The organism is Sphingomonas sp. SKA58 (assembly GCF_000153545.1).
GTDB classification, from domain to species: domain Bacteria; phylum Pseudomonadota; class Alphaproteobacteria; order Sphingomonadales; family Sphingomonadaceae; genus Sphingobium; species Sphingobium soli.
This window is the reverse complement of the sequence record NZ_CH959307.1, coordinates 203,049-243,747: the sequence shown is the minus strand read 5'-3', so window position 1 is coordinate 243,747 and position 40,699 is coordinate 203,049. Positions and strand designations below refer to the sequence as shown.

Genomic DNA, 40,699 nt, shown 5'->3' with positions numbered 1-40,699 from the left:
GCGAAAGCCGCGCGCCCGCCCCCGGCCCCTCCCGCAAATGGGAGGGGAGGATTTATGTCCAACCAACCCGAAGGTCCCTCCGTCCGCCTGTTGCGCGTCGGTGAACAAGTGCGTCATGTCCTGTCCGAAATCCTGCAACGGGGCGACGTTCATGATGACGTGCTCTCCAGCCATGTCGTCAGCGTGACGGAGGTGCGCATGTCGCCGGACCTGCGCCACGCCACAGTCTTCATCAAGTCGCTGCTGGGGCAGGATGAGGATGCGGTGCTGAAAGCGCTGCGGACTAACACGGCCTATCTTCAACGCGAAGTGGCGCATCGCATTCGCCTCAAATATGCCGCAAAGCTCAAATTCCTTTCCGACGAAAGTTTCGACGAAGGCAGTCATATCGACAAGCTGTTGCGCGACCCCAAGGTCGCGCGTGACCTGGATGCGCCGGAGGAGGACGCGGAATAGCTTCGACGGGACGGCTTCCTGTCGCTAGCATCGTTTTTTAAGGCAGGCATAAGGGGTGGCATGTGACGAAGATCGCTTGGGCGGCGGCTGCCGCCATGATGGTTGCAGGCATGGGTCAGGCCCTTGCGCGGGATGCCGCCATTCATTCTGCTGTTACGACAGATCCCAAGCCTGACGCGGCTCATCCCGCAGGCATGAGCGCCTTTGTCATTCCCGCTCGGGACGGCGCAATGAACGCGGTGATGTACACCGCCCAGGGCGGCGGGCTGCATCCGACCTTATTGCTGTTGCACGGCTTTCCCGGCAACGAGCAGAATCTCGATCTGGCGCAGGCGGCGCGCCGGGCCGGTTGGAACGTGCTGAGCCTCCATTATCGCGGCAGTTGGGGTAGTCCCGGCGTGTTTTCCTTCAACAATGCGTCGGAAGATGCCTTCACCGCGCTTCAATTCCTGCAACAGCCCGCCAATGTCGCCCGCTATCACATCGACACCAGTGCGATCGCTGTGGCCGGACACAGTATGGGTGGCTTCATGGCGGCGGATGCGGCAGCAGCAGAGCCGCATGTCGCGGGCCTGTTCCTGATCGATCCATGGGATCCGGCACAGACGGTCACGGCGTTGGCGACCCCGGATGGCGAAGCAGCCTGGAAGGCCGAAGTGGAAAGCGACCTGCCGCCTCTTGCCGGGGCAAGCTATGAAAGCCTGACCGGCGAGATCAAAGCGGATGCTGGCAAGTTCGACCTTGGCCGTCGCCTGGCGGGCTATGGCCGTCGGCCGCTCAGCATCATCGGGGCCGAACGCGGTATCGGCGCCATGGCGCGCAAGGCGGCCGCCGACGCGCAAGGCTCCAATCCGTCGGCGCGCCTGATGGTTTGGCCCACCGACCACAGCTTTTCCGACAAACGAATCGCGCTGGCCGACGCGCTGGTCCGCTTCCTGGCTGGCGTTGCGCCCACGATCCGCTAGATCCGGCGCGATGGCGAAGCTCTATTTCTACTATAGTTCGATGAATGCGGGGAAATCGACCACCCTGCTGCAATCCGACTTCAACTATCGCGAGCGCGGCATGGACACGATGCTGTGGACCGCCGCTGTCGATACCCGTTACGGCAGCGGGCGCATCGCATCGCGTATCGGGCTGGAGGCACAGGCCCATTTGTTCGAGCCGGGTGTCGACCTGCACGCCGCGATCGCCCGGCAGCATGACGCCACGCCCCTGTCCTGCGTTCTTGTGGACGAGGCGCAGTTCCTGACCCGTGATCAGGTGTGGCAGCTAGCGGCGGTGGCCGACAGCCTGGGCATTCCAGTGCTCTGTTATGGGTTGCGCACCGACTTTCGGGGCAACCTGTTTGACGGCAGCGCGCATTTGCTCGGCATCGCCGACGCGCTGACGGAGATCAAGACGGTGTGTGACTGCGGACGCAAGGCGACGATGAACCTGCGTGTCGATGCACAGGGCAGGGCGGTCCGGCAGGGCGACCAGACCGACATCGGCGGTAATGACCGCTATGTCGCGCTGTGTCGCCGTCATTTTGTCGCCGCTTTGAACGGCTGATTTTCAGCCGAGCGTCGCTATCCAGCCAGGTAACTGCCCAAGTCGCTCCAGTTGCACGAACCGGGGATGACCTTCCGGCGCCGCTGCGCCTTCATGCGACTAGGCTCCTGCCTGCGGGATGAACGCCGCCCATGCGCCTGCCTCCAACGCGGGCAGGATATCAGATCGCATCGAATCGCCCGCCATGACGGTCCGATGCGCGTCGATGCCGTGCCGCTCGAACAGCGCCCGGAACGTGTCCGCTTTCTTGTCGCTGACGATTTCTATGCCGGAAAACAGGTCGCCCAGCCCTGAAGCGGCAAGCTTGCTTTCCTGATGCAGAAGGTCGCCCTTCGTCACCAGCACCAGAGGCGCCATAGCTGCCAGCGCGCTCAGCGTATCCTCTACCCCATCGAACAATTCGACCGGATGCGCCAGCAGCGCGCGGCCAGCCGCCAATATCCCTTCGATCATCGTGCCAGTCACCGCGTCGCCGGCAAGGTCTACAGCGGTTTCGATCATCGAGAGCGTGAAGCCCTTTGCGCCATAGCCATAGAGCGGCAGGTTGCGGGTCTCGCACGCGATCAGCCGCTCGCGCGTGACCTGCGCTTGCGCGAAGGGGCGCAGCATGTCGAGCAGCGCGTCTTCGGTCGCGTTGAAGTGGCGCATATTATGCCAGAGCGTGTCGTCGGCATCGAGGCAGATCAGGTCTATCGTCATGCCAGGGCGTTAGCGGATTAAAGGCTGACAGGACAATATCAGGCAGATAAGGGCGGCCGCCATGCATGGCTGGATCATTCTCGATAAACCCCATGGTCTTGGCTCCACCCAGGCGGTCAGCGCGGTCAAGCGCGTCCTGCGCCAAAGTGGGGCGGGCAAGGTCAAGGTCGGCCATGGCGGCACGCTCGATCCGCTGGCGACCGGCGTGCTGCCGATTGCGATCGGCGAAGCGACCAAGCTGGCCGGACGCATGCTCGACAGCGACAAGGTTTATGACTTCACTGTCGCTTTCGGTGTCCAGACCGATACGCTCGATCTGGAAGGGGAGCCGATCGCGACCAGCGACCACCGTCCAGCCCGGGCGCAGGTGGACGCGATCCTGCCCCGCTTCACTGGCCCAATCGAGCAGGTACCGCCCGCCTATAGCGCCATCCTGATCGACGGCCAGCGCGCCTATGATCTGGCTCGCCGGGGCGAGGTGGTAGAGATGAAGACGCGGGCGGTGACGATCCATTCCCTCACTTCCGTCAGGTTCGATCCTGTCGAGAGCCCTCGCGAATCGTTCTCGACAGGTTCGAACCGAACGGAGGATGGGGCTTTGGGCTCCCTTACCCTCACCGCCCACGTCTCCAAGGGCACCTATATCCGCTCCTTGGCTCGCGACATCGCTCTGGCGCTCGGCACCGTCGGTCATGTCACCATGCTGCGACGGGTGAAGGCCGGGCCGTTCACGCTGGACTCGGCAATTTCGCTGGACATTTTGAATGACGCTGCTACGGGGCATGGTATCGCGCAGTATATGCTGCCGTTGACGGCGGGGCTGGACGACATCCCGGCCCTTTCCGTCAGTCCCGATGAAGCATTGGCTCTCCGTCAGGGGAAGATGCTCATGGGGAAACCGCACACCGGTCTCCTGCTGGCTATGCTGGGTGAAACGCCCATCGCGCTGGTGGAGTCCAGTGGCCCGGACATCCGGGTGGTGCGCGGCTTCAATCTCTAGATACGAAAGGAAGCCCGATGTCGATCACTGCTGAGCGCAAGGAAGCGCTGATCAAGGAACATGCCCGCGCCGAAGGCGACACCGGTTCGCCCGAAGTCCAGGTTGCGATCCTGTCGGAGCGCATTTCCAACCTGACCGAGCATTTCAAGGGTCATCACAAGGATAACCACAGCCGTCGCGGCCTGCTGATGCTGGTCAACAAGCGTCGTTCGCTGCTGGATTATCTCAAGAAGAAGGATGAGGGCCGCTACAGCGACCTCATCGCCAAGCTGGGCCTGCGCAAGTAAGTCTGCTATACAAAGGAACGGCCCCCCCACGGGGCCGTTTCCGATTCCGGGATTTCGTCCCTGCCTGTGGCGGGGACATGCAAGAGGGAGATCGCGCAATCCGGTGCGATCCCCGAATACGGAGCCACACGATGCTCCGACACCGCAGCGGGCCGGTTAGCCCGCAGATGAGGCCCCGCCGGGCAATAGGGCCATGGCGGGCGAAGGAAAAAGCATGTTTGATGTAAAGAAAGTTTCGATCGAGCTGGCAGGCAAGACCCTGACTCTCGAAACCGGTCGCATTGCGCGTCAGGCCGACGCCGCCGTGCTGGCGACCTATGGCGAGACGGTGGTGCTGTGCGCCGTGACCGCCGCCAAGTCGGTGAAGGACGGACAGGACTTCTTCCCGCTCACCGTCCATTATCAGGAAAAATATTCCGCTGCCGGCCGCATCCCCGGCGGCTTCTTCAAGCGCGAGCGCGGCGCGACTGAAAAGGAAACACTGGTTTCCCGTCTGATCGACCGTCCGATCCGCCCGCTGTTCCCCGAAGGTTTCTACAACGAAATCAACGTTATTGCCCAGGTTCTGAGCTTTGACGGCGAAAGCGAACCCGACATCGTGGCGATGATCGCTGCCTCAGCTGCGCTCACCCTGTCGGGCGTGCCCTTCATGGGGCCGATCGGCGCTGCGCGCGTGGGCTACAAGGATGGCGAATATCAGCTGAATCCCTCGCTCGAAGAAGCGAAGGAAGGCGACCTCGACCTCGTCGTGGCCGCCACGGGTAACGCCGTGATGATGGTCGAATCCGAAGCCAAGGAATTGTCGGAAGACGTCATGCTGGGCGCTGTCATGTTTGCGCATGACGCGGCCAAGAAGGTCGTCAATGCGATCATCGACCTTGCCGAGCAGGCAGCCAAGGATCCTTGGGAAATGGCCGCGCAGGATGATCTTGGCGGCCTCAAGAAGAAGCTGACCAAGCTGATTGGCAAGGATATCGCCGCCGCTTACAAGCTGACCGACAAGTCGGCGCGCTCCAATGCGCTCAACGAAGCGCGCGCCAAGGCGAAGGCCTTCTTCGCTGAGGAAGAACTGGACGCCCAGACCGTCATGGCTGGGATCAAGCTGACCAAGAAGCTGGAAGCCGAAATCGTCCGCACTGCGATCCTCAAGGACGGCCAGCGCATCGATGGTCGCACCACGACGCAAATCCGCCCGATCGAGGCGATGGTCGGCTTCCTGCCGCGCACCCATGGTTCGGCTTTGTTCACCCGCGGTGAAACGCAGGCGATCTGCACCACCACGCTGGGCACCAAGGACGCTGAGCAGATGATCGACGGCCTCACTGGCCTGCATTATGAAAACTTCATGCTGCACTACAACTTCCCGCCCTATTCGGTTGGTGAAGTGGGCCGCTTCGGTGCGCCGGGTCGTCGTGAAGTGGGTCATGGCAAGCTCGCCTGGCGCGCGCTGCATCCCGTGCTGCCAAGCAAGGATGAGTTCCCCTACACCATCCGCGTCCTCTCCGACATCACCGAGTCCAACGGCTCGTCGTCGATGGCGACTGTCTGCGGCGGTTCGCTTTCGATGATGGACGCAGGCGTTCCCTTGAAGCGTCCGGTGTCGGGCATCGCCATGGGCCTGATCCTGGAAGGTAAGGACTATGCCGTCATCAGCGACATCCTGGGTGATGAGGATCATCTGGGCGACATGGACTTCAAGGTCGCGGGCACGGAAAACGGCATCACCACGATGCAGATGGACATCAAGGTCGCCGGCATCACGCAGGAAATCTTCGAAGTCGCCCTGCGTCAGGCGAAGGAAGGCCGCGCGCATATCCTGGGTGAGATGAGCAAGGCGCTGTCCTCGACCCGCACCGAATTGTCGGCGCATGCTCCGCGCATCGAAACGATCCAGATCGACAAGTCAAAGATTCGCGACGTCATCGGCACGGGCGGCAAGGTCATCCGCGAAATCGTCGCGGAAACCGGCGCGAAGGTTGATATTGACGATGAAGGCATCATCAAGATTTCCTCGTCCGATACCGCCCAGATCGAAGCCGCGAAAAAGTGGATTCTCGGCATCGTCGAAGAAGCGGAAGTCGGCAAGATCTACAGCGGCAAGGTCGTCAACATCGTTGACTTTGGCGCGTTCGTGAACTTCATGGGCGGCAAGGACGGTCTTGTCCACGTGTCCGAAATGAAGAATGAGCGCGTGGAAAAGCCGACCGACGTCGTGTCGGAAGGCCAGGAAGTGAAGGTCAAGGTTCTCGAAATCGACCCGCGCGGCAAGGTGCGCCTGTCCATGCGCGTCGTCGATCAGGAAACCGGCGAGGAACTGGAGGACACCCGTCCCGCCCGCGAACCGCGTGAACCGCGCGGCGACCGGGGGGAAGGCCGTGGCGACCGCAACCGTCGTGATCGCGGTGGCGACCGTGGCGGTCGTGGCGATCGTGGTCCCCGTCGCGACCGTGGCCCCCGTGGCGATGGCGGCGGCAAGGGCGACGATGACGGCTCCAGCGCCGGGCTGCCCGACTTCCTGACCCAGGACTGATAAGCCGACCCTGAAAAGGGGAGTAACTGAAGAAGGCGTCCGGTTTCGGACGCCTTTTTTGGTTGATGGGCCAGTTGACTGATTTCAATCAATGCGCTTCCGTAAGGACTTGGATATTGTGCCGACCAGCCAAACGGGGATCATCATGCAGCGGAGCAACGAGCGCTTTGTCGAACGCCTGCCGCTCGTGCTCAATCGGCCGGCTTATGCCTATCTGCTGACTTGCGTTTTTTGCGGCGCTGGACTGATGCTGCGCTTTGCCGCTGAACCATTGTTGCCGCAGGGTTATCCGTTCGTCACCTTCTTCCCAGCAGTCATCCTGTCCTCCTTCCTGTTCGGTGTTCGTCCGGGCATTTTTGGCGGCGTGATAGCTGGTTTCGCCTCATGGTATTTCTTCATCAATCCGATCCATAGCTTCACGCTCAACCCGGCGGTGGCAATGGCCATGTTGTTCTACATCGGCGTCGTCACGGTGGACATCATCCTCATCCACTTCATGCAACGCGCCAATTTCAATCTGGCGGTGGAGCGGGAGCGCAGCCGCGCACTCGCGGAAAATCGGGAGTTGCTGTTCCGCGAGCTTCAGCATCGCGTGTCCAACAATCTCCAGGTCGTCGCAGCGATGCTGTCGCTCCAGCGCCGGCATGTCGATCATGAGGTGGCCAGGCGCGCCTTGGACGACGCTTCGGCGCGACTGGCCCTGATCGGCAGGATCAGTCGCGCCCTCTACGATCCGTCGGGGCGTGGTCAGGACATTCGGGCTTTTCTTCTCACCTTGACCGCCGACATTCTGGATGCTTCCGGTCGCAACGACGTCAGGGCCGAGGTCTCCGCGCCGGAAGCTTTGATCCTGGCGTCCGACGTCACGGTTCCGCTGGCGCTCGTCGTTGCAGAATCGGTTAGCAACGCAATCGAACATGGCCTGCCCGATCGGCCTGGCACCATCCATATTACCCTGGAAAGCGATGAGGGCGAACTCACGCTGCGCGTCATGGATGATGGCAAGGGGGTGCCGCTGGGTTTCGACGCGAGCGCCGGCCAGTCGCTGGGTCTGCGCATCGCCAATGCGTTGGCGATGCAGCTTGGTGGTCGCTTTGCCATCCATCCCCGCGCCACTGGCGGCACCATCGCGCGGCTGGACCTTCCACTGGCTGCGACCTGTTGAATTAGGCGCAGCATTCTGGCGCTTGGCGGCGGCGCGTCGCTCGGCTATGACCCGCCCCATGCTGACGAAAACCCTGACGCGCATCGGCGCGGCCACCGCTCTGGTCCTGATCGCCTCGCCCGTCCTGACCGGCTGTTCGACATCGAAGAACAAGGCGGACACGCTCTATGTCGCCCGCGACGTGTCGACATTATATAATAGCGGCAAGGACCGGCTTGATCGCGGCCAGTACAAGCTGGCGGCCGCGCTTTTCGATGAGGTCGAGCGTCAGCATCCTTATTCGCCATGGGCGCGCCGCGCACAGCTCATGTCTGCGTTCAGCTATTATATGAACCGGGATTATGCCGAATCCATTTCGGCGGCCCAGCGCTTCCTGTCGATTCATACCGGCAACAAGGACGCGCCCTATGCCTATTATCTGATAGCGATCTGCTATTATGAGCAGATTGCCGACGTCACGCGCGACCAGAAGATCACGCAGCAGGCGCTCGATTCGCTCGGTGAACTGATCCGTCGCTATCCCCAGACCCGTTATGCGGCCGATGCGCGGCTGAAGGTCGATCTGGTCAACGACCATCTGGCCGGCAAGGAAATGGAGGTCGGTCGCTTTTACCAACGGCGCGGCCAGTGGCTTGCCGCGACGCTGCGGTTCCGCACGGTCATCGATAAATATCAGACCACGACCCATACGCCCGAAGCGCTGGAGCGCCTGGTCGAATCCTATCTGTCGCTCGGCATCCCGGCCGAAGCGCAGAAGGCCGCCGCCGTCCTGGGCCGCAATTATCCCGGCACCAAATGGTATGAGCGCAGCTACAAGCTGATGCAGGAACATGGCGGCGCGGCCTGAGCCGCAGCTTTCCCTGTTCCCCTTTTGTGCGTTGACGGGTAGGACCACGTCATGCTGACGAGCCTCGCGATCCGCAATGTCGTGCTGATCGAGGCGCTGGACCTGGAGTTTGGCGCTGGCCTCAGTGTGCTGACTGGCGAGACGGGCGCGGGCAAGTCGATCCTGCTCGACTCGCTTGGCCTGGCGCTTGGCGCGCGCGCCGACACCGGACTGGTGCGCGCGGGCGAGCAGCAGGCCAGCGTCATCGCGGCCTTCAACCCGCCCGCGCCCGATCATCCGGCCGCCGCTCTATTGGCTGACAATGGCATAGATATGGAGCCGGGCGAGCCCTTGCTCATTCGCCGCATGGTGAAGGCCGATGGCGGCAGCCGAGCTTTTATCAATGATCAGCCATGTTCGGCCGCTCTGTTACGCGAATTGGGCGGCTCGTTGGTGGAAATCCATGGGCAGCATGACGATCGGGGACTGCTCAATCCTCGCGGGCATCGCGCCATGCTCGATACTTATGGTCGATGCGATACAGCTGCTGTGGCGAAGGCGCATGCCGACTGGCGCGTTGCTGCCAATGCGTTGAGCCAAGCGCGTGAAACGGTGGCGACCGCCGCGCGGGATCGCGACTATCTCACCCACGCCGTTGAGGAACTGCGCACCTTCGCCCCGCAAGCTGGCGAAGAGGCGACTTTGGCCGAAGAGCGCGCCGCCATGCAGAAGGGCGCGCGCCTGACCGATGATCTCGCTACGATCAGCGATTGCCTGACCGGGTCGGACGGGGGCCTCGCCCAATTGCGGCAGGCGGCGCGCCGATTGGACCGGATCGCCGGGGAGGAACCGCTATTGGCCGCCGTGCTCGAATCCCTCGACCGCGCCGTGGTCGAGGCCGGGGAGGCGGAGGATCGGCTGGCCGAGGCCGCCGAGGCGTTGAGTTTCGATCCCGCGCGTCTCGACTCCATTGAAACCCGTCTGTTCGACCTGCGCGGTCTTGCGCGCAAACATCAGGTTGCGCCAGACGATCTCGCAGCGCTTGGCGACGACATGGCAGCAAGGCTTGTCGCGATCGAGGGTGGGGAGGAGCATATCGCCGCGCTGGAACAGGATGTGGCGCAAAAAGCCGATCTTTATCGCGTCGCGGCACAGGCGCTGTCTGCGGAGCGCCAGCTGGCTGCCGGTCGGCTGGATGCGGCGGTCGCGGGGGAGCTGGCCCCGCTCAAGCTTGACGCCGCCCGCTTCCGCACCGTCGTTGCCCAACTAGACGAGGGCCAATGGAGCGCACAGGGCATGGACCGGGTGGAGTTTGAAATCTCGACCAATCCCGGCGCGCCCTTCGCGCCACTTGCCAAAATCGCATCGGGCGGCGAATTGTCGCGCTTCATCCTCGCCTTGAAGGTCGCGCTGGCGGAGCGGGGTGGGGCGGACACGCTGATCTTCGACGAGATCGACCGGGGTGTGGGCGGCGCGGTCGCCGACGCGATCGGTGAGCGCCTCAGCCGCCTCGCGCAGAGTAACCAGATCCTTGTTGTCACCCACAGCCCTCAGGTCGCGGCGCGCGGCGCGGGCCATATGCTGATCGCCAAGTCGTCCGATGGCACCGTCACACGCACGGGGGTCCACGCCCTGGACGATGCAGAGCGCCGCGAAGAAATCGCGCGCATGTTGTCGGGAGCGGAAATTACGGCGGAAGCAAGGGCGCAGGCAGAGCGATTGCTGGAACGCGGCTAGATCATTTCCATGGAAACAGTGGGGCGCGTCCCTGTTAAGACCGCATGGCGTCAGCGCATTTTCCAGATTGGCTGCATGGGCTTTCCATCGCTTCGTTAACCCTCGCAATCCTGTGCGTGGTGGTCATCCTGGTTGATATCATGCGGCGGCCGCAGAAAATGGCCATCGTGAATTGGGTGTGGCCGCTGACTGGGCTGTTCGGCAGCGTAATCTCGCTTTTCTGCAACCTGAAGGCGGCTCGGCTCGGCGGGCCGGGGATGCGCAACGCGATACCCTATCGCGGTGGCCGGTCCAATCCGGCATCAACGAGAAGATGTAGGGCAGTGCCGCCGCGTGCTTCCGTGCGCGCTCGACAAGCGCTAAGGCAGCCCGATGACTGATCCAGCGATGCTGACCGAAGCCGAAGCGGCCAACCGCCTGATGCGCCTCGCCAAGGAAGTGGCGAAGCATAACCGCCTTTATCACGATCAGGACGCGCCGGAGATCAGCGACGCGGACTATGATGCGTTGATCCGCGAAAATAACGCGCTCGAAGCCGCCTTCCCGCATTTGATCCGCGCGGACTCGCCCAATGCGCAGGTGGGCGCGGCCTCGACGACGGCGCTCAAGAAAGTCCCTCATGCCGTTCGCATGATGAGCCTCGACAATGGCTTTTCGGACGAGGATATCGCCGATTTCCTCGCGCGCATTCGCCGCTTCTTGGCGCTGCCAGACGATGCGCCCGTTGCCCTCACTGCCGAGCCGAAGATTGACGGACTGTCCTGTTCGCTGCGCTATGAAAAAGGCGAACTGGTCCTTGCCGCCACGCGCGGGGACGGCACGACCGGCGAAGACGTTACCGCCAATGTCCACACGATTGCCGATATTCCCCAGCGTCTGACCGGCGAAGCCATCCCCGACCTGTTCGAGATACGCGGCGAGGTTTATATGGCCAAGGGCGATTTCGTGGCACTCAACGCCCGGCTGCTTGCCGAAGCGGAGAACCCTGAAAAAGCCCGCCAGTTCGCCAACCCGCGCAACGCCGCTGCCGGATCGCTGCGGCAGAAGGACGCCACTGTCACCGCCAGCCGTCCGCTGCGCTTCCTAGCCCATGGCTGGGGTGCCCACAGCGCGCTGCCCGCCGATACGCAACTGGGCGTCATGCAGGCAATCGCGGGCTGGGGCCTGCCCGTGTCCGACATGCTGGCCTGCGTCGACAGTCTCGATGCCCTTATCGCCCATTACCGCACCATAGAGGCCGGGCGCGCCGATCTGCCCTTCGACATTGATGGCGTGGTCTACAAAGTCGACCGGCTCGACTGGCAGCAGCGGCTGGGCTTCGTCGCAAAGGCACCGCGTTGGGCCATCGCCCACAAATTCCCCGCAGAACGCGCGCAGACCACGCTGGAAGCCATCGACATCCAGGTCGGCCGGACGGGCAAGCTCACCCCCGTTGGCCGCCTCACGCCCGTGACCGTCGGCGGCGTCGTCGTCTCCAATGTCACCCTGCACAATGCCGACGAGATTGCGCGCCTTGGTGTCCGACCCGGCGACCGAATCATTGTCCAGCGCGCCGGCGATGTTATCCCCCAGGTCGTCGACAATCTCACCCGTGATGAGGCGCGCGAACCCTTCCCCTTTCCGACCCATTGCCCCGTCTGCGGCTCCGAAGCTGTGCGGGAAGAAGGGGAGGTTGATGTTCGCTGCACCGGCGGTCTGATCTGTCCGGCACAGCGGTTCGAGCGTCTGCGCCACTTCGTCAGCCGCGCCGCTCTCGATATTGAAGGCCTGGGCGAAAAGACGATTCAGGAGTTTCTCGATCTTGGCTGGATCGCAGAGCCGGCCGACATCTTCCGACTTAAAAAACATCGCGCCGATCTGCTCGGTCGCGAAGGCTGGAAAGAAAAGTCGGTCGATAATTTGCTCATGGCGATTGAGGCCAAGCGCCAGCCAGATGCAGCGCGCCTGCTCTTTGGCCTGGGCATCCGCCATGTCGGCGCGGTGACGGCGCGCGACCTGCTCAAGCGCTATGCGACTCTCCCGGCGATCCGCGCCTTGGCGCAAGACATAATGGCCTTGCGCGATCAGCCGCATGACTCGCAGGCCAAGATGGACAAGGCGATTGCCGAGCATATCGGCGTTGACAATGTCGGCGTCGCCGTCGGTCACGCGCTCGCCCACTTTTTCCACGAACCCCATAATGTGGAGGCGTGGGACGATCTTCTTTCGGAAGTTTCGCCACCGCCTTATGTGGTCGAAACCACCGTCAGCGCCGTGACTGGCAAGACCGTGGTCTTCACCGGCAAGCTGGAAACCATGAGCCGTGACGAGGCCAAAGCGCAGGCCGAGCGGATGGGCGCGAAGGCGGCGGGTTCGGTCAGCGCCAAGACAGATTTGGTGGTGGCGGGGCCTGGGGCGGGGAGCAAGCTCAAACAGGCGACGGTGCTCGGCATCGAAGTCATTACCGAACAGGCATGGGCGGACATCGTCAAGGCAGCGGGATAGGGCCGGTTTCGACGAATGTTTCGGCTCTTTTTCGCGAGGAGGCGCGGAGTCTTTTGCGCGGCCAGCGGCTGCTGCCTATGCTACCTAGCCATTAGCGATTTTCAGGAGAAAGCGTCGCGTTCTCTGCGCCTCTGCACGCACCAAAAACTGCAGTGAGCGAACTTCCCCGGCCATCCTGCGCGTCTCGGCGTCTCTCGCGTGAACCAAAAGGCGCGAAATGCCGGTCGGCCTCAGAACACAGGCATATTCGCCGGATCATTGGCTTCGTCGTCTGGTCCCGAAATTGGACTGACCGGGGAATGGATGCCGCATTCCACCTTGTCCCAGCCACGCCAGCGCCCTGCGCGTGGGTCTTCGCCGGGCAACACCTTGGACGTGCAGGGCTCGCAGCCGATCGACAGATAGCCCTGCGCCTCCAGCGGATGCCGCGGCAGATCGTGCTCGGCGAAATAGGCTTCCAGATCGGTCTTGGTCCAGTCGCCCAGCGGATTGATCTTCAATCGGCCGTCCTCCACCTCGAACCGGGGAAGGTTCTGACGGGTCACGGACTGAAACGCCTTGCGGCCCGAAATCCAGGCGTCCAGGCCATCCTTGGCGCGCTTCATAGGCTCGACCTTGCGAATCTCGCAGCACCCATCGGGATCATAGGACCAGCGCAAGCCCGTTGCATCCTTGCTGGCAATGGCATCGGGAAGCGGCGTCACGGTGCGGCTATCGGTAAATCCCAGCCGTTTAATGAGTGTGTCCCTATAATTCAGCGTTTCCGCGAACATTTTGAGTGTGTCGACGAAGATTACCGGCACGGTCCGGTCCGCACTGGCCACCAGATCCAGCAGCACGGCGCTTTCGGTGCCGAAAGAGGAGACGACCGCGACGTTGCCAGCCAGGCCCTCGGCGAACACGGTCTTGAGCATCGTCAACGTGTCGATGCCTTCAAACCGCGCGTTGAGCGCGTCGGCATCGCCCTGCGTGAAGGCAGGGCGCGCGTCGATAATGTCGATCTTGCGGGCAGGTTCAGCCATCTATGTTCTCCGGATGCCGCTTCGCCCAGATGGGCGCACGGCCATCGACCGATTTTTGGTAGACATCGGCGTAGCGCGTAAGCGCACGCTCGACCGCTTCGTCGTCCAGCGGCTTGGCAGGGTGGAAACTATCAAAGCCGCAACGGCGCATGGCGACGATCTGATCGACCAGAACATCGCCTACCGCGCGTAATTCCCCCGCATAGCCTGCTTCGCGCAGGATGCGGGCGGCCGAGTAGCCGCGCCCGTCGCCAAAAGCGGGGAAGTTCACTTCGACCAGCGAGAGCCTGTCGAGATGCGGCAGCAATTCGCGCGCATCCTCGCCCGCCTCGATCCGCACCGCGGTGGAGTTGGACTGGCCGGTGAAGGCTTCGACCGTAACGGTCGGTTCCTGCGTGGCGTCATCCTCACGGAAGGACAGGAATTCAACCATAGATCGCCTCCTTGAAGGGCTTCATGCCGATGCGGCGATAGGTGTCCAGGAAGCGCTCGTCGCCCTCGCGCTGGGCCAGATAGATGTCTGTTACCTTCTCGATCGCGTCGACGACGCCATCTTCGGAAAAACCGGGGCCGGTGATCTGCCCCAGCGAAGCATCGTCCGCGCCCGAACCGCCCAGCAGCAGCTGGAAATTTTCCACGCCCTTCCGGTCCACGCCCAATATGCCGATATGACCGGCATGATGGTGGCCGCAGGCGTTGATGCAGCCTGAAATCTTGAGCTTCAATTCGCCCAGCTCTGCTTGCCTTTCCGCGTCGGCAAACCGCTGCGCGATTTTCTGTGCCAGCGGGATCGACCGCGCATTGGCGAGCGCGCAATAATCCAGGCCAGGGCAGGCGATGATGTCGGTGATAAGGTCAAGATTGGCCTCGGCGAGGCCGGCCTCATCCAACTTCTGCCAGATGGCGTACAGGTCCGCCTTCTTCACGTGCGGCAGAATCAGGTTCTGCGCATGCGTCACCCGGATTTCGTCCAGGCTATATTGCTCGGCCAGCGACGCCACCAGTTCGATCTGCTCGGCCGAAGCGTCGCCGGGGATGCCGGTCAGCGGCTTCAGGCTGATATTGACGATGGCATAGCCAGCCGCCTTATGTGTGGCGACTTGCCGGTCGACCCACAGGGCAAAGGCGGGGTCACTACGGTCAATATCCTCGCTAAGCCCGGTTTCATAGGCTGGCGGTGCGAAAAAGGCGCGGATGCGGTCCAGTTCCTCGACCGGCGGGTTGAGGCCAAGGGTGCGCATATGCGCAAATTCTTCCTCGACCTGCCGCTGATATTCCTCGACGCCCAGTTCGTGGACCAGGATCTTGATCCGGGCCTTGTATTTGTTATCGCGGCGCCCATAGCGATTATAGACGCGCAGGCATGCTTCCAGATAGGAAATGATCTCGTCTTCGGGCACGAAATCGCGGATCAGGGGCGCGACCATCGGGGTGCGCCCCATGCCGCCCCCGGCATAGATTTCCGCGCCAATCGCGCCGTCGCGCTCCACCAGCTTCAGCCCGATATCGTGCAACCGCATCGCAGCGCGATCTTCGTCAGCCGCAATCACCGCAATCTTGAACTTGCGCGGCAGATAGGTGAATTCGGGATGGAAGCTCGACCATTGGCGTAGCAGTTCGGCCCAGGGGCGGGGGTCCGCCACTTCGTCTGCGGAAACGCCCGCATATTGGTCGGACGAGATGTTGCGGATGCAATTGCCGCTGGTCTGGATCGCGTGCATTTCGACGGTCGCCAACTCAGCGAGAATGTCGGGTGCGTCGGCCAGTTTGATCCAGTTATATTGCAGGTTCTGGCGCGTCGTGAAGTGGCCATAACCGCGGTCATATTTCTGCGCGATCTCACCCAGCTTGCGCATCTGCCTGGCCGACAGCGTGCCATAGGGGATGGCGACGCGCAGCATATAGGCGTGCAGTTGCAGATAAAGGCCGTTCATCAGCCGCAGCGGCTTGAACTGATCCTCAGTTAACGCCCCGGTCAGGCGGCGCTGCACCTGATCGCGAAATTCCTCGACGCGGGCGTCCACCATGGACTGGTCATAGCTGTCATAACGATACATGGTTCAGATCACCCAATTGCCGGCATCGGCATCGTTCGGTTTCAGGGTCAGGTCGGGGCGCACCGTGGGGCCGAGCGCGCGAATGCGGTCCTTGATATGCGCGGGGCGAACGCCCTCGTCGGTTATGGTGGCGTCGATCACGTAGGCGCCCACGACGCGCAAGGCCGCTTCCTCGGTCCGCGCAAGGTCGTCGCCGGTCTGCCCTACGTCGATGCTGTCGCCCACCTGGCGCGACCAGCCGTCGCCCGCCCACCAGATGACGTCGCCACTCACCAGGTCATTGCCCGTCAATATCTTCATTCTACCCTTTTCCCGCCGGTGGCCCGACCTTCTTGAGTGTTTGCCAGCGCACGGCAGGCGTCGAGCATATCATGCGCCAGTGCGTGTGCCGCCACTTCGCCCACCACGATCAGCGCCGGGCTGACAATTTTTTCGCGCACCACCATGTCGCCCAGATCGGCAAGCAATGTCCGCAGCGTCCGCATCTCGGGCCGGGTTCCGTTTTCCAGAACCGCTACTGGCAGCGCGGGCGAAACGCCGTCCGCGATCAATTTGTCGGCAATATCGGCCGCGGTCGCCACGCCCATATAGATGACGAGCGTACGCCCGATTCCCGCCAGGCCCGACCAGTCCTGATCCGACAGGCCCTTGCACTGGCCAGCGACAAAGGTCACGGCGCTGGACGCGGCGCGATGGGTAAGGGGAAGCTGCGCCTGCGCCGCGCTGCCGATGGCTGCGCTGATGCCCGGAACCACCTCGACCGGCACGCCCGCCGTGCGGCAGGCATCCACTTCCTCGCCGCCCCGGCCGAAGATGAAAGGATCGCCACCCTTCAACCGCACGATCTTGCGCCCTTCGCGCGCCAGATCGATCAGCAAGACATTGATCGCATCCTGCGGCATGGAATGGCGGCTGCGTTGCTTGGCGACCGAAATAAGCTCTGCGTCCGGCGAAGCCAGCGCCAGGATAGCGTCCGACACCAGACCGTCATGCACGATGACGTCGGCCTCGCCGATCAGGCGTGCGGCCTTGATCGTCAGCAGGTCCGGATCGCCCGGACCTGCGCCGACTAAAAAGACGGTGGCAGGGATAATGTCATCCATGCCATTGCAGATGGCCAATGCCCCGTCGCAGTTCAATTCAGAATGGATATGCGGGGGATTAGGAAATGTTTTTGCGCCGATGCCGGCTTCATTCGCCCATCGCGCTCACGTCTATGTCCTTAAGGCCAACGCCAATGGAGGCGCGTGGCTTCTCCAGCTCCACCGAAACGACGGGATAGGCGCAATAGTCCGCGGCATAATAGGCGCCTGGCCGATGGTTGCCCGAAATGCCGATGCCCCCGAACGGCGCATTGGATGCTGCGCCGTTGGTGGGACGATTCCAGTGAATGACGCCGGCGCGGACATTGGACCAGAATTGATTATATTGTTCCGGTGATCCGCCGACGAGCGAAGCCGCCAGCCCATAGCGGCTGTTATTGGCCTCCGCGATCGCCTCGCCGAAATCGCTCACCCGGATCACCTGCAACAAGGGTCCGAACAGCTCGACATCGGGCCGTTCCTTCATATTCGTCACATCGATGATTGCTGGACTGAGGAAAGGGAGGCCGGGCCGTGTGCGCACCATATGCTTGATCGGGCGCCCGCCATTGCTCATCAGCCACAGAAAGCTTTCGGTCAAACCGTCCGCGACCTGATTGTCGATGACCGGACCCATATAGGGCGTCGGCGTCGCATGGGGCTGATCGACGATCAAGCGGTCGGCCAGTTTCTTGACTTCGGCAATCAGCGTGTCGGCGATGTTGTCCCGCACGATCAGGCGACTAGCAGCGGTGCATCTTTGCCCGCTCGTCAGGAAAGCGGATTGCACGACGATGGCGGCGGCGGCCGGAATTTCTGGCGTATCCCATACCAGGATGGGATTGTTGCCGCCCATTTCCAGTGCCAGGATCTTCGACGGCTGCGCCGCGAACTGGCGATTGATCGCAATACCGGTTTGCGCAGACCCGGTGAACAATATGCCGCCGACATCCGCATGGGAAGCCAGCGCCTTCCCTATGTCGGGGCCGCCCTGCAACAATCGCATCGCGCCTGTTGGAATTCCCGCTTCGTGCAGCAACCGCACCAGCATTTCGCCAACGGCCGGGGTCCGGTCAGAGGGTTTGAACACGACGGCATTGCCCGCGAGCAGCGCAGGGATGATATGTGCGCCCGGTAGTTGCGCGGGGGCATTGTAAGGTCCCAACACCGCCATGACGCCATGGGGTTTGTGCCGGACGGACTGGCGTGCGCCCATATTGGCTTCCAGCCGACGTTGACCCGTGCGTTCCGAATAAGCGGCGACGCTGATATCGACCTTGCCCATCAACGCCGCTACTTCGTCGCGCGCCTCCCAAAGCGGCTTTCCTGTTTCTCGCGCGATCAGGTCGGCCAGCGCTTCGTCTTCGCGCCGAACGACATTGACGAAGCGGCGCAGCGTTTCGATGCGATAGGCGATGGGCTGCGCCGCCCATCGCGGCCAGCTCGCGCGCGCAGCGGCGACTTCCGCTTCGACATCGCCCGGCTCCCCCTGCCAAAGCAGGGTACCCGTGGCGGGTTCGTGGGATGTAAGCGACGCGACCATTTGGATAACGCTATGCGGGAAATTGGTTAACGAAATGAGAGGGTGTCGGGATCATGCCACTGACACGCTGCCATGCGCCGCGCCCATGCGACGGATCGCAGCGACCTTGGCATAGAGCGGTTCCCAATCATCATGCCGGTCGATGGTGCTCCAGATCGCCTCGACCTCTTCGATGTGCATCGAGCACGGTTCTGCATCCTGCCAGTAATCATGCATTCGGGCATCAGGCTCCGGCTCGCACGCCACGATGCTCTCCCGGAACGGCGCCCATGCCGCATCTGCATAGACAGCAGGTGCGGGCGCGACGCCGCCGCGCCAGTCATGGAAGAACCGGTCGATAGGCGTGCCGGTTTGCGTCATGCCGCGTACGGCCGCCTCGATCATCGAACCGGACTGCGCATTTTCCTGAACGCCAAGCCGCCAGCAGAAACGCCGCTGCACGGCAGCGCCATACAGGTCTGGAAAGCGTTCCAGTTGCGCTACGAGCGGCTCTGCCGGCGTGATCACCCGAAGCGACACGGCCAGTTGCGCCACGTCCCAATGGATAGCCTCGGCCTGCCGACCGAAGGCGTAAAGGCCGCCATGGTCGAAATAGGCGGCGGTGAAGGCGGGCTCCCATAATGGCGTGAAACGCCAGGGGCCATAGTCGAAGCTTTCGCCCGTGACGTTGATATTGTCGCTGTTGAGCACGCCGTGGACGAAGCCCGCCACCATATAGCTTGCAGCCAGATCGGCGGTGCGCTCAACCACACGGGCGAGCAATTGGGCCGCAGGATCATCTCCAGGCATCTCGTCGTATAGATGCCTCAGCGCATAATCGGTCAATCGCTCCAGCAGCGCTGCGTCTTCCAGAAATGCCGCCCTCTGGAATGTGCCGATGCGGATATGGGAATGGCTCAGGCGCACCATGGCGGCGCCCCGTGTCGGGGACGGCTCGTCATTGCGCTCCAGCGCTTCGCCCGTCTCGATAATGGAGAGCGTGCGCGACGTATTGACGCCCAGGGCCTCCAGCATTTCCGTCGCCAGAATCTCGCGCACGCCGCCCTTCAGCGTCAGCCGCCCGTCGCCAAACCGGCTATGGGGGGTTTGTCCCGATCCCTTGGTGCCAAGGTCCATCAGGCGGCCTTGGCGGTCACGCAACTGGGCAAACAGGAACCCGCGGCCATCACCGATGTCGGGATTATAATGGCGGAACTGGTGGCCGTGATAGCGCAGCGCCAGCGGCTGGGGCAAGCTGCCTGCCAGCGGCGCAAAGCGGCCGAAATGAGCGATCCAGGCATCATCAGTCAGCCCATCGAGCCCAACATCAGCCGCAGCACGGTCATTGCGATAGCGCAGGATGGTCTGTGGGAAATCGGCGGCGGCCACTGGATCGGCGATGTCGGGCATCAACGCGTCGATTTCGGTCGCGGGACGATAATTGGCGGCTTGCGGCGTCTGGCTCATGCGGCGATATGGGGGTGTCAGGGCGGAAGGATCAAGTTTTGACCGGCTATACGGATGGATATTGGTGGTCACCCGACGGGCTGCGGCTCCATTATCGGGATTATATCAGGCAAGGCGCCGATGATGGTCGGCCGCCTTTGCTTTGCCTGCCCGGCCTGACGCGCAATGCGCGCGATTTCGAGCCGCTGGCTGAACGACTTTCGGGCCAATGGCGCCTTATCTGTCCCGACATGCGCGGCCGTGCGGAAAGCGCCTATGCCAAGGACGCGATGAGCTATGTGCCGCTGACCTATCTCCAGGATATCAGCCGCCTGCTTGCCGATCTGGCGATCACCAGATTCGTCGCGATCGGAACGTCGCTGGGCGGCATCCTTACCATGTTGATCGCTGCCACCCATCGCGAATGGCTTGCGGGCGCGTTGCTCAATGATGTTGGCCCGGCGCTGGACCCCGCCGGGCTTGACCGCATCCGCTCCTATGTCGGCGTCGGGCAATCCCATCCGACCTGGGTTCATGCCGCCCGCGCGCTCGCTGACGCCAATGGTGACGTTTATCCGGGCTATGACCTGGAACAATGGATCGCCATGGCCAAGCGCCTCTATCGCCTCAACAGCGGCGGGCGCATCGTGCTGGACTATGACATGAAGATCGCCGAACCCATTCGCGCGATGGGCAGCGAAACCGGAGTCGATATGTGGCCCGTCATGCCCGCCTTTGGCGGTATTCCGACGCTGCTGCTGCGCGGGTCGCGTTCCGATCTGCTGAGCGCCGACAATGCCCTTCGGATGGCGCGCGACATTGGCGAAAGCGCTGAACTGGTCACCGTGCCTGATGTGGGCCATGCGCCAGTGCTCGACGAACCCGAGAGTCTGGCTGCGATCGACCGGCTGCTCGATCGGGTGTTGCGTGGCTGAACCACCGCATATTCTCCATGTCCATGGCAGCTTTTCCCTCGGCGGTAAGGAAGCGCGCGCAACCCGCCTGATGAACATCTGGGGCGACAAGGCGCGCCACAGCATTATGAGCGCCGATCCGTTCGCCATGGGCGCGCGCGACGCCATCGATCCGGGAGTTGATGTCACTTATCCCGATGCCCCGTCCTTTGCGGGCAAGCCCGGCTTTGCGCGCTATCGCGAAATCCGTGCTTTCCTCAAAGGCTTCAACCTTGTCCTGACTTATAATTGGGGGGCGATGGACGCAGTGATGGCCCATCGCCTGGGCGGCGGGACGGCCAAGGGGCTGCCGCCGCTCATCCATCATGAAGATGGCTTCAATGCGGATGAGGCAGAGGGATTAAAGACCAAGCGCAATCTTTTTCGCCGCATTGCGCTCCAACGGGCGCATGGCCTTGTCGTGCCTTCGGTGCTGCTGGAAAGCATTGCGTGCAACGTCTGGAAGCAACCCGCGCATAGGCTGCACCTTATCCGCAATGGCATTGACGTCGCGCGCTATGGCGTCCCGCCCGTGACAGACGCGATTCCCGGTCTGGTGCGCACGCCCGGCAAGCTGCTCGTCGGCACGCTTGCGGGATTGCGCGCGGTCAAGAATATCCCCCGGCTGGTCCGTGCGGTCGCAGCGCACAAGGATCGGCTGCAATTGGTCGTGGTGGGGGAAGGGCCTGAGCGAGCGGCGATCATCGCCGAGGCAGCCGCCCACGGACTGCACGATATGCACATGGCGGGCTTTCTTGACCGTCCCTGGCGCTTCGTCGGTCTGTTCGATATCTTTGCCCTGTCTTCGGATAGCGAGCAATTTCCGATTTCGCTGGTGGAGGCTATGGCGGCCGGACTGCCTGCTGCTTCGATGGATGTCGGTGATGTCGCCAACATGGTTGCGCCGGAAAACCGCCCCTTCGTCGTATGCGATGAGCAAGGGCTGGCTCACGCGCTCGGGCAACTGGCTGCTGACACTGAACTGCGTGCCCGGCTGGGCGCCGCCAATCAGGCGCGCGCCGCCCGCGATTTCGCGGAGGAAACTATGGTAAATGCTTATGCGTCTCTCTACGGCGAAGCTCTGGCCAGCCCCATGATTTTGCGCTAGGGCGCGCGAAATTCGTCATGGGCAGCCGATGCTGCTATAAGGTCGCTTTACCCGGACATGGATCGGGCGCATGTGCAGGAGATGTCGTTGTTCAAGGGGTTGAAGCCCATCGTCTATGGCGGCCGCGAAGTCTGGCCGCTGGTCGAAGGCGGCAAGGGTGTCGCCGTGTCCAACCACGCCAGTTCAGGTGCGTGGGCAGCTGCCGGTGGCATCGGAACAGTGTCCGCAGTCAACGCGGACAGCTATGACAGTTTCGGTAACATCATTCCCCAGATCTACCATGGCCGCACCCGGCGCGACCGGCATGAAGAACTGATCGCCTATGCGATCGATGGCGCGGTCGAGCAGGTGAAGCGCGCGTTCGAGATTGCCGGGGGCAAGGGCGCGATCAACATCAACGTCCTATGGGAAATGGGCGGCGCGCAGCGCGTGCTGCATGGCGTATTGGAAAAGACGCGCGGCATGGTGGCAGGCGTCACCTGCGGCGCGGGCATGCCTTACAAGCTTTCCGAAATCGCGGCATCCTATGACGTGTCCTATCTGCCCATCGTGTCTTCGGGTCGCGCCTTCCGCGCGTTGTGGAAGCGTGCCTATTCCAAGGCGTCGGAATGGCTCGCGGCGGTGGTCTATGAAGATCCGTGGCTGGCCGGCGGTCATAATGGCCTTTCCAATGCCGAGGATCCACGTGCGCCGCAGGATCCCTATCCCCGCGTCAAGGCACTGCGCGACACGATGCGCGAAGGCGGCATTTCGGATGATGTGCCCATCGTCATGGCCGGGGGTGTCTGGGCGCTCAAGGACTGGAACGACTGGATCGATAACCCTGAACTTGGCTCTATCATGTTCCAGTTCGGCACTCGTCCGTTGCTGACGCAGGAAAGCCCCATCCCCCAGGAATGGAAAGATCGCCTGCTGCACCTGGAGCCTGGTGACGTTCTGCTACACAAATTTTCGCCAACCGGTTTCTACAGTTCGGCGATCCGCAATCCCTTTCTCCGCTCGCTCGAAGCGCGGTCGGAACGGCAAATTCCTTTCAGCACGGAACAGGCAGGCGACCACACGCATCAGCTGGATGTCGGCGTAAAGGGCAAGAATTTCTGGGTGACGCTGGGCGATCTTCAGCGCGCCCGCCAATGGTTCGGCGCTGGCTTCACCTCCGCCCTGAAAACGCCAGACAATACGCTGGTGTTCGTAACCGAAGAAGAAAAAGCGGAAATCCGCAAGGATCAGACAGATTGCATGGGTTGCCTCAGCCAATGCGCCTTTTCCAGCTGGATGGATAGCGAGACCAACTCCACAGGCCGCCTTGCCGATCCACGCAGCTTCTGCATCCAGAAATCGCTCCAGGAATCGGTTCATGGCGGCGATCTCGACAAGAATCTGCTATTTGCGGGCCATGCGGCCTATCGTTTCAAGCAGGATCCTTTCTATTCGAACGGATTCGTCCCGACCGTAAAGCAACTGGTCGATCGTATCCTGACGGGCGATTGATGCAGATGATCGGCGATGTCCCGGGCTTGGCAGTTCTGGAATATGATGCGGCGGATTTTGCGATCATCCGGCCCGGGCAATTTGTGCTCTGCGCCGTGTCGGGCGCGCGCATCGATTTGCAGGACCTGAAATATTGGAGCGCTCGCTGGCAGGAAGCCTATCGGGGGGCTGAAGAGGCGACAGCGGCATATCTACGCCACCAGAATCCGGTGGCTGAAGATGATATTGCCAGGCGCGATTAGCCGCGATCAGCCTTCGATTTTTATTCCAAGCTGGCCTTCACATTTCGCAATTTTCCAGTTTCGTTAACGGCCGCTTTGTTGTAATCTTTCGCCAGAAGCGACGAAGATCGCTCCTGGGTGAAGGATGTCTATTCATGTCTCGTATTGATGTTTTCGGCGACCGTATCTGCATTATCTCCAGCCTGCTGATTGTAGGCTGGTTTTTGTACAGCTTGGTCGGCTGAAAAGCGCGCATTGGCTTTTTGACGGTCTACAGGCTCCACAGCGCCTGAGCAGGGCGATTCGGTTGCCCAGAAAATTAGGCGCCTATCGGAAAACGACCGTCTTGCCGCCATTGCGCAGCACGCGCCGGTCGGCGATCCAGGAAACCGCACGGGCAAGCACCTGCGCCTCGATATCGCGGCCGATGCGGATAAGGTCTTCCGGCGTGGCGCGATGATCGACGCGCTCGACCGCCTGTTCGATGATCGGGCCTTCGTCCAGGTCGGCGGTGACGAAATGCGCGGTCGCACCGATCAGCTTGACTCCGCGCTCATGCGCCCGGTGATAGGGGCGCGCGCCCTTGAAGCCAGGAAGGAAGCTGTGGTGGATGTTGACGCAGCGCCCCGCCAGCCGATCGACCAGCTGCTCCGATAGCACCTGCATATAGCGGGCCAGGATCAGATAATCGGAACGGCCGCGCTCGAAAATGTCGAGCAACGCGGCCTCTTGCGCTGCCTTGTCGCCGTTCGGCGGTAGCTCATGATAGGGGATGCCATGCCATTCGGTGATGCGCCGCATGTCGGGATGGTTGGACACGACGCCCATGATATCTACCGCCAACATACCGGCCTGCCACCGGTGCAGCAGATCGGCCAGGCAGTGCGATCCCTTCGACACCGCAATCAGCATGCGGGGCCGGTGGCGCGCTTCTTCCAGCGACCAATCCATCGCGAAGCGCGTACCGATCGTGGCAAAGTCCGCGCGCAGGGTCTGGGTATCGCGCATCCGATCGTCGGTTGCCTCGAACGCGACGCGCATGAAGAACAGGTCCGCGTCGCGATCGGCATATTGCTGGCTGTCGGTGATGAACCCGCCTCGCTCCGCAAGAAACTGGCTGACGGCGGCGACGATGCCGACACGATCGGCGCAGACCAAAGTCAGCACCCAGGATGAATCAGCAACGTGCGGCAACGGCCCCTCCAACGATATGCGGATTATGCCGTTGCCCTAAGCCATTCAGCTGTTCAACCCGTTAACCGGAACCGCGCTGACGCCGTTGGCTTCGAAACTGGCGATCGGATAGGCGCAATAGTCCGCGGCATAATAGGCACTGGGACGGTGATTACCCGATGCCCCCAGGCCCCCGAACGGCATATTGCCCGCAGCGCCCGTCGTCGGGCGGTTGCGATTGACGACGCCGGCGCGGCTTTCTTCCACCACGCGGCGCCAGAGCGCTTCGTCCTGCGATATCAGCCCGGCGGAAAGTCCGAAACTGGTGGCGTTCGCCGTGGCCATCGCCGCATCGAAATCCGGCACGCGCATTATAGAGAGGACTGGCGCGAAAATCTCCGCGTCCGGCGCATCGACGCCGGTCATGTCCAATATGGCGGGCGTTACGAAAGCGGCGCTGCGATCGTCCACTCCTTCAAAGGGGCGGATTACGCGCGCGCCGCGCGCGATCAGGTCGCTGACAGCCCTATGGGCGCTGGCGGCAGCCTGATCCGACACCAAAGGTCCCATGAACGCCTCGCCCTGTTCGTTCCAGGCGGCAATCGGCAGTCTGGCAGCCAAAGCGGCCGTCGCCTCTACGATGGCGTCACCGGTCGCGCCTTCGGGAACGATCAGCCGGCGCGCGCAGGAACAGCGCTGGCCGGTCGTGATGAAGGCGGAGTTGATAATGATTGACGCGGCATCATCCGGGCTGTCCCAGGCGATCAGCGGGTTATTGCCGCCCAGTTCCAGCGCCATGATGACGTGCGGCCGATCGACCAGAGCCCGGCGCAGTGCTGCGCCAGCGCCCGCTGATCCGGTGAAGAGCAAGCCGTCAATATCGCCAGCGACCAATGCTTCGCCGGTCGCGCGACCGCCGTGAACGACGGTCAACAGGCCATCGGGCAGGCCTGCCGCCGTCCAGGCATCGGCCATGGCTGCGCCGGTGGCGGGCGTGATTTCCGATGGTTTGAACACCACGGCATTGCCCGCGATGAGAGCGGGCACGATATGACCATTGGGCAGATGGCCGGGGAAATTATAGGGGCCAAGCACGGCCATCACGCCATGGCCGCGATGCCGCAGTACCGCGCGGCCAAAGGGCATGTCGGCGGCGCGTTCGCCCGTGCGTTCGGCATGCGCCTTGATCGACACCTCGACCTTGGCGATCATCGACCCGACTTCGGCATCGCTTTCCCACAGTAGTTTGCCGGTTTCCCTTGAGATAAGTTGCGCCAGTTCCGCGCGTCGATCGCCCAATATGGCGGCATAGCTGCGGATGATGGCGATCCGATCGTCCACGGGCAGCGCGCGCCAGCCGGGCAGGGCGGCGCGGGCTGTGGAGATGGCGCGCGCGCAATTGGCGGCGCGCGCCACTGGCCCTTCCCAGATAAGTTCACGCGATGCAGGGTCGAAAGATTGCAGCATATCGGTCACCGGGTCGTCCTTTCCTGCGCTTTTTCCTGTGCGCTCGTCATCGCAAATATGCCGGTCGCGTTACCGGTGTCGAACGCCAGGTCGATCAGCCCGGTTTCGGGGTCGATGTCCCGGCTGATAAATTCGAAGAAAGAACCGGAAACCTGCCGTGTATCTCCCTCGGCGAAGGGGCGCATGACGCTGTCTGCGCGAAATGCCGTCTGGCGCACGCGACCGCTGGCGGAGATTTCCAGCCGCTCCTTCATCGGGCGATCTTCGTCTTTCAGTCGTTGGGCGAGTGTGGCGACATCGGGCACGCGATCGGTCGCATGGTTGAAGGCATTGCCCTCGGTCGCAATCCAGGCCGCTTCGTTGGAACGCGATAGCAGCAGCTGATAGTCAGCGAAGGCCGGGGGGCTATGCTGCCGGTCGAAGGCGGCGACAATGGTCGGCAGCGCGGCCAGCGCGACATCGAAGGCGACAGCTTCATCGGCTGCAAAGCGATTGAGTACAGCCTTCGCCTCCTCGTCCAATGGATCGCGTGAGGTGCCAAACACACGCCGGGCGGCTTCGGAAAATTCGGGGTCGAAGCGGTCGACATGGAGTTCGGAAAGGAAGAACTGCGGAATCGCATCGGGATGATCGATATGGCGATAGGCGCGCCCGGTCATCTTTAGCCGGTCGAGTGGATAAATAGCCGCCATTTCATAGCCCAGCGGCAGGAAGATGCGGGTGAAGGCATCCTCGCCACCGGGGAGATCACCGGTCGGGCCGTCGGGAAAGCGAATGCTGCGCAGCGCGCCATGGTCGAATACGATCCGGCGGCCACGGGCCAGCGCGTCGGCGACATAGGCGTGGCCGCTCGGCACGCGGGTCAGCAAATCGTGGAATAGCGCGACATTCATCGCCATGGCGAAAGCCGCGCGCGACACCTGACCACCGCGTTCCGCCAGCAGTGCGGGGGCGATGTCCAGCATGTCCAGCGTGCGTCGGCCATCAATGTCGCCAAGGGTGCACATCACCAGCCGTTCGATGGTGCTCATATTCTCATTCGACATATAAATGCTCCGGCATGACAGACGGATTGTCTCAGGATATGGCAGTTAAGGCAAATGGTGTCCTGTCATATGCAGATGAGCTTAGGGAATGAATGAACCGCGCAAATGGTTGCCACCGATGAGCGCACTGACCGCGTTCGAGGCAGCGGTGCGCCATGGTGGCTTTTCTCGCGCCGGAGAGGAGATCGGCCTGACGCAGAGTGCGGTCAGCCGCCAGATCGCGCAACTGGAAGCGATGTTGCAAACGCCGCTATTCGACCGGATCGGTCGCCGCGTGCGCCTCAACGATGCCGGGCGGGTCTATGCCGACGCGTTGCTTCCCGCGCTGGATCGCATCCGCCAGGCGACGGCTCGTGCGGCGGCCCGCGCTCCGCAGACCGCGCTGCGCATCGCAACGCTGCCGAGCTTTGGCATGCGCTGGCTTGCGCCGCGCCTGCCACTGCTGACGGCTCGACATCCTGAGTTGGTGATCGACTTCGCCGCGCGCTCGCAGCCCTTTGATTTCACCCATGAGGATTTCGATGCAGCTGTCCATTTCGGTGTCGCGAAGGATTGGCCGGGGGTGCAGATGGACTTTCTGTTCCGCGAAGAGGCCATTCCCGTCTGCGCGCCCGACTGGCTTGCGGCCCATCCATTGCGGACGCCCGCAGACCTGCTGAATGTTCCGCTGCTCAGCCAGACGTCCCGCAGGGATGCGTGGCCCCGATGGCTGGCGGCGGCCGGGGTCGATGCGTCCGAACTGGCACTTGGCCCGACATTCGAACATTTCCTGATGCTGGCCCAGGCGTCGGCCGCCGGGGCCGGGGTTGCGCTGATCCCCAGCTTTCTCATTCGCCCGGAACTGGATGCGGGCACATTGGTGGTCCCTTTTGCCCGTCCATTGTCCAACGAGCAGGCCTATTATCTGGTCTATCCGCCCGAAGCGCTTTCCCGACCGGCCGTCGCGCAGTTTCGCGACTGGATGCTGGAACAGGCGGCGTGACGCGACGTCACTTCTTCGTGGCGAAACACTCCGAACCCGCAGCCTTGATCCGGCTGCACAGACGTTCCGCGTCACTGCTGGTGGCGATGGGGCCAGCCTGAAGCCGCGTGACATTGCCGACGCGGACCAAATAGGGCTGATAGGCGGACAGGCCACTCACCTTGCCAGTCAAGCGACCCCACAGCGTACGCGCGCTGCCTTCCTGACCAAAGGCGCCAAGCTGAACCCGCCAATCCCCTGATGCGGCCGGCGCAGGCGCCGGACGTGGTTGCGGCTTGGGCTCAGCCCTTGGCTGTGGCGTTGCCTGTGGTGCGGCAGCAGCCTGCTGAACGGGCTTTGCCTTGACGATGGGCGCCGGCGTCGATGCCGGAATGTCGGTCGCGCGCACGGCCGAAGGGCCAGGACGGGCCGGTGCGGCAGGCGTGTTTGCCGACAGGTCGCCTTTGCCCTTCTCAATGTTGACCGCCAGGGCCAGGCCCTGCTTGCGCTGATCGTCGGGAATATATTTGTCCATCTGGGCCAGGCTGGTCGTGGCCTGCGTCAGGCCCGAGGCCGACGCGCGGCTCATCAACGCATAAGCGCGCACCCAGTCCTTTGCGATCAAGTCGCCGTTAAATAGCGCCGTGCCGACAATATATTGCGCGCGGGGTTCGCCCCGCATCGCGGCGCGTTGTAGATAGGGCATGGCATTTGCGCGGTCGCCCTGTTGGAACATCAGCAGGCCCAGATTGTCTTCGGCGCGCAAATGGCCCTGCGCCGCCGCCTTGCGATACCAGTCGAGCGCCACCCTGAAATCGGGCTGGACACCCCTGCCAAGCTTGTAGGCCTGACCCATGTTGAACTGCGCATCGGGATCGCCAGCCTCCGCCAAAGGCCGCCATTCGTTGATGGCGCGCGCATAATCGCCTTGCTGCCAGGCATCGACGCCTGCCTTCACATCGGCCAGCGCCGGAGCGCCCATGCCCAGCATCGCCACCAGCGCCACCGTCCCGATCCTATGCCCCATGATGTGCATCCGTGTCATAATCCCTGCCCATTCACTGTCGGACGCTTGTAGCCCGAACGAGGTTAAGAGGCTGTTAGCATAAACGGGTGTCCATTCAGACAGGCTTGGCGCGGTTAACCAAATCTTAGATGCGGCCATGGCATTGCCTTGCGGAACGGGAATGTCTTCGGGGGAAGTGCGTGCGAATTCTGGCATTGGCATCGCAGAAGGGCGGTTCTGGCAAGACGACGCTGTCCGGGCATCTGGCGGTGCAGGCCCAGCGCGCCGGCGCGGGACCGGTCGTCCTTATCGACATCGACCCCCAGGGATCGCTCGCCGACTGGTGGAATGAGCGCGAGGCCGAATTTCCCGCCTTCGCCCAGACCACGGTCGCGCGTCTGGCGTCCGACCTGGAGATATTACGCCAGCAGGGCTTCAAGCTCGCCGTCATCGACACCCCGCCAGCCATCACCATGGCGATCCAGAGCGTGATTTCGGTCGCCGAACTGATTGTCGTTCCCACCCGTCCCAGTCCGCATGACCTGCGCGCCGTGGGCGCGACGGTGGATCTGTGCGAACGTGCGGGCAAGCCGCTGATTTTCGTCGTCAACGCCGCCACGCCCAAAGCGCGGATCACGTCCGAGGCCGCCGTCGCCCTGTCACAACATGGCACGGTTGCGCCGGTGACGCTGCATCATCGCACCGATTTCGCCGCGTCGATGATCGACGGTCGCACGGTGATGGAGGTGGACCCGCGTGGTCGCTCCGCCAGCGAAGTCGAATCGCTGTGGGCCTATGTCTCCGACCGGCTGGAGAAGAATTTTCGCCGCACGGTATTTTCCGTGCCCCATGGCAGCGTCGGCACGGTCGCCGCGCGCCCGGTCGGCGGCGGCTTTGGCCGTCGCGTGAGCCAGTAAGGGAGGCACAGGCATATGGGCGAACCCAAACCACTCGCGTCGCTGACGTCCGGCCTGCTTGCCCGCAAGGGCGCGGCCCAACCGGCCATGCGCCGGCCGATGCTCGGCTTTGGCCGCGGTCCGGTGAACGCGTTGCAACAGGATGATCTGGGATGGAACGACATGGGGTTCGACGTCGAACCTGCGCCCCAGCCCGTGGAACAGCCGGCCGCGATCGGCCTGACGCCGATGGGCGTCACGCTGGATGCACCAGTGCCTGCCGTTGTTACTGAGCGTGAGAATCTGGCCGATCGGATCAACGCCGCGCCTGAGGCTGCGAAGCCCAAGCGGGGTAAGCCGGCGAAGCATGTGAAGCCGGTCGTCGACGTGGCTCAGGGACGCAAGGCGGCCTTCACGCTGCGTCTTGACGCGGATCGCCGCCTCAAGCTTCGCCTCGCCAGCGCCGTGACCGGTCGGTCCGCACAGCAGATGCTGACGCAGGCGCTGGACGAACTCCTGATGACCCTGCCGGAAATCGACCGGCTGGCCGAACAGTTGCCGCAGGGGCGGCGCACGATGACAAAGGGTGGATAAGATGATGAATCGCACGACGTTCGGAAAGGCGGCGATATCCTCGCTGATCGTCGCCACCACCATGGTCGGTTGCACGGGGGCGGCATTCCACCCCCGCGCGTCGATCTCCCAGCCCAAGGGCGATGCCGCGAAACTGGCTGCGAAGGCGACCAAGGCGCTGGATGATCGCGATGCCGGCGACGCGGTGAAGGCGGCAGAGGCCGCGGTCCAGATGGCCCCACAAAATGGCGATTATCGTCAGTTGCTCGGGCGCGCCTATGTCCTGGCCGGGCGCTTCGCATCGGCGGAAACAGCTTTGTCTGACGCCTTGGCGCTTGGCAGCAGCGACGCGCGCACGATCGTCAGCCTGGCGCTGGTGCAAGTGGCGCAGGGGCGATCGGACACCGCGCGCAGCCTGCTGGCGGGCCATGCGGACACGATCCCGGCGTCGGACTATGGCCTGGCCATGGCGATGGCAGGCGATGCGGATAACGGAGTGCGCATTCTGTCGCAGGCGATCCACGATCCTTCGGCGACCGCGCGCACGCGGCAGAATCTGGCCTATGCCTATGCCCTGGCGGGCCGCTGGAAGGATGCGCGATTGGTGGTGGGAATGGACCTCGACCCCGCCGACGCCAACAAGCGCGTGACGGAATGGGCGCAGCTTGCCGCGCCCGCGCTTGCGCCGCAGCGTGTTGCCGCACTGATGGGCGTGACCATGAACGAAGCCGATGCGGGGCAGCCCGCAATGCTTGCGCTTGCGCCGGTGGCGCCCGAAGCGGCTGCCGCTGATCCGGTCGCTCTGGCAGCCGCCGCGCCGGAAGCGGTTTCTCAGCCGGCGGCGGACGTTGAGCCGGTCGCCTTCGCCGATGCCGCGCCTGAAGTGCAGCCTGTTCCCAAGCCGATGGTCGCCGCTGCTCCGATCACGCGCGTTGCCGCACGTGACTTCATCGTGGAGAATCGCAATTCCCGTCTGTCAAAGGCCAAGCCTGCCGCAGTCATCGAGCAGGCCGTTGCCCGCCAGCCGGCCGCACGGATGCAGAAGGCCGCCTTCATCAAGCCGGCATCCAATGCCAGCAACTGGGTCGTGCAATTGGGCGCGTATGACAGCGCCGCGATCGCGCGCGAGAAATGGACCGCCATGGCTGGCCGGAACAGCGCGCTCGGCGCCTTTCCCGTGCTGACCAGCCAGGCGAAGGTTGGCGGTCGGCTTTATCATCGACTGGCGGTGAGCGGCTTTGCCGACCGCAATGACGCGATGACCGCATGTCGCATGATCCGGTCGCAGCATGGGCAATGCTTCGTGCGCGAAACCGCGCCTGGTGCTACGCCACAGCGCTGGGCGGTCTCTGGTCGCGGCCGGCAATACGCCGCGCGCTGATCCCGTTTCTTCCCTAGCATGACGTGAAGCGCGCGGAGCCATCCCGGTTCTGCGCGTTTCTTTTTCCGGGACGATATGGGTGAAAATTGGCTCCCCGAGTAGGATTCGAACCTACGGCCATTCGATTAACAGTCGAATGCTCTACCGCTGAGCTATCGGGGAGCGGCCCCGCACTGAGCCGGGCAGGCCGCGCATATGCAGCGCCAGGCGGGGCTTGGCAAGGGGGAGGAGAGAAATTGTCCCGCCGCCCTCAATCATTTCCGCTGATGATGTCCGCGAACAGATCAGGATCGACGTTGGCGCCGGAAATGACCACGGCCCGATCTCCATCACAGGGCGGAGCCTTGCCTGCGAGCAGAGCCGCCAAGGCCACGGCTCCGCCCGGTTCTGTCACCAGTTTCAGCGTCGAGAAGGCAAAGCGCATCGCGGCGCGCACCTCTGCGTCGCTGACCGCAAGGCCACCTGCCAGCAACATTTGGTTGATCGGAAAGGTGAGGGCGCCCGGACTGGGGGCCAGCAGAGCGTCGCAGATGGATGTTGCGCCTGGCGCCACCTGCTCGCGCACGCCGCTGGTTAGTGATCGGGCCGTATCGTCATAGCCGTCCGGTTCGACGCTGTAGAGCGCGATATCGGGGCGGGCTGCCTTGACGGCCGTGGCGATGCCGGAGATCAGTCCGCCACCGCCGCAGCACACCAGGATTTGCGTGATATGGGCCTGCGCCTCCTGCGCCTGATCAAATATTTCCAAGCCGACCGTGCCCTGGCCTGCCATGACATGCGGATCGTCGAAAGAGGGAAGCAGGGTTGCGCCGCCGTCGCGGGCGAGGCGGGTCGCGATGTCTTCCCGGCTTTCGGTCAACCGGTCATAGGGAATGATGCGGGCGCCCATCGCGCGCGTGTTGGCGGCCTTGATGGCGGGCGCGTTGGACGGCATGACGATGGTAGCGGGCATGTCGAGCATGCGCGCGGCGCAGGCAACGCCCTGCGCATGATTGCCCGATGACCAAGCGACCACGCCTGCTGCCCGTTCTTCTGATGACAGGCGCGCCAGGCGATTATAGGCACCGCGGAATTTGAATGATCCGGTATGCTGCGCGCCTTCGAACTTGATGAAGATGCGGCTGCCAATGCGTTCATTGAGCACGCGGTTCTCGATCAGTGGCGTGCGCACCGCTACACCGTCGAGCAGACGGGCGGCGTCCAGCACATCGGCAATCTGGATGGCGGGGGAATCAGGCATCGGACACTCCTTGCGACAGACGGCATAGACCGGACGCATGGCACCTGTCAGTGCAGGATCATCGCATATGTGGAGTGGAAAGTGGCTCCCCGAGTAGGATTCGAACCTACGGCCATTCGATTAACAGTCGAATGCTCTACCGCTGAGCTATCGGGGAGCAACCCGGCTTTCGCTGGGCAGGCCGCGCCTATAGCAGCGCCTTTCTTGCCATGGCAAGCGTCAAATTGTCGAAATATCCTGCCCGGAAGCCCTAGGCGATGAACTGCTCCGCAGCGATCCGGTCGTCAAGCGTATGCTCAGGATCAAACAAGAGGGTGAGCGGGGTGGTCCGGTCGATGCGGACTTCCACCTGCGCGACGTCGCGCACTTCGCGCTGGTCGGCGACAGCGCTGACTGGCCGCTTGACGGGATTAAGGACGGAAAAACGGATCCGCGTTGCTTCCGGCAGGATCGCGCCGCGCCAGCGTCGTGGACGAAAGGGGCTGATCGGCGTCAGCGCCACCAATGCGGATCCCAACGGCAGGATAGGACCATGCGCCGACAGATTATAAGCGGTGGAGCCTGCCGGCGTCGCTACCAGCACACCGTCGCAAACCAGTTCGGGCAGAACGATCCGGCCATTCACCTCTACCTCCAATTTGGCGGTCTGGCGCGTTTCGCGCAGCAGCGACACCTCATTGATGGCGGGAATCGAAAACTGCTCGCCATCGACAGTGTCGACCGTCATGCGCAGCGGATTGACCTTGAAGCTCTTCGCCTTTGAAAGCCGCTGGTCCAGCCCGTCGAGTCGCCATTCGTTCATGAGGAAGCCCACGGTACCGAGGTTCATGCCGAATATCGGCAGAATGCGTCGTGCCTCCAACATCGCATGCAGGGCCTGGAGCATAAAGCCATCTCCGCCCAGCGCGACAACCATGTCCGCCTGCTCGATCGGGGCGAAGTCATATACGGCGCGCAGCCTTTCTTCCGCCGCGCGCGCCGCTGGAGTAGGAGACGCGACCAGAGCGCGCCGGCTATCGACGCTCATCCGCCGGTCACGCTCATGTGACGACGGGTGGCGGCGGGCGCGTTTGCGCCAATGTGGAAGTCATGCGCAGCAGGCTTGAGGCGCAGCGCCCGGTCGACAAGCGGCTGGACCGCGTCCGGTCCGCCTTCGCGAAGCGCCGCCTTGAAATCGACATGGTCCTCATGCCCCAGGCACATGAATATCTTGCCTTCGCAGGTCATGCGGATGCGATTGCAATCGGCGCAAAAATTGCGGGTGAGGGGGGTGATGAGGCCCAGCCGCACCCGCATGCCGTCAACGGCATGATAGCGCGAAGGGCCGCCGGTGCGATGCGCGATCGGGGCCAAGGGGTGCTCGGCCGCGATATCGTCTATCACCTGTGTCAGCGGAAGATAATGATCGGTCCGGTCTTCACCCGTATCGCCAAGCGGCATGGTCTCAATGAGGCTGAGGTCGAAACTCTGGCTGTCGCACCAGCGCAGCATCGGCAGGATTTCGTCGTCATTGATGCCTTTGAGCGCGACCATGTTGATCTTGACGGCAAGGCCGGCCGCGCGCGCGGCATCCAATCCCGCGAACACGCGGCCGATATCGCCGCCACGCGTCACGTCCGCAAAGCGCGCAGGATCGCGGCTGTCGAGGCTGACATTGACGCGGCGGACGCCCGCATCGAAAAGGTCCTGCGCATGACTATCGAGCCGGGTCGCGTTGGTGGTGAGGGTCAGTTCGTCCAGTCCGCTACCCAGATGACGGCCGATCCGCCGCACCAGTTCGCCAATGTCGCGCCGGACCAATGGCTCTCCACCCGTCAGCCGGATTTTCGTGATGCCGCGCGCGATGAAGAGATCGGCCAGCAGCGCAATCTCCTCCAGGCTCAAGACCTGATCACGGGGCAGGAAATGCATTCGTTCGGCCATGCAATAGCGGCAGCGCAAATCACATCGATCCGTCACCGAAATCCGCAAATAGCTGATCCGGCGGCCCAGAGCGTCGATCAATGGTGCGGACGAGGAAGTGGCTGTGGCCATGGGGTATAGCTAGGCGATGGCCATGGCCCGTGCAAGCACCCCGGTTGCAGTGACGCAAACGGGTCGGTAACGCCTTGCTGATAGGACGGCGCGATGCGCGGCGTCGGGGAGATACAGACAGTGGGCGGGGACGCCACATCGGCGACACAGCATAGCCTGTTCATTCTATCACTGGGCGACCGTGACGGCCTGTCGCAGGCGGCGCGGGCGATTGGGTGGCGCAGTATCGGCGCACGCCGGGCTCGGGACGCGCCGCAGCGCTTCCTGCGAAGCGAGGCCCAGGTCGCGCTCATCGATCTGCGCAGCGATGCCGACGTCGACGCGTTGCTGACGCCTTTGGTGCCTGCGATGGAGGCGGGCGGCGGCGCGCTGGTCGTGCTGCTCGATTCCGGCGAGGAGGCCCGGGTTCCGGCCCTGCTGGCCGCCGGTGCCACGCATTTCCTGCTGGCGCCCTTTAGTCCCGATGGATTGCGCGCGGTTCTTCTGTCGGCGCAGCGTCTGGTCGAGCGGCTGGGCGGGGAGCAGGGCGCGCGGCATCGGGCGCAGCGAATAAGGCGGGGGGATGCGCTCTACTGGCAATTGGGCAGCGATGGACTGTTGCGGGTCAGCGACGCGCTCGCGCGGCACCTGGCGCTAGATGCGCCGACATTGGCTCCCGCGGCCCTGGTGCGGCATTTGCCGCGGGCCGAGCGCATTGGCGTGCTGACGGCGTTGCGCGCTATGGCGCGCACCGGGCGGCCCGCGTCCCTGGCCCACGGACTGCCGGAACGGCCGGGGGACCGCCTGGTCCACCATCTGCGCATTGAAGACGGGCAGGTCGCGGCCGATGTCGAATGGCTGTCCGACCAGCATGAGCGCGACAGCAGCAGCCGCGACTATCTTACCGGTCTGCGATCGCGACAGGCCGCGCTCGACTGGTTGGACCGGCGGACCGGGTTGCCGACCACTATCCTGCTGCTGTCGATCAGCCAGTTCGAACGGATGAACGCGGCCTATGGGCAGGTAGTGGGCGACGCGCTGCTCGGCCGGATCGCGCGGCGGATCGAACGCATGGTCGATGATGTCGCACCCGGCGCGATGGTGGCGCGGATCGCCGGGACCGAATTTCTGGTCGGCCTTGCAGGCGAGCAGGGGAATGGCGATCGGGCGACATTTCTGGCGCGCCAACTGATCAGTGCGATCGGGCGGCCCTTCAGCGCGGGCGATCACCTCATTCGCCTGATCGCGCGGTGTGGTATCGCGCAGGCGCGCAGCGAAGATGATGCGACCCATTTGCTGCGGCGCGCGGGCATGGCGCTGGCTGACGCGCGGCAGGCTGGCGGTGAAGGCATCAGGATATTGTCGGCCGAAAAACAAAGTCGGCAGGTTGATCCCGATCGGCTGGAAACCGACCTGCGTCTTGCGCTGGATCGGGGCGAAATCTGTATCGTGTTCCAGCCGCAATATCCGGTGAATTCGGAGATCATCAGCGGGGTTGAGGCGCTGGCCCGCTGGAACCACCCCCATTACGGCCCGCTCGGCGCAGGCATCCTGTTCGCGACGGCCGAACGGTCCGATTATATGTTGCCGCTGTCCGCGCATATATTGGGTGAGGCGTTGCGGCAGGCGGCGGCCTGGCCGCGTGCCTTGTCCGGCCTTCGCCTGTCGATCAATGTCACCGCCGCAGATATCGCCCAGCCGCAATTCATGCCCGACTTGCTCGACATGGTCGACCGGAGCGGGTTTCCCCGGGCGCGGCTGACGGTCGAAATCACTGAAAGCGGGCTGATCCACGACGTTGATGCCGCCGCCGCGCTGCTGCGCGCTCTACGCACCGAAGGGCTAGCGGTGGCCATCGACGATTTCGGCACCGGCTATTCCAGTCTGGCCTATTTGAAATCCCTGCCGCTGGATTATCTCAAGATCGACAGTGGTCTGGCGCAGGATATTGCCGGCACCGCGCGGGACAGGATCATCGTGCGGGGCATCATCCACATGGCCAAGTCCTTGGGGCTCAAGGTCATCGCCGAAGGTGTCGAAACCGAAGAGCAGTTGGACCTGCTGGCGCGCGAGGGGTGCGATTATTACCAGGGGTTCTTGCGGTCGGCAGGCATATCTTCGGCCGAACTGGTGGCGCTGGTTCTCGCATAAGGAAAAGGCGCGGGATCGCTCCTGCGCCTTTTCCAGTTTTGCCTTGTAGACGAAAGTCCGGCTTACAGCGAGGCTTTGAGCTTTTCGACCAGATCGGTCTTTTCCCAAGGGAAAAAATCGCCCTCAGGCTTGCGCCCGAAATGGCCATAAGCAGCCGTCGGCTGATAGATCGGTTTGTTAAGGCCCAGATGCGTGCGAATGCCGCGCGGGGTCAGGCCGCCCAGTTCCTTGAGCGACTTGATTGCGTCCTCGATCCTGTCGTCGCCCACCGTGCCGGTGCCATGCGTGTCGACATAGAGGGACAGCGGTTCGGCGACGCCGATCGCATAGGCAATCTGGATTGTGCAACGCTGGGCAAGACCTGCGGCCACGACATTCTTGGCGAGATAGCGCGTGATATAGGCCGCAGACCGGTCGACCTTCGTCGGGTCCTTGCCGCTGAAGGCGCCACCGCCATGGGGTGACGCGCCGCCATAGGTGTCGACGATGATCTTGCGACCGGTAAGGCCCGCGTCGCCATCCGGCCCGCCAATTTCGAAGCTGCCAGTCGGGTTGATGTGGTAGACTGTTTCGTCCGAAAGCAGATCGGCGGGAATGACCTTGGCCACCACGTCCTTCACATAAGCCTTGAGTTCAGCCTCCTTATCACCCTGATCATAGCCCTTGGCATGCTGAGTCGATACCACGATCGCGGTGCAGGCGACCGGCTTGCTGCCTTCGTACCGCAGCGTGACCTGGCTCTTGGCGTCTGGTTCCAGGAAGGGGGCTGCTCCGGAGTGGCGATCGGCCGCCATGGTTTCCAGAATCTTGTGGCTGTAATAAAGGGTGGCAGGCATCAGGTCGGGCGTGTCGTTGGCGGCGTATCCGAACATAATACCTTGATCGCCAGCGCCTTCGTCCTTGTTGCCGCTTGCATCCACGCCCTGCGCGATGTGCGCGGACTGAGCGTGGAGGTTATTTTCAAAGCGCAGAGTTTCCCAATGGAAACCATCCTGTTCATAACCGATCCGCTTCACCGTTTCGCGAACGGTGCGTTCAATTTCTTCCTGCGCGCCAGGCGCCCAGGCGCCGTTTTCATAGACGCCCTTGCAGCGGATTTCGCCGGCCAGAACAACAAGCTGTGTCGTCGTGAGCGTTTCGCAGGCAATGCGCGCTTCGGGGTCTTTGGACAGGAACAGGTCGACGATCGCGTCGGAAATCTGGTCGGCGACCTTGTCGGGATGACCTTCGGATACGGATTCGGACGTGAAGAGGTAGTTTGAACGCATGGTTGCTCCAGTCTGATGCTGTGTCTGCGTATAAAGAAATCTTTATGTGCAGCGGGTGCCTTAGCGGCTGCGTCGTCGTGTTGCAACGGCGGCACCCAATAACCCCAGGGTGAACAAGGCAGGGAGAAAGTTGCCGAAGCGCGAAAATGGCGTGGGCGCCAGCGCCGGCGGAAGGCCGCTATCCAGATAGCCCGCGCGATTTGGGGCGATGGAGCGGACGATTTGGCCACGGGCATCGATGATGGCCGACACGCCGGTAGGCGTTGATCGGATGATGGGCATCCCTTCCTCCAGTGCACGCAAACGCGCCTGGGCGAGGTGCTGGACCGGTCCCCAACTGCCGAACCAGGCATCGTTGGACGGGTTGAACAGGAATGCGGGACGGTCGTCCCGGTCGATTACCTGACCCGAAAAGATGATTTCGTAGCAGATCTGGACGCCCATTTTCAGCGATGGCCGTCCAAGCGTCGCGGGCAAGGTCAGACTTTGTGGGCCGGGCCCTGGCCAGAAGTCCGCGTCGCCAGGCACCAGGCGTGACAGGCCGATGGGCTCCAATATGTGCCGCATCGGCAGATATTCCCCATAGGGAACCAGATGCGCCTTGGAATAGCGGCCGGCGATCGTCGCTTGCGGCGTCACGATCCACACACTGTTGTTGGCACCGGCCAGTTTGCTGACGGGAACGCCATTCTGATCGACCGTCTTGAAATAGACCTTGTCCCCGCCGGTCAGGAGCAGATCGCCCGGTCCCAACAGGCCTGCGAGCCGCGCACGCCAGTCGGGTTCCATGTCGAGATAGGCGGGTATGGCGGCTTCGGGCCAGAAGATGAGGCGGGGTGCCGGGCGCGGCGCGCCGGACAAGATACGCAGCTTCTCGAAGTTGCGATATTCGGCCTCGACCGAATATTTCTCTTCCTGGCCGATATTGGGCTGGACCACGCGCACGCGCGGCGCGCCACCGGGTGTCAGTGGGGCAGGGGTGATCCAGCCGATCAGGGCCAACAGGACGATCGGTGCTGCAATCACGCCGCCCAGCCGTGCCTGACCATGAACGGCGAACATCAACGCGCCTGCGGCCAATATCACCAGCGCGCCAAGCCCATAGGTGCCGATCACGGTTGCCGAAATGGCGGCGCCCGTTGGCAACAGGATGACGCCAAGCGGATTCCAGGCAAATCCGGTAAACAGCGTCGCACGCAGAAATTCCGTGACGATCCAGCAGGCCGCAAGCATGAAGAGCGAGGCTGTCGGGGACAGCGCGAAGCGATGCGTCATCCACCAAGCGCCCAACGTCGCCAGCCCCGGATAAACTGCCAGATACAGCGAAAGAAGGATCACGGCGCCATAACCGAACCAGTGCGGCATGGCATCCTGGAAGGTGAAGGCGTGCGCGATCCAGTTGAGGCCAAGCGTGAAATGCCCCACGCCGAACAGCCAGCCGCGCAGGAAGGCGGTGCGGCGGTCGGAGGCTTTGGCGATCAGGATGATGAGCGCAGCCAGACACACCAGCGTCACCGGCCAGAGGCTGAGCGGGGCGAACCCGGTGGCGGACAAGAGCCCTGCCAGCAGCGCTGCAACCTTTGGATGACGGTCAAAGGCGGCCTGGATCATGGCGATCAGCGGACCCTGTCCATGGTCGCGCTGGAGCATGCGTCGCTCTTGCCTTGCGTTCCCGAGAAGGCGGACACCGCAAGGAATCCGGCAACGATCAGGATCAGGAAGGCGGCGGAAAGCAGCGCCAGATATTTTTCGATGAACGCCTTGATGGGGCGACCGAATTTCCAGAACAGGATGCCGACCAGCATGAACTGAAAACCGCGGCTCAGGATACTGGCCCAGAGGAAGGTGAAGAGAGGCAGACCGATAAAACCGGCGGTGATGGTG

37 protein-coding genes, 2 tRNA genes and 1 pseudogene (1 of these 40 running past the window's edge) are annotated in these 40,699 nt (G+C 62.9%); 20 read left to right on the top strand and 20 right to left on the bottom strand.

Translation table 11 applies throughout. From position 1 onward, the window contains the following. Positions 1-54 precede the first annotated feature (54 nt). From rbfA to SKA58_RS10435, 3 genes are all read left to right on the top strand, one after another. On the top strand, positions 55-456 hold the full coding sequence (gene rbfA, locus SKA58_RS10445) for a 30S ribosome-binding factor RbfA (RefSeq protein WP_009822390.1): 402 nt from the start codon (positions 55-57) through the stop codon (positions 454-456). 95 nt (positions 457-551) lie between these two features. Next, on the top strand, positions 552-1,421 hold the full coding sequence (locus tag SKA58_RS10440; protein ID WP_037543403.1) for an alpha/beta hydrolase family protein: 870 nt from the start codon (positions 552-554) through the stop codon (positions 1,419-1,421). A gap of 10 nt (positions 1,422-1,431) precedes the next feature. Beyond that, positions 1,432-2,010, top strand: coding sequence for a thymidine kinase (locus SKA58_RS10435; RefSeq protein ID WP_009822388.1), 579 nt, complete (start codon positions 1,432-1,434; stop codon positions 2,008-2,010). 3 nt (positions 2,011-2,013) lie between these two features. On the opposite strand, the pseudogene SKA58_RS10430 reads toward SKA58_RS10435, so the two are convergent. Further along, positions 2,014-2,709 (bottom strand): annotated as a pseudogene (locus SKA58_RS10430) (HAD family hydrolase). Between the two features lie 61 nt (positions 2,710-2,770). Between SKA58_RS10430 and truB the strand changes: the two are divergent. The 8 genes from truB (at position 2,771) to ligA (ending at position 12,738) form a co-directional block, all read left to right on the top strand. Beyond that, positions 2,771-3,709 (top strand): tRNA pseudouridine(55) synthase TruB, encoded by a 939-nt coding sequence (truB, locus tag SKA58_RS10425; protein ID WP_009822386.1) that lies wholly within the window; start codon positions 2,771-2,773, stop codon positions 3,707-3,709. A gap of 17 nt (positions 3,710-3,726) precedes the next feature. Then, positions 3,727-3,996: a 30S ribosomal protein S15 gene (gene rpsO / locus SKA58_RS10420; protein WP_009822385.1), complete on the top strand. Its 270-nt coding sequence runs from the start codon at positions 3,727-3,729 to the stop codon at positions 3,994-3,996. A 214-nt stretch (positions 3,997-4,210) separates the two neighbouring features. Next, positions 4,211-6,526, top strand: a complete 2,316-nt coding sequence (pnp, locus tag SKA58_RS10415) for a polyribonucleotide nucleotidyltransferase (protein WP_037543400.1) — start codon at positions 4,211-4,213, stop codon at positions 6,524-6,526. Positions 6,527-6,671: 145 nt separating this feature from the next. Further along, entirely contained in the window at positions 6,672-7,691 is a 1,020-nt protein-coding gene (locus tag SKA58_RS10410; RefSeq protein ID WP_037543398.1) for a sensor histidine kinase, read from the top strand. Positions 7,692-7,749: 58 nt separating this feature from the next. Continuing rightward, the gene (locus SKA58_RS10405) at positions 7,750-8,538 is read left to right on the top strand and encodes an outer membrane protein assembly factor BamD (RefSeq protein ID WP_037543396.1); all 789 of its coding nucleotides are present in this window, start codon (positions 7,750-7,752) and stop codon (positions 8,536-8,538) included. 51 nt (positions 8,539-8,589) lie between these two features. Next, on the top strand, positions 8,590-10,254 hold the full coding sequence (gene recN / locus SKA58_RS10400; protein ID WP_009822381.1) for a DNA repair protein RecN: 1,665 nt from the start codon (positions 8,590-8,592) through the stop codon (positions 10,252-10,254). Between the two features lie 44 nt (positions 10,255-10,298). After that, on the top strand, positions 10,299-10,634 hold the full coding sequence (locus SKA58_RS19860; protein ID WP_156784192.1) for a hypothetical protein: 336 nt from the start codon (positions 10,299-10,301) through the stop codon (positions 10,632-10,634). Further along, positions 10,627-12,738, top strand: a complete 2,112-nt coding sequence (ligA, locus tag SKA58_RS10395; protein WP_009822380.1) for an NAD-dependent DNA ligase LigA — start codon at positions 10,627-10,629, stop codon at positions 12,736-12,738. Before SKA58_RS19860 ends, ligA begins: the two co-directional genes overlap by 8 nt. Positions 12,739-12,968: 230 nt before the next feature. Here ligA and SKA58_RS10390 read toward each other — a convergent pair whose 3' ends face one another. From SKA58_RS10390 to SKA58_RS10360, 7 genes are all read right to left on the bottom strand, one after another. Continuing rightward, complete coding sequence (locus SKA58_RS10390) at positions 12,969-13,760, bottom strand: phosphoadenylyl-sulfate reductase (protein ID WP_009822379.1); 792 nt, start codon at positions 13,758-13,760, stop codon at positions 12,969-12,971. Then, positions 13,753-14,193 carry a DUF934 domain-containing protein gene (locus tag SKA58_RS10385; protein ID WP_009822378.1) on the bottom strand — a complete coding sequence of 147 codons (441 nt, stop codon included), beginning with the start codon at positions 14,191-14,193 and terminating at the stop codon, positions 13,753-13,755. Before SKA58_RS10385 ends, SKA58_RS10390 begins: the two co-directional genes overlap by 8 nt. Then, a complete protein-coding gene (locus SKA58_RS10380) occupies positions 14,186-15,817 on the bottom strand; it encodes a nitrite/sulfite reductase (RefSeq protein ID WP_009822377.1) in 1,632 nt (543 codons plus the stop codon). Before SKA58_RS10380 ends, SKA58_RS10385 begins: the two co-directional genes overlap by 8 nt. A gap of 3 nt (positions 15,818-15,820) precedes the next feature. Beyond that, the gene (locus tag SKA58_RS10375) at positions 15,821-16,117 is read right to left on the bottom strand and encodes a DUF2849 domain-containing protein (protein WP_009822376.1); all 297 of its coding nucleotides are present in this window, start codon (positions 16,115-16,117) and stop codon (positions 15,821-15,823) included. After that, positions 16,114-16,920 carry a uroporphyrinogen-III C-methyltransferase gene (cobA, locus tag SKA58_RS10370; RefSeq protein ID WP_037542974.1) on the bottom strand — a complete coding sequence of 269 codons (807 nt, stop codon included), beginning with the start codon at positions 16,918-16,920 and terminating at the stop codon, positions 16,114-16,116. Before cobA ends, SKA58_RS10375 begins: the two co-directional genes overlap by 4 nt. Before the next feature lie 88 nt (positions 16,921-17,008). Then, positions 17,009-18,442 (bottom strand): succinylglutamate-semialdehyde dehydrogenase, encoded by a 1,434-nt coding sequence (gene astD, locus SKA58_RS10365; protein WP_009822374.1) that lies wholly within the window; start codon positions 18,440-18,442, stop codon positions 17,009-17,011. Positions 18,443-18,493: 51 nt separating this feature from the next. Next, on the bottom strand, positions 18,494-19,888 hold the full coding sequence (locus SKA58_RS10360) for a protein adenylyltransferase SelO family protein (RefSeq protein WP_009822373.1): 1,395 nt from the start codon (positions 19,886-19,888) through the stop codon (positions 18,494-18,496). A 38-nt stretch (positions 19,889-19,926) separates the two neighbouring features. On the opposite strand from SKA58_RS10360, the gene SKA58_RS10355 reads away from it, so the two are divergent. From SKA58_RS10355 to SKA58_RS10340, 4 genes are all read left to right on the top strand, one after another. After that, positions 19,927-20,802 (top strand): alpha/beta fold hydrolase, encoded by an 876-nt coding sequence (locus SKA58_RS10355; protein ID WP_037543394.1) that lies wholly within the window; start codon positions 19,927-19,929, stop codon positions 20,800-20,802. Further along, positions 20,795-21,928 carry a glycosyltransferase gene (locus SKA58_RS10350; protein WP_037542971.1) on the top strand — a complete coding sequence of 378 codons (1,134 nt, stop codon included), beginning with the start codon at positions 20,795-20,797 and terminating at the stop codon, positions 21,926-21,928. The genes SKA58_RS10355 and SKA58_RS10350 overlap by 8 nt, the downstream gene beginning before the upstream one ends. A gap of 87 nt (positions 21,929-22,015) precedes the next feature. Beyond that, a complete protein-coding gene (locus tag SKA58_RS10345; RefSeq protein ID WP_037543392.1) occupies positions 22,016-23,419 on the top strand; it encodes an NAD(P)H-dependent flavin oxidoreductase in 1,404 nt (467 codons plus the stop codon). Between the two features lie 5 nt (positions 23,420-23,424). Then, entirely contained in the window at positions 23,425-23,661 is a 237-nt protein-coding gene (locus SKA58_RS10340) for a DUF2093 domain-containing protein (protein WP_037543390.1), read from the top strand. 306 nt (positions 23,662-23,967) lie between these two features. Here SKA58_RS10340 and purU read toward each other — a convergent pair whose 3' ends face one another. From purU to SKA58_RS10325, 3 genes are all read right to left on the bottom strand, one after another. Further along, the gene (gene purU / locus SKA58_RS10335) at positions 23,968-24,807 is read right to left on the bottom strand and encodes a formyltetrahydrofolate deformylase (protein ID WP_009822368.1); all 840 of its coding nucleotides are present in this window, start codon (positions 24,805-24,807) and stop codon (positions 23,968-23,970) included. A 72-nt stretch (positions 24,808-24,879) separates the two neighbouring features. Then, positions 24,880-26,280: a succinylglutamate-semialdehyde dehydrogenase gene (astD, locus tag SKA58_RS10330; RefSeq protein WP_037543385.1), complete on the bottom strand. Its 1,401-nt coding sequence runs from the start codon at positions 26,278-26,280 to the stop codon at positions 24,880-24,882. A gap of 5 nt (positions 26,281-26,285) precedes the next feature. Beyond that, positions 26,286-27,326: a 2-oxoadipate dioxygenase/decarboxylase family protein gene (locus SKA58_RS10325; protein ID WP_009822366.1), complete on the bottom strand. Its 1,041-nt coding sequence runs from the start codon at positions 27,324-27,326 to the stop codon at positions 26,286-26,288. Positions 27,327-27,414: 88 nt separating this feature from the next. On the opposite strand from SKA58_RS10325, the gene gcvA reads away from it, so the two are divergent. Then, positions 27,415-28,308, top strand: coding sequence for a transcriptional regulator GcvA (gene gcvA, locus SKA58_RS10320; RefSeq protein WP_009822365.1), 894 nt, complete (start codon positions 27,415-27,417; stop codon positions 28,306-28,308). A 7-nt stretch (positions 28,309-28,315) separates the two neighbouring features. On the opposite strand, the gene SKA58_RS10315 is transcribed toward gcvA, so the two are convergent. Beyond that, positions 28,316-29,323 (bottom strand): SPOR domain-containing protein, encoded by a 1,008-nt coding sequence (locus SKA58_RS10315; protein ID WP_009822364.1) that lies wholly within the window; start codon positions 29,321-29,323, stop codon positions 28,316-28,318. Between the two features lie 170 nt (positions 29,324-29,493). Here SKA58_RS10315 and SKA58_RS10310 point away from each other — a divergent pair, with 170 nt between their 5' ends. Genes SKA58_RS10310 through SKA58_RS10300 form a run of 3 tightly spaced genes read left to right on the top strand, consistent with a single transcriptional unit; the run spans position 29,494 to position 32,143 of the window. Then, positions 29,494-30,210, top strand: coding sequence for a ParA family protein (locus SKA58_RS10310; RefSeq protein ID WP_009822363.1), 717 nt, complete (start codon positions 29,494-29,496; stop codon positions 30,208-30,210). 15 nt (positions 30,211-30,225) lie between these two features. After that, entirely contained in the window at positions 30,226-30,783 is a 558-nt protein-coding gene (locus SKA58_RS10305) for a hypothetical protein (protein WP_009822362.1), read from the top strand. A 4-nt stretch (positions 30,784-30,787) separates the two neighbouring features. Then, a complete protein-coding gene (locus SKA58_RS10300; protein ID WP_037543379.1) occupies positions 30,788-32,143 on the top strand; it encodes an SPOR domain-containing protein in 1,356 nt (451 codons plus the stop codon). 87 nt (positions 32,144-32,230) lie between these two features. Here the strand turns inward: SKA58_RS10300 and SKA58_RS10295 are convergent. From SKA58_RS10295 to moaA, 5 genes are all read right to left on the bottom strand, one after another. Further along, positions 32,231-32,305, bottom strand: a tRNA-Asn gene (locus tag SKA58_RS10295). 88 nt (positions 32,306-32,393) lie between these two features. Beyond that, on the bottom strand, positions 32,394-33,383 hold the full coding sequence (locus SKA58_RS10290) for a threonine ammonia-lyase (RefSeq protein WP_037543377.1): 990 nt from the start codon (positions 33,381-33,383) through the stop codon (positions 32,394-32,396). An 82-nt stretch (positions 33,384-33,465) separates the two neighbouring features. Next, positions 33,466-33,540, bottom strand: a tRNA-Asn gene (locus SKA58_RS10285). Positions 33,541-33,633: 93 nt separating this feature from the next. Further along, a complete protein-coding gene (locus SKA58_RS10280; RefSeq protein WP_009822359.1) occupies positions 33,634-34,410 on the bottom strand; it encodes an NAD kinase in 777 nt (258 codons plus the stop codon). After that, complete coding sequence (gene moaA, locus SKA58_RS10275; RefSeq protein ID WP_037542967.1) at positions 34,407-35,417, bottom strand: GTP 3',8-cyclase MoaA; 1,011 nt, start codon at positions 35,415-35,417, stop codon at positions 34,407-34,409. Before moaA ends, SKA58_RS10280 begins: the two co-directional genes overlap by 4 nt. Before the next feature lie 93 nt (positions 35,418-35,510). Between moaA and SKA58_RS10270 the strand changes: the two genes are divergently transcribed. Then, positions 35,511-37,547, top strand: coding sequence for a putative bifunctional diguanylate cyclase/phosphodiesterase (locus SKA58_RS10270; RefSeq protein ID WP_009822357.1), 2,037 nt, complete (start codon positions 35,511-35,513; stop codon positions 37,545-37,547). Positions 37,548-37,609: 62 nt separating this feature from the next. Here the strand turns inward: SKA58_RS10270 and metK are convergent, their stop codons facing one another. The 3 genes in view from metK to SKA58_RS10255 are tightly spaced (at most 60 nt apart) and all read right to left on the bottom strand, a layout consistent with a single transcriptional unit that may run on beyond the window. After that, the gene (gene metK / locus SKA58_RS10265) at positions 37,610-38,815 is read right to left on the bottom strand and encodes a methionine adenosyltransferase (protein WP_009822356.1); all 1,206 of its coding nucleotides are present in this window, start codon (positions 38,813-38,815) and stop codon (positions 37,610-37,612) included. Between the two features lie 60 nt (positions 38,816-38,875). Beyond that, positions 38,876-40,465, bottom strand: coding sequence for an apolipoprotein N-acyltransferase (lnt, locus tag SKA58_RS10260; RefSeq protein WP_009822355.1), 1,590 nt, complete (start codon positions 40,463-40,465; stop codon positions 38,876-38,878). Beyond that, positions 40,432-40,699 carry the 3' portion of a YqaA family protein gene (locus tag SKA58_RS10255; RefSeq protein WP_009822354.1) on the bottom strand. It continues 368 nt past the right edge of the window, so the window shows 268 of its 636 coding nt (coding positions 369-636); the start codon falls outside the window, past its right edge; the stop codon is at positions 40,432-40,434. Before SKA58_RS10255 ends, lnt begins: the two co-directional genes overlap by 34 nt.

What these genes read in the sequence shown, in the direction of transcription:
- SKA58_RS10280 (WP_009822359.1), bottom strand. Translation starts at nt 34,410, where the DNA reads ATGAGCGTCGATAGCCGGCGCGCTCTGGTCGCGTCTCCTACTCCAGCG.
- gcvA (WP_009822365.1), top strand. Translation starts at nt 27,415, where the DNA reads ATGAATGAACCGCGCAAATGGTTGCCACCGATGAGCGCACTGACCGCG.
- SKA58_RS10385 (WP_009822378.1), bottom strand. Translation starts at nt 14,193, where the DNA reads ATGGTTGAATTCCTGTCCTTCCGTGAGGATGACGCCACGCAGGAACCG.
- pnp (WP_037543400.1), top strand. Translation starts at nt 4,211, where the DNA reads ATGTTTGATGTAAAGAAAGTTTCGATCGAGCTGGCAGGCAAGACCCTG.
- SKA58_RS10305 (WP_009822362.1), top strand. Translation starts at nt 30,226, where the DNA reads ATGGGCGAACCCAAACCACTCGCGTCGCTGACGTCCGGCCTGCTTGCC.
- ligA (WP_009822380.1), top strand. Translation starts at nt 10,627, where the DNA reads ATGACTGATCCAGCGATGCTGACCGAAGCCGAAGCGGCCAACCGCCTG.
- astD (WP_009822374.1), bottom strand. Translation starts at nt 18,442, where the DNA reads ATGGTCGCGTCGCTTACATCCCACGAACCCGCCACGGGTACCCTGCTT.
- SKA58_RS10340 (WP_037543390.1), top strand. Translation starts at nt 23,425, where the DNA reads ATGATCGGCGATGTCCCGGGCTTGGCAGTTCTGGAATATGATGCGGCG.
- astD (WP_037543385.1), bottom strand. Translation starts at nt 26,280, where the DNA reads ATGCTGCAATCTTTCGACCCTGCATCGCGTGAACTTATCTGGGAAGGG.
- cobA (WP_037542974.1), bottom strand. Translation starts at nt 16,920, where the DNA reads ATGGATGACATTATCCCTGCCACCGTCTTTTTAGTCGGCGCAGGTCCG.
- SKA58_RS10390 (WP_009822379.1), bottom strand. Translation starts at nt 13,760, where the DNA reads ATGGCTGAACCTGCCCGCAAGATCGACATTATCGACGCGCGCCCTGCC.
- SKA58_RS10325 (WP_009822366.1), bottom strand. Translation starts at nt 27,326, where the DNA reads ATGTCGAATGAGAATATGAGCACCATCGAACGGCTGGTGATGTGCACC.
- SKA58_RS10360 (WP_009822373.1), bottom strand. Translation starts at nt 19,888, where the DNA reads ATGAGCCAGACGCCGCAAGCCGCCAATTATCGTCCCGCGACCGAAATC.
- metK (WP_009822356.1), bottom strand. Translation starts at nt 38,815, where the DNA reads ATGCGTTCAAACTACCTCTTCACGTCCGAATCCGTATCCGAAGGTCAT.
- truB (WP_009822386.1), top strand. Translation starts at nt 2,771, where the DNA reads ATGCATGGCTGGATCATTCTCGATAAACCCCATGGTCTTGGCTCCACC.
- lnt (WP_009822355.1), bottom strand. Translation starts at nt 40,465, where the DNA reads ATGCTCCAGCGCGACCATGGACAGGGTCCGCTGATCGCCATGATCCAG.
- SKA58_RS10290 (WP_037543377.1), bottom strand. Translation starts at nt 33,383, where the DNA reads ATGCCTGATTCCCCCGCCATCCAGATTGCCGATGTGCTGGACGCCGCC.
- rpsO (WP_009822385.1), top strand. Translation starts at nt 3,727, where the DNA reads ATGTCGATCACTGCTGAGCGCAAGGAAGCGCTGATCAAGGAACATGCC.
- SKA58_RS10435 (WP_009822388.1), top strand. Translation starts at nt 1,432, where the DNA reads ATGGCGAAGCTCTATTTCTACTATAGTTCGATGAATGCGGGGAAATCG.
- SKA58_RS10410 (WP_037543398.1), top strand. Translation starts at nt 6,672, where the DNA reads ATGCAGCGGAGCAACGAGCGCTTTGTCGAACGCCTGCCGCTCGTGCTC.
- moaA (WP_037542967.1), bottom strand. Translation starts at nt 35,417, where the DNA reads ATGGCCACAGCCACTTCCTCGTCCGCACCATTGATCGACGCTCTGGGC.
- recN (WP_009822381.1), top strand. Translation starts at nt 8,590, where the DNA reads ATGCTGACGAGCCTCGCGATCCGCAATGTCGTGCTGATCGAGGCGCTG.
- SKA58_RS19860 (WP_156784192.1), top strand. Translation starts at nt 10,299, where the DNA reads ATGGCGTCAGCGCATTTTCCAGATTGGCTGCATGGGCTTTCCATCGCT.
- SKA58_RS10380 (WP_009822377.1), bottom strand. Translation starts at nt 15,817, where the DNA reads ATGTATCGTTATGACAGCTATGACCAGTCCATGGTGGACGCCCGCGTC.
- SKA58_RS10375 (WP_009822376.1), bottom strand. Translation starts at nt 16,117, where the DNA reads ATGAAGATATTGACGGGCAATGACCTGGTGAGTGGCGACGTCATCTGG.
- rbfA (WP_009822390.1), top strand. Translation starts at nt 55, where the DNA reads ATGTCCAACCAACCCGAAGGTCCCTCCGTCCGCCTGTTGCGCGTCGGT.
- SKA58_RS10315 (WP_009822364.1), bottom strand. Translation starts at nt 29,323, where the DNA reads ATGCACATCATGGGGCATAGGATCGGGACGGTGGCGCTGGTGGCGATG.
- SKA58_RS10300 (WP_037543379.1), top strand. Translation starts at nt 30,788, where the DNA reads ATGAATCGCACGACGTTCGGAAAGGCGGCGATATCCTCGCTGATCGTC.
- SKA58_RS10440 (WP_037543403.1), top strand. Translation starts at nt 552, where the DNA reads ATGATGGTTGCAGGCATGGGTCAGGCCCTTGCGCGGGATGCCGCCATT.
- SKA58_RS10270 (WP_009822357.1), top strand. Translation starts at nt 35,511, where the DNA reads ATGCGCGGCGTCGGGGAGATACAGACAGTGGGCGGGGACGCCACATCG.
- SKA58_RS10405 (WP_037543396.1), top strand. Translation starts at nt 7,750, where the DNA reads ATGCTGACGAAAACCCTGACGCGCATCGGCGCGGCCACCGCTCTGGTC.